Consider the following 57,671-nt stretch of genomic DNA (forward strand, 5'->3'; position numbering starts at 1 on the left):
CCTGGAGATTCGGTTTCGCCCGAAAATATGCGCTTGATTTACACAAAGGTGTTTGAAGTCGCTATCGTTAACGCCTCGCTTTCACGGGATGAATTTCGTGTCCTTGCTCATCTTCGCTCACAATTTGATATTGACGATGAACAGCATCGAGAAATTGAGGCTGAGTTGCGTGAAATGGTCAAAGAAAAATATGAAGATGCTGCCGTCATTGACACCTTGATGAATACCTTGCGGGATTCGGTCGGTATGGTGGGGGACCTCTTTGATACGTTTCGAAAACGAATCAATGAGGGTGAAACCCGTTGAATCCTCATCTTGACGACTGGTTGGAATCTCAACCAACTTCATTGTTAAAGTCCAAACGCAAGATGATGAAGTTTCTCAAACAATCCTACGGGATTTGCGTTGGTAATTTTGCGAACAAACCGAGAACCGATATCACAACACAAGATGGAACTTTTTCGTTCCATATGGGAAGTCCTTTGCCGGATTTGCGCCAAATTAGTTCTTGGATGCTAACCCACTCCCCCAACCAACGAAAACTAGCAAAGCTGATCCCGTCGCTTTGGAAACGGCACGGGCGAGAAGATGTTTCCATGGCGGGTTTGTTTCTTGCAAATTTATCGTTAGAAGACCTTGCTCAAGATCCCTGGATGGCGTTTATTCACCTTCTACAAACGAAAGAGCCGCTATCAGCAGTGCTTGAAGTTGCAGAAGAAATCGTTCGTGGCGGCCACTCTTCTCCGAGCGATGAGTGGTTGGTTGCGGCAAGTGAACAAAGCCCTCACTGGCACCAATATTGTGTTCTGTTTTTATCTCTAAGAAAGGTGCAAACCGCTGCATCCCGTCATCTCGCATCAACCGCTCCGAAAGGTGGAGAACTGTTCGAACGAATTAGGGAACGCCTTCTCGTATCGGAGCATTGATGGACATCTTGCAGAGTGTATCGACCATGACGGAACGGTTCCTTCCAGCGGAAGACCCTGTTCTTGAGAGTGTTTTACGATGGACTGTTGATCGAGATGCGCGTGATGTACGCCGTCTTCTCGAATGGCTACCAGAAGCTCGTTCGAGTCGAGAAAGAAAGGCGCTTCTTGACCGCGTTCGAGGCTTGCTTGAAGAATTAGAAGAGGCATTAAACCGTCTTGACGGCATGCACTGAGGAGCCCTCATGTCGTTCACTGTACTACTGTTAGCAGGCGGAGAAAGTCAGCGAATGGGACGGGATAAGGCGTTGATGTATGGAGGGGTTGCCCGACTAAAAGACGTCTTGTTACGTTGTGGAGCTCATCGCGTTATTGTGCTTTGTGGAGACGGGGGGCGAGTCGGTTTTTTTGAAGGTGAAACATGGGCTGACCCGTCGCATTGTAACGGTGTTCATCAGGTTGTTGAATGGGCTCTAAACCGGATTGATGGCAACGTCTTATTGGTACCCTGTGATGCATTCCTCTTTGAGGAAAAAGCATGCATGGCCTTCTTGGAACGAGCACAACTTGGAGGAGTCCCTGTCGATGCGAACGGGCGAAGGCAACCTTTGTTCTCGTACATCCCACAATCCTTTGCTCTACCCGTGAGGATGGATTCAATGCGTAGCATGACCGAATCCTTACCGACCATTGACACGAAAGATATTGGGCAATGTTTCACCAATTTCAATCGTTATGAAGAACTTGAGGAACATCGAGATGAACTTTCCCGGATTTCATGGTAACAAAGCCTTGGGCAATCCAACTCAGCACCCGAGGATAGAGCCGATGCTCCTCAACCTTGACTCGGTTGCTCAATGAAACCTCGTCGTCCCCGCTGAGCACTGGAACGATCTCCTGAGCAAGGATAGTCCCGCTGTCCATCCCTTCGTCCACCATGTGAACGGTACAACCGGTTAACTTAGCCCCAGAAACAAGGACATCTCTATGGGCGTGAGCGCCGGGAAAATGAGGAAGATAAGAAGGATGAATGTTGACGACTCGCCCTCGCCATGACTCGAGGAGATGGGGGGATAGAAGGCGCATATAGCCGGAAAGAACCACGAATTCAATGTCATACTGCTCAAGAATCTCCATGATCAAATCTTCATGGGCAGCCCTTGTATTCTCGGTCCCTTTTGGAGGCAAGACAAGTTTGACCTCCACCCCGAGTTCCTCGGCAAGTTGAACTCCTCCTGCTTCCGACCGGTTGGAAATGACGACGGAGGTGGTGTGGGAAAGGCCGTGGTGTTGTTGGGCTTTGACCAGTGCTTGCATTCCCGAACCCGACCCGGAAATCAAAACCGCACAACGAAGCGGATTCGCAACTGTCGCCACTCTTCCGCCAATTGGCGTTCCTGTCATGATTTTCCCAAAACTCACCTTCATTTGATTACTTCGTTCATATCGGAGGGGTTTTTGAAGGCTCAGCGTGCCGCAAGGATTGAGGGGTCCCGTGACTGAAATCGCTACGAAGTCTTTTGTGAGAGCCCAGGCTTCACAGGAAATCGCCTCAAAATACGCCCTCTTGGAAGACGCTGAAGTTGTTGCATTGGTGCTAGCTGAACATAAACCGAGTGCGAACGCATTTATCCGTGGTGTTTGGATCACCGTCGGTAGTTTGTTTGTTGCATTTGCTGGAATTGGCATATTCCTCCCTGGATTTCCAACAACATCATGGCTGGTAGCTGCTGCTTATTGCTACGGGCGTTCATCCCAGAAGTTGTTTCACTGGCTCATTACCAATCGGTACTTTGGGGGCCCTTTATTGGGGTATTACAGATCTGGAAAGGCCCTTCCCTTCCATTCAAAGATTGTGATTTGTGGATTAATCGGGTTTGTTTCTGCTTCTTCCATTTGGCTTGTCACAAAAGCAGGAGATCCCGGATTTGGCCAAGTCACCATTTCCATTATTGCGGTGCTCGGGATATGGTGGGTTGGATGGCGTGTGCCCACAACTGCGTGATTACTCTACTTGGAAGGAATCATACACTTCTGCAGCTTTCTTGCCTGCATCGATGAACAACATCGGAAAAATTCCGTGAATGATCAATTGTATTGAGCTCAAGCCAAATCTGAATGATAAGCGAAACGCTCTCAAAAGGTGTTCAAAATATGTCATTCCTACGTCGTTTAGATGTCCCAAAATAATTCACCGCTCCACAATTGTCAATGCCTGAAAAGGCGATGTCCTGTGAATATCATTGCTATGTTGCGGGTATTGGCTTCATCAATGACTTCTTGGTCACGGATTGAACCTCCCGGTTGAACTACGACGGCAGCGCCTGCTTCTGCAGCTTGCTCAAGGCCGTCTTTGAATGGAAAAAATGCATCGGATGCGAGGACACAGTCTTTGGCTTTGTCGCCAGCACGTCGTGCGGCGATTCGCACGGCTTCAACCCTGCTGGTTTGCCCTGGCCCTATTCCAACTGTCGCTGTACCTTGTACCATGACAATCGCATTTGACTTCACTTGCTCACATACGCGTACGGCGAATTTCATGCTATCGATTTGCGCCTGAGTGGGTTCTCGCTCTGTGACGGTTTTTGCCTCTGCCCAATCGATGATGGGTGGTTCTTCGGTTTGGACCAGCATTCCCCCTTCGACGGGTTTACGAACAAGGATTCGTTCCAAAGGAGCCAAACGGTCTTGAGGGGATTCAATGGTGAGCAAGCGACGGTTTTTCTTTTCCATCAGAAGAGATTTTGCCTCGGGTGAAAACGCTGGAGCCATGAGGACTTCGACAAAGAGATTTCCAATTGAAGCCGCCGTTTCAGCCTCGACTGGTTCATTGAAGCAAATAATGGAGCCAAACGCTGACTCTGGGTCGCTCGCCAAAGCCATGTCAAACGCTTCCTTTTGGGTTGCAGCCAGTGATGCGCCACATGGGTTGTTGTGCTTGACAATAACACATGCATGAGGCGTTTGTGGCCATTCGTCTGTAGAAAGTGAACGGCAAAGACGCAAGGTTGCATCAGCATCTGAATAGTTGTTGTAGGACATTGCTTTACCGCCTTCAACCAATGCTGTCACCAACGTTGAGTGTTGACCAGCATTCAGTGGGTCAACGTACAAACCAGCGGCCTGATGAGCGTTTTCTCCGTATCTTAGGGTGTGCATGATGTGGGCGGATGAGAGCATCGTCGAGGGAAGTCGTTCGCTTTGTTCGTTGACATCAGAGAAAGCAGCTGGGTCGCCGATGAAGCGTAGATGAAGTTCGTTGGCGATTGCGGAATCGTATGCAGCAGTGTGTTGAAAGGCCTCAAGGGCAAGTTCTTGGCGCAGGCTCATGTCAACTTCAGTGACATCTTCAACTGCTCGAATCGCTTTGAGAAGATCGTTGTATCGCTTTGGATTGGTTGCGATGAGAACGTGTTGGTGGTTTTTTGCCGAAGCACGGACCATCGTTGGTCCGCCAATGTCAATCATTTCCAGCAAGGGGTTGTCATCCATAGGAGGTTCTTGAGCGGCAGCGGTTGAGAAGGGGTAAAGGTTGCATGCAACCAGGCGAATGGGCGAATATCCAAGTCGGTCCAGTTCTGCTCGGTCGTCTTCTTTGTGAAGGCGTGCAAGAAGCGGCCCGTGGATGGCTGGATGAAGTGACTTGACCCTCCCGTCAAAAATTTCAGGATGGTTGGTTAAATCAGAAACATGAAGAACATTGAGTCCTGACTCCCGGAGCAACCTTGCTGTTCCCCCAGTGGAAACCAATTCAAAACCTAACTCTGCTAAACCTGCAGCAAATTCAACGATTCCTGTCTTGTCCCAAACGCTCAGTAATGCACGGGGTCGGGATGATTCTTTACCGTTCATGCAGGAGTCCCGTTATCGTATTGGCCCCGTCCAATGGTCTTGAAGATAGCGCACAGCCATATTGGCTCATTTAGAGGTTAATCTCCACGGGCCGAAATGACTTGATCGACTCGCAGCAACCCGCAGGCGGTTTCTGTGGCGGCTTCAATTCCATGCAGAAGTGTCTCGGTTGGCGCCCATGCATGTTCAACCACCTCAACGGAGCCGGAGGGGCCGATTCCTGCTTGGTTGTTTCCGTTACGGTGTGCAGAACGAAGCGCGAGGAGCGTGTCCAATTGGTCAACACCCGCATTGGTAGCAAGTGTTGAAGGAATCGATTCAAGCGCTCGTGCAAAGGCTTCCATGGCCAATCTTTGACGGCCTGATTCTTGTTCAGCCGCCTCCTTAACCGCAAGGGCAGCAGCCATCTCTGCACTCCCGCCTCCGCGTACAAGTGAATGGGTTTCCATCACTTGAGCGGTCGAACGAAGTGCGTCGTACAAGCCGCGAATCACTTCATCCGCAGCCACGCCATCGCCGCCTCCTACGTCAATAGTAGCAAGTCCAGCAGAATCTCCAAATCTCATGCAAAGTCGTTCTCTGCGTCCGTCCAAACTTTCGCTGGTTTCAATTGTGAGGTGGTCAAAGTTACCAAGGAATGATGCCGAAAGGTCGTCAAGATGGTCGCACATTGAAGCCCCTGATGCTTTGGCAATGTCTTCAATGCCTGCTCGTTCAAGTCCGCCTAGGACGAAACAACCAGCATCGGTTAGCATGTGGAAGATGCTGGGTTCAATGGTTTCAGCAGAAAAAATAGCAGTGGCACCAGTATCCAATATTTGTTTGACTTTCTTTTTCAAAATCGCATCCTTAGCATCAACAAAAGCCATCCATTCATCGGCCGTTTCAACCTCAATATCGGCATCTCTCGAAGATGTTTCATAATCGAGAGGACACGTAAGAGCAACCAATTTCCCGGCACCTAAGCGACGAGGTAAGCGGTCTAGAATCAAGGCTGTGTCCAGAATTAAACCGTCCAGAAGACGCGAATTCTGTAGATTACCCTGTGTTCTTTTTGACATTCGAATGTCTTCGTAATTGACTCCATCATCACTTCGCGATACCGTTTGCAATCCGTCCACAACCAATTCAGCGAGGAACGAGCCGGCAATGTCTGCGGCCGTTCCATTCATTGATGTCTTGGCCACGTGAACGAGTTGTTCACGAGACTTGTCCCATTGCGTTGAGCTTGATTCTATGGATTGACGCGTCACTGCTGCAGCTTTGATGTAACCGTCGTTCAGAATCAGTGGATGCAAGCCCCGACCAAGCAGTCGTCCGGCTTCTCTCATGAGTTCACTTGCGAAGATCATGCAGCCAGTTACTCCGTCCCCGCATGCATGCTCTTGTGCTTCAGCGAGTTGAACGAAGGCCTTTGCCGCAGGGTGTTTCACGAGCAATTCTGCTACGATTTTAGCGCCATCATTGGTTACCGCTGTCGTTCCGTTGGTTTTGTAGAGCATCTTGTCCAAGCCTTGGGGGCCAAAGGTTCCCCGCATTAAATCACCAAAGGCTACGGCGGCTGTAACGAGTTTCTGGGTGACGCCAACACCGCTTGTTACGGTAGTGGTTGGCCGTACAATTGTAACCGGCGCGCGCCCACTGCCGTCATTGTTTGCTTGAGCCATTAGAACAACCCTGGAGGCTCAACTTCTTGAACCCTTTATCCCTTGAATCACTTTTTCTTAGCAGGCGCTTTCTTAGCAGGTGCTTTCTTTGCATGCTTGCCAAGTTTGTGAGCCTTTTGTGACTCGTTGTGGGACCAATGGTAGGCCATCTTCAACAATTTGAGGTAGTGTTCGTTGCCGTCCTTCACCATCTTGTCATGAAGAACATCGTTGGTCATGAACACGTCGCCCCATAGTTGTGCGGCTGTGCCCTTGTCGCCCTTTGGCATGTCGAAAACTTCCTTGATGGTTGGGTCAAGGTATGCTCGCCAAACACGAGCCGGATTGACCGCCATGGTGACCTCGACGATGATTTCATTTTCGTTGATTCCGGTACCGGTCTGCCATGTATCTTCACCGAGGTCGGCGAGGAACGGTAGACAGAGGTCTTGAATCGAGAGGCTCGTCATTGGGTCGGCGTTGGTAAGTGCGGCGTAGGCCTCACGCATGCGTCCACGGTCTGCTCCACGAGAAGCTGTCTGGAAGCGAAGTTTGTCGATGGATGTTGGAACCAAAAAGCGAACATCGGTGTAGTAGACCAACGGATTATCATCGGACGAATTGAAGATGTGTTCAAACGGTGCAGGTCCTGCAGATTCACCAAGTTGGTCAACCGGGTATACCGTCTTCAAGGCGTTGGTAGCAACGGATTGGATGATGCGGCGCATCAAGCGTTCTGGTGCTGCAGAAACGTCATTGAAGGTGTCAAGGTATTCTTGCATGTTCAGAATATCATATCCGCGAACGGAAAGAATGGAGTGGACGTTTGGACCAATCATCTTCTCGCCATCAACTTCTGCCTGGCTGATCCAGCGGGAGCCTTTTGCAACATCTGAAGCGGCAACGAGGTCTGCATAGGCCTTGAAACGTCGAGTCACGCGGTTCATGAAATCAGCTTGGTCGAGTTTGGTGAACACGGTTGAGCCGTAGTTGGACTTGAGGGCATGGTCAGCAACTTGGCTGGCGTTAGCACAGGTCAAAAGATTGCCCTGGTCGCTTGGGTACATGATGAGGCGACGGCGCTTAGCGGCCCCTCCAAGTGTTCCGACTTGGGGGTCGGTCAAAATGTATCCAAGGGTTGCGCAGACCTCAAACAGTCGGCTGTACTTGTCTTCGTCGCTGGAGTTTCCAATCCACTCGTCAAGTCCAGGTTCGATGCAATGGAATTCCAATGGAACCATTTCTGAACCCGCACCAAATGCTTGGCGTACGGTTGAAGATTGCATCATTCCCATCATGGTGTAAAGGGAAGTTTTTCCTGTGGTCAGGTAAACGTCCGAAATTCCTTCTTCACCAAACGAAGAACGGCGGTCTGGAAGATTGACAAGGAGGTTGAAGGCTGTTGCTGTTTCACGGTTTCCGTTAACGGCAGGCCAAATCCAAGTGTTAGGTCGGGTCATCAGGTAACCCGATGCGTCCTTTCCAAATCCAGCAGGTGAATATCGGATCCATCCCACACGGTTGTTGAATGACACGTTACGGTGCATCAATGATGGGTAATAGACTCGGTCCAGAGGGTCTGAGTCGGGCACAACACCGCGGTGTCCAAGCCCCCAAAGAATAACTTCCCATTCAGCGAAGTCCTTGCCGTCTTTTGCTCCGAGAAGCAGGTGGTTCTCATTGAGTGTATCGCCTTCAAGAATCGCCCCGCCCATTCGCTCTTCGTCGCCTGTTGAGCAAAAGAAGAAGGTCTGAGTCGTGAACAATTGTTTTGGAGTCCACATGTTGGCGTTGATAACGGTCTTTTGCTTGAGGTAATCAGAGATGTTCTCAATTCGTCGCTCGAATTTGAAACGGTCTGAGTCAATCCAAGAAGAACCAAGAACGATGTTGGTGTTCAGGAGTTTGGCCGATGCTGGTCCGATGTAACGGGTTCGTGCATCTGCTCGGCTGTGATCCGAAGCAGGAATTTCTTCCCAGGGACCCTTTCGGGGAATGTATGTCATGAAGGTTGCGTCGTCGAATTTGTGCTTTTCGGCATCTGCAACCACGGCTTCAACTTCATCCATGAGTTTGACGTATGTCTCACTCGGTAAGATGCGTTGTGTTAATTTGAATGTTTTATCTGATACGCTACGATGTTCCCACATTTTTCTTCACCTCAAAATTTCTTCATGTCTTCTTCGGGAGCCTCTTCGACCCCTTCTTCGACGGTTTCTTCTTCTTCCGCTTCAGCTACTTCTGCTTCAGCTTCGACTGTTTCTTCCACTTCGGCTTCTGCCTCAGCTTCTTCTTCAACGGATTCTTCCGCCTCGGAATCTTCGGAATCTTCGTCCATATCGGCGTCGGGATCCAGCATCTCAATGACAGTGTCTTCGGCTGTTTCCTTAGCAACCTCAGTTGCTGCGACGGTAGCGGCTTCTTCTGCCCTTGAAATCAATTCTGCTTCATCGACACGCCCTGCTGTTGCTTGGTCAAGAATCATGGCAGCGGTAGCAGCCATTGATGAATCAACGTGTGGGGCGCCCTTGTAGACGTATTGAACTGCAAGTCCAACCAGACCGCAAACAGCACCAGAAGCCATAACCCAGCCGCTGTTGTTTCGTTGTGTGTCGGTAGGGTCAATGTTGGTTTCAGTCCCTGTGACCGGCGGGATTTGCATTCCCGTGAAATAGGTGTTTGTTAGGACTTCGATGACGGCCCAAACAGCGTATAGAACCAGAACAATGGAGGCTCCGTTCATCCATGAGCGATTTTGAAGAAGGAAGGCAATGGCCCCACTTTCGTTGCTTTCTCTTGATGTTTCTTCAACGGACATGACCAATCCTCTATCCCGTAAGCCCCGCTTATTCACTCATAAAGGTGGTCCCGATATTTTTCTCGAACGCCCCCGAAGTGGCCTCTTTTCACCGTGTTCGTTAACGACGAGGTTTCTTGCCCTTATTCCCACCTTTTCTGCGGGAATTGTCCCAAGTGGAATTGCCCTTTCCCCTCCCCCGCTTGTCAGACCGAAAGGCGTTGGGTCGTTCGAGCGATTCGGGCATTTCATCAAACGATTCAATGCTGAGTCGGATTCCTCCGAGTTCATCTTGGAGTTGTTTGACATTCTCTCCACCTCGGCCAACAAGCGTTGCGATCATGTTTTGCGGCGCATAGACCGTTGCGGCACTTTCACTGCTGAATTGAACTTGACAATCTACGCCAACCCATTGGCGTATGTGTGAGGCAATCTGTTCCTTCGCGAGCGCTTTCAGGGGCGACATGTCCTTCTTTGTTCCATCGATCGGAACGACGGCAATTTCAGAGCCAAAAGCAAACATTTCATGCGTGATTTTTCCGCTTGGGAATTCGATAACCTCGATGACCGGGCGAGCAAGTTCTTCCTGCATTCCTGTTGGAGGTTTGACCGTCATTCGCAGTTCAAGGACTTGTTGAATTGCTCCCGCCTCGACATGGATAATGGTATCAAGCACCTGGCTAACGAGCCCCAATTCAACTTTTCCAATCAGGCGTTGAATGGCTTCCAATGCTGAATTGGCGTGGGTCACCCCCAACAATCCAACCCCTGCAAGACGGACGTCGGAGAAAATCTCGAAATCGCGCGCCCGGCGTACTTCGTCAAAGATAACAAAGTCAGGCCTGACAAGGAAGAGAATCTCTGCTGTTTTTTCCAGGTCGCCTTCCAGTGGCGCATATTGTGTAATGCGGTCAGCGAGCTGCAAGTCTCTTGGGGCCTCCATCGTTTTGACCAATGCGCCGACATCGGTGTCAAGATATTCGGCAATCGCTTGCGCGAGCGTCGTTTTTCCGGATCCTGGACGCCCACAAATGAACACGCCTCGGTGATGGTTGCTCAAACGAGTGATAAGGCGATCATCGAGATCGTAATCGGAAATACTTAATTTTGCAACCGGCCGAACCACGGTAATTTCTCGTGCGTCTGAAAAGGGTGGCCAAGCACATGCAATACGTAGATCCCCGAGTTGGATAACTTTGCAGCCTTTACGGTCAATTTCTAGAAAACAATCGCTGCGGTGTCGGTTATCTTCAACCAATTCGGCTAATTCGTCGCTGAGTGCTTCTACACGTAGCGTATCCCAATCCGTTCCACTGTCTTCAACTTCGACAAGTTTGAGTTGTCCAATTGTCCCTCGTTTCACTCGCGGTGGGCATTCTGCTTTGAGGAAAACCGTGTGAACGTCGTCCTCCAGAAGGGCCTCAAGGGCGTCAGGTAATGCTGGGTGGTCGCCGAATGTAGCCATAGTACTCGTGTTTAGGCCGTCGGCTTCTGCCTTTGACACTTCGCATGGAAGACCGAACGATTCGTCTATTCGGAAAACAACTTCCTCAGTTGCCGTTTGGTTGGATCATAAAACCCGTAAGCCAAAATGAGCCAACGAAAACGAGCGACAAAACATAGGCGCCGACGGTTGGAAAGGCCCACATCGAAACTGAAACCTGTGCGAAGATGATGATGCTGGCGACAACGGCGAGCATCTGCCACGGGCCGTTACCTTGCAGGTGAAGGGTTGAAGTCATCACTTCGCGCTCCGAAAGCCCCCAAATCAGTCCGGTGAGGGCCGAAAGGGCGATGAGTGCCTGCATGCCTGCAGTGACGGTTCCTTCGAGATACCAAACACCCAGGGAAGCAACCAAAGTTGCGGCAAACATGCGTTGGACGGTTGAGAAAGCAAGTCCCATGAAGACGGGGAAGTGCTGTTGATTCTTGAATACTCGCAACACCTTGTATGGTTTTGAGGCGATTCAATACCGCTCTAAATCTTGGAACCATTGGTTGAGAGTGCGAAGGTCTTTGATCGGTGGGTAAATGGTTGGAGTTCTCGATTTCACATGCTTGAGGAAGAAGACCCATTCGTTGTACAGAGGAGAGTGTGTGTTGGTAAGTTGAACCGTTTCCCGCACACCCGAGCGGTTCAGATGCATCTCAGGCGTTGCTCCGAACGTTAAGTTGAGGTTGCCCTTTTGCCCGATTAGAGTCAGTTCGCGAAGTTCGGTGGCTGCATTCCAGGATACATCGATGAGGAGCCGTTTCTGCCCCGCTCCATTTGCATCAAGAAGCATTCGTTCAGGTTCATGTTCAAAGAGACCGGGGGGCGTCTTCGCCATTTCCTTCAATCCAAAGAAAAGTGAAAGGTCAAACCCGTGAATTGCCAGTGTTTTCATCGCTTCTGCGCCTTCGGGGCGCCCTCGTTCTGTCCTGCGGCGATAATGGAGCCCGAGCAACGTTCCAATGGCTCCTTCGGCCAGTTGTTGTTTCATGGCCTCAACTCCTTCATGATGACGAAGAAGGAACCCCGTGACGAGCGTGTCGCCCCGATTTAAAGAATTGAGGAATTCAGGCTCCTGTTCCAAGCGGTCACTCAACGGCTTTTCAATCAGCACTGGGATGTTCCTTTCAACTGCTCTCGAAGCAAGTTCAAGATGGGAGTTGGGTGGCGTGACAACAGCAATGCAATTCACCACGCCGGCGTCAAGCATGCGGTCAAGATTGGTGAAGGTCGAATCGACCTGTTTCGACAGGTTGACGAGTCGGTCGGGGTCGAGGTCGCATATTGAGATGTGCTGGATGCGACCTTCTTTTTTGAGTTGAATTAAGGTCTCAAGGTGGCGCTTTCCCCATCGGCCGTGGCCAACCAACCCCACATTCAAATTCATGAAATCACTTATTCGTCACTTTGAGGCCTGTCTTCGGTGCTGGAGCCTTCTCCATCTCCGCCGTCTCGATCACGCTCTTCATCTGTGGATGTTTCAGAAACATCGGTGTCGTGGGTTAGTGAATCCTCTGCAATCAAAACCCGTGCTGTTTCTTCAAGCGTGGTCAGGTTGGTTGCAGTGATGCCTGCGGAAGATATGGCGTAAACATAGTCTCCCATAAAGATGGAGCGGCGTATGTTGTATTCATTCCACCATCGATTGTTTTCATCTTGTGAGTAAAGGTCGGAATGGTCAACTGTGCCGTAGATGTTGAGGTCCCCGGTCGTCTCGTTGACATGGACGAGCATCAGTTTTGAGACATATTCGTAAGACCAATAGTAGCGGTTGTTGATTTCATAGTCCACGTATCTGTAAGTGGAAAGGGGTACTGCAAGAAGTTCCTTTGGCGCCCAGTATTGGAATGCCTTGGATTCATAAGTTGCCTCGGACCAAGACCAAACCCAATCGCTTTCGTTGGTACTGACCGGCGAAAGTCTGAGGGCTGCGGCTTGCGATGGTGCCGTAGGGTCTGTAATGTTGAACAGGGAAATCTGAGTTCCCGACCAGTCAAGGCCCGTGCCATCTTCGTTTGCAGGGCCTAACCCGATGGTCAAAAGGTGGTCTCGCGACAGTGGATGAATGTATGTGGAAACTCCCGGCACCTTAAGTTCGCCCAAGATGGTGGGTTGCGTCTCGTCTGAGACATCAATAACCCAGAGTGGGTCGATTTGCTCAAAGGTGACGATATAGGCCCGGTCGCCGTCAAATCGAGCGCTCCAAATGCGCTCTCCTGGAGCGATTCCATCCACTCGCCCTGCTTCAACTAAAATCTGTTCTTCTGTTTCTACATTCATCGAACGAACAAGGGTCACGAGTTGTGAGGACATGGGTTCTGGGTCTTCCACCCACCAGCGCGCCCATTGCCCTACCGTGCTAGCGACTCGAAGAACGCCTTCATGCTCTGAGAGTGCGAATTGGTTGACGACCGTTCCGTTGATCCGTCCGGATCCGGTGTAGAGTGTTGTCTCCCCGCTGATATCAAAGGTGTGAAGGTTGGTCATCTCGTTGGCTTCCTCGTTGCCCCAGAACCACCACCAATCAAACGCCCTTTCAGCCAAAACGAGGAGGTCTTGGGAGGCGTAAACTTGAGGGTAGGTTCCTACGACGTGGTCAACTTCAAAATCGAACGTATCTGAGGTGAGGTCTAAAGAAAAGATACTGGATATGCCCCGATTAAACCCTTCCTTCGGCGCCACAAAGTCGGCGCATTCTCCATCGGTCATGGTGTGTGTCGTCACAACCCCATCGCCGTATTCGTACACCTGGGGGAGAAGGTCTTCAAGGGAGAGCGTGGTAAGCGCTCTTCGATTGTTCTCTATGGTTTGCCATGCAACTTTGTGACGCACTTCGGTGCGCAGTGGGTCGTCATACTCCAAGTTCCAATAACCGCTTGGTAGGTCCAACCAAGTCTGAAGGCCTTGCACATCCATCCATGCGTGACTTATCGTTCGGACCGTTCCGTTGACTTCTCTAGCCGTGATGTAGCTTCCTTCAATGTACAACTCCCGCTCAACGTCGGGGTCACTGCGATTGGTGACATCATAAACCGTGAATTTGGTCAGGCTTGAGGTTCTCCAATTGCCATACTCGCCGTCCCAGCCCATTTCTTCAACCACCGGATTGCTTCGAGAAAGCCCCCATGGGCTCAGGGTGGAAATGACAACCAATTCATCACCATCAAGCATCATTGCTTGTGGTGTTCCTTCTACGGTTGTGTTCGATAGATCGGTAAGTTGGCCAAATTCAGGGACACCGAAGATGTGTAACTTCTGGCCTTGTAGATAGTAAATGTTGTATCCGTCGGTTTTGACAAAATCGGCTTCGTCGACGCCTTGCTCTTGGTTGTTCGTCCCTGAGTAATCTTCGCCTTCAACCCGCGTTGATGTGGTTCTGGGTTGTTTTGAGTTGCCTCCGTCAGCATCGTCGGCGACCATTTCCATATCGTCTTCTAACCACATACCGCCGCCGTAGTAGTATTCTTCCGCGGCAGCCTGCAAGAGTTGGATTCTGTATTCTTCTTCTATCGAACCTTTGAGTGAGCGCTCCAGGTCCTCACAATCATCGTATCCTTCCAACTGGGGTGAGCCAATGCTTCGTGCTGGAACTTCAGACCAATTTTCGGGGAGAACGACATCCGGGGCTTCCACCTCAGGTTCAACCATGCCCAAACAACCGGAACAGAGGAACAGAAAGATGAGGGATAATGCAAGCGTTTTTTGCCCTTTCATAAAACCACTACAATCCTTTTGCCTATGAATGAATTGGTAAAGTGATTTTACGTTCATCGCCTTTGTCGCCTTGGATGAGCATGCCGGCTCCTTGTGAGATGAGGCGCCAAGGTGAACGCCGGTAAGTCATGATTCAAACGGGAACGTATCCGAGGTAGTATGCTGCTCCAACTCCGATTGAAAGGAGAATGAAAAGCAAGCCCGCCCGTTTCTTCCAACTCTTCTTTTTTGCAGGAGTTGCTACTTCTGCCATTATGAGTTCCGCTGAAGGGAGGGTCGGTAGCACGAGGTCGGGTAAAGGCAAGGGCAATTCACGCAGTAGCGCCCCCTCATCCGCCTCTACTTTGACGCGGTCTTCCGGGTAGAGGGAATCCAAATCTTCCAAGCCTGGTGCTTCGGGGATGGTTCCAATGATGTTGTTCCATGACGCCTCCAGTGCTTCGCTGGAAATCGGCTTTTGCAACCAAGCAACGGCGCCAGCAGAAAACGAAGCATCACGGGCGAGCTCGGCCAAACGGCTTGAGGCCACGAACACGATGCGTTGTTCTCCGCCGTGCTCCCGCATTTCCAATGCTGCAAGGTGGCCATCAAGGGAAGGGAGATCAAGGGAGAGGACGACCAGTTCGGGATCAAGGCGGATGTATTCATCGACGGCTTTGTCACCGTCTTCGCAAAGTTCAATGTTGAAATTCTTTGCTCTGAAGAGGTTGGTAAGGCGCATCGACGCCATAGGATTGTTGTCAACAATGAGGACGGTTGGTGCTGCGTCATCGTTAACGTCGGTGACAAGGCCCATACCAATCAAAGCAACGGACAGAGTTCTTCCACATCAAACAACCGCTATTCTTCTTCCACAGAGGCCGATGTTGACAGGTCTTCGACTGGCCCGTCCTGAGGATGGTTAAATGTCTCTCGAATAACTTCGCTTTGTGCCTGTTCTTCTTGCCGCTTGCGATGCAGTTGTGGTGCTTTGGTAAAGTGCATTTGCAAATCACTGATGACCGTTCGAAGCATTTGTGTTTCTTGGGTGGTCAGATTGCCTTCTGTTTTTTTCTGAAACATTCGTAGAACCTCTATTCCTTCCTTGGCCTCCAGAAGGTTGTAGTGAAACGTGTGGTCTTGGTCGGGTAAATAGCCCATGTGAAGCATGGTTGAACGTTGTAACATCTGAACGATTTGAAAAAATCGGGCTGAGTCTTCATCTGCAAACATATCCGCCATGTTGCGGCGAGGCGTTGGGGGTTCTTCTCCTATGCGCTCACTCAAACAACTGGTCCAGCAACCATTGTGGTTCAAATTGTAGCAAGTCTTCGTAGCCTTGGCCAACTCCTGCAAAGACAATCGGTCGGCCTGTTGCGTAGGCAATCGAAAGCCCGGCCCCGCCCTTTGCATCGGTATCCATTTTTGTCAGAACTGCCCCGTCAAAGCGCATGATCTCTTGGAACATCTTAGCTTGTTCAACGGCATCGTTTCCTGCAAGCGAGTCGCCGACAAAGAGCGTGAGGTGAGGGTTGGTTACTTTGCGGACTTTGTTAAGTTCGTTCATGAGGTTGGTTTTGTTCTGCATCCGTCCGGCTGTATCGACCAAGACGACGTCGATGCCCCGTGCTTTTGCTGAGTCGATCGCGTCGCGGGCAATCGCGGCTGAATCGCCGCCTCGCTGACTTGAGATGCAACGAATACCGAGCGCCTCACAATGAGATTCTAATTGTTGGATGGCTCCAGCCCTGAACGTATCACCTGCTGCAGCGATGACGCTGATGTTGTTCTTGAGGAGGCGATGGGCAATTTTAGCGGCAGTTGTTGTCTTACCGGTTCCGTTGACACCAACCATCATGATAACGACGGGGGAGTCGCCTGCGTCAAGGAATCCTTTGACGGACGCGTCAAAGTCCCAATAACCGGCTTCCAAAAGCCCATGAAGTGCTCGTTTGAGGGCGGCTTCGAGAACCTTTGGCAGTTCAGCACCCTTTCTCAAACGGGAGCCCACGAGTGCGGTACGGAGGCTGGAGATGAGCGCATTGGTAGCGTGTTGGGAGATATCGGATTCAAGGAGGACCCATTCCAATTCTTCAAGGAGGTTGTCTAGAGCCTCACTTGGCTTGATAATACGCCCCCCCTCGCTGACCACCCCGCCCCCGAGTTCAATGTCCAGTGTCGTTCCGGCTTCTGTTTCCAGTTTCGCCGTTTTTGAGGACCCTTTTGGGGCTTGTTTGACTTTGACGAGTTGCCGTCCCGTTGTGGTTCGCATCATGGTTAAATCAACTTTGGAGCCTCTCGGGCGAGCAATGTCTACTGCGCCTCGCTTCTTCATGTCCTTAGCAACCTTGGCCGCTTTCTTTTTTCGTTCCTTTTCTTGGCGTTCAAGGAATTTCCGTTCTTTCTTGGTGAGCGCGATTGGAGCCGTTGGTTCGTCGTCGTCCCATTCATCCCATTCGTTATCGGGCGCAGGTGCTGCTTGGGCCTCTTGTTCGGCGGCTTCAATCGCTTCCAAATCGTCCCAATCATCGGACGGCTTGGCTACATCGGTTGCTGTATGGAGGAGTTCTTTGGCTTCCGCCGATTCTGCATCTGCGGAAAGTGCTTGTTCATCGACATCGCTTGCAACTTCACGGACTCGGCTACGAAATTTATCAAATAAGCCCATTCAATCGCCTCAGTCATCCAATGTCAAATCGTTACCGAACATTCCCCGTTTCCGCCCTCTTCGGGCAGGTTTGGCCGGCTCCGGATCGGGTTCAGTTACAGGTTGTTGTGGAAGAGGTTTGGCTTCTGCGGGCGGGGCAGAAAGAGATTGGAGTTGTTCAGCAGCGGTGTTGAATGCCTGAGCCACCTGGGCAAGATTGGTTTCTGTTTGTTCGGCCTGCCCTTGCAATTCGTCACGAAGATGTTGAATGTCACTTTCTCGTTCGAGTGTGATGGCGTGGGCATCTGACCAGTGGCGCTCACCGAAAACACCTGCTCCCAAATCAACCAGCGCGATGCCTTCTTCGCTTCCTTGGTGGCGGTAGTGAAGGCTTACTCCTGAACCGATTGAAACATGGCTCGACGCGTTGTTCGGATCTTCATGGGCCATCAGTGCCTTGAGAGATGCTGCGGTAATCTTGTGCTCGGACAGAACTGCATCCACTTGCTCCATACGTAGATGAATTTCATCAAGGCGTTTACGCAATGCCTCAACATCCCTCGCCATACGCTGCAATTGGGTTCGGTCTACCATCGGGCTCAACCCTTCCATTCGTTAGGAGTTGAAGAAGGCGACGACCGTAGGGTTCACTCTTCTTCGCTGACGGGTGAAATGGGTCCACCTTGAGCTGCGATTTGCTCACGGAAATCATGAAGAATGTGGGGTTCGGTTGAAGTTCTTGGATCAATTTCTGAAACGTTAGCAATAGCGATGGTTCGTCGCTTAGCACGGTGACGTGAGCCAAGAATGGAATATGTTTTGTCGGTTGCTTGTTCAGCATTTTCTGCGGTAAAGTCGTAAGAAAACTCTTGCCGTTGGCTCCCAAAAGGTGCCGTCCCTGTCACTCGATAGGCCTTCATCGGACCGACCGACCCGCCATCCATCCTTAAACGCGCTGGCGCGAATTGAGCGAACGAACAACCGCAAGATTGAGACAAAAAGGGATGCTCGGAGTGTCATGTCGAAGGCTTGGGCGATGATTGTTCTGGCTTTCCTACCGTTGGTTTCGGGAATGTATGCGCCCCCCGTGGAGTCCGAAATCTCAGAGGTTGTGATGGGAAAGGAGCAATTGTTTGTTTTGGAGAGCGGCGTTTGGGATTCTGACAAGTGGTCGGCGTTGGCCGAGAATGGATTGACGCCGCTTCGTGTCGTGGACCAAAAATCCCTTCTTGTGTGGGTGCCCTACGATGCCACTGCCCCCCCGGGTTATGCCGTGGATTTGTTTACTGACGCCGTCTGGAAAGCCGGCATTGAGGGGTATGATGCGCGGGTTGGGGACTGGGTTCGTCTTGTTTACGAACCGCGGCTTCCAGTTGATGTGAAGTTGAATATTGCAGATTCCTTGCATGCGCACGGAGGTCGTTTAGCCGATCGAAATGTAGGCCCCCTTCTTCCCATTCCCACCTTCGTGAACGTGCAAATTCAAAGCATACTTTTTATTGAAGCGGCGTTAGACATTGAAGGTGTTTTGTGGATTGAGCCCGTCCTAAACACAGAAGGCCGAAACGGACAAAGTGCTTCTATTCACGAGCACGGTCGGCTCACTGAACATCCCTTCTGGAGCCTTGGATTAAACGGAACTGGTGTCACATTAGGAGTGGCTGACAGCGGTCTTGATGCCGACCACGCTTGCTTTCGTAACGCCACAGAACCTTCGAGCGTGTATGCGGAACCCTCAGCTGATTATCCTGCGGTGGGGCTCTTTGGCGACCAACATCGGAAGGTGTTGCTTCTCAACACAACCCTTGATGAAAACGACACTCCTGGCCACGAAGACTATCGGCACGGAACACATGTTGCAGGAAGTTTGGTGTGTTTTGATGTCTCAAGCGACCGAAGCGGTGCAATTCCAGCCAACGGTTCAGCCCTGGCCCACGGAGCGAAGCTTCTGATGCAAGACATCGTTTCTTCGGAAGGCTGGGTTCCTCCAAACGTTGATGATTTGCTCTACGAAGCCTCCGCTCAAGGCGCCTACATCCACTCAAATTCATGGGGCGATGCCACAACCGCTTACACTCAAAGAACGGCGACATTTGATGGATTCGCCAAAGCAATGCCTTGGTCCATTTCGTTCATCGCCCCGGGCAATTCAGGTGCGGGAATTCTTGAGCCTGCAAACGGACGCAATGTCGTATCGATCAGTGCAACGACAAAGGCCACTGATGCAATCGTATGGGGGTCCTCGTCATACGGCCCAACCGAAGCCGGAACCGATGGAGTGTTCATGCTAGCAACGGGCGGAAGTGTGCAATCCGCAGCAGCCGACGGCGACTGGTCTTCAAACAATAACAACCTCCGTTCATCCTCGGGAACGAGTATGGCGACGCCCGCTGCCGCAGGCGCTGCGGGCGTCCTTCAGCAAATGTATCAAGACGGTTGGCTGACCGGTTCCTTCGAAACATTGCATGCGGTTCCTCTTTCTACCCTTCAGCCTTCGTGGGTTGAAGTTGTGCCGACCAACACAACACTCCTTCTTGGACCGGGGTTTACTCCTTCTGGTTCACTCATGCGTGCAACTCTGGCGCTGGCAGCAACGCCGCTCAGCCAAGACCAGCGAAGCGGGGGGGACGGTGGCCATGAGCTGCACAACCCAAACGATGGGTGGGGCCGGCTGAACCTGAGTGAGGTGTTTGATCCATCAACCCTTGACGGCGCGGGGGCGGTCCCTCCAATCGGCGACGTGTGGGTTCATGACAGTTATCGGCTCACCAATTCCAACCCTGCGGACTGGATGGAATCCTATGGCGGACAACAAAGCAATCTCTCGGGGTTCTCAGAAGTTTCGTGGGACGGGGTTGGTGCAGCAGGTCCGTTTCTCAAGACCGGTGAACGGTTCCAACAACGATTCTCTCCGCTTGAAGGTTCAGATGTCGCCATTCGTTTGGCTTACCCCGCCCAACCTGAGCCCTCTGCGGTTGACGACCTGCAACTGCGGATAACATTCCCCGACGGAACCGTTGTTATTCCAGATCGTTTGCATGCTGACGGAACGCCAACAGAATTCAATGGAACTGTAGCGGATTTTGATGACCTCAATGTATTTCCTGGAAGCAACGAGACGACGGTTGGAGTGAACCTTCCAAATGACTTGCTAGCGCAGCATTCGTACTTTGACGTGGAGATCGTAGCACGCTATGTTGCCCCCGGCGGGGATGCTGGAGCAGTGGGGCTCAATGGAGACCGGATTGGATTTGGCCTGATCGTCCAAGGCGTGGATAGAGATGGAGATGACCACCTCGATGGAGACGGTGATGGCGTGGCGAACATGGACGACCTATGTCCGAATGAAAATGCATTTGGAAATGATGGAGACGGAGACGGATGCCTCGATGATGAGGACGGAGACGGTGTTGTCAGCCCCTATGATGATTGTCCAGAATTGAATGCTTCTGGCTATGATGCAAACAACGACGGTTGTATTGATGACTCGGACGGAGACGGTGTTCTCGATGATTCGGATGAATGTTATACTGAAGACGATTCTTGGCCCGTCATGCCAAATGGATGTTACCCTCTTGATGAAGTCCCTCTCATCCAAATCACCAACGTTCCTGAAAACGGTACGGTTTGGGTTGATACTTTCTCAGTAGAATGGAAGGTGAACGATGCAGATGGGGATGGATACCGCACTGGCGCCCAGTTGGTGTACTCAAACAATTCAAATTACACCATCACGGATTGTCAGTTTCAACATGACATCAACCGGACCATGTCGTGTGTCTGGCACAATCCTGCTGATTTACCGTTGCAGTATTTGCAGAACGGTGATTTCGTTCTCCAAGTTTTCGTCGAAACCACCAACGCATCTCCGGCAGCCTCTCAGGAACGTATCATTATCAATACAACTGCGAACATCACTCTTGAACGGTTAGGAATACACGATAACGGTACAGAAGAACCGGTGTTGATTACCACCAAATCGTCTCCACCCTTACTTCAGTGGGCTTTGACTGGCGCGTTGCTCGCTGCGATCGCCAGTTTCTGGTGGTCAAAGCGGCAACTGAGAGTGGATACGGCTGGCGAACCATCGGCGCCATTTGTGCAAACAGAAAGGGAAAGAGAATTTTTGCAGGAGCAAGAAGAGTAAACGGTTGACTGCTCTTCAACTCTTACCGGCAAACGCATCCATTCCCATCAATTTCACAAGGTGAACCTTGAAGGTTGGTGGCATACTCGCAGGTATGTCCGCAAGTCGGAAGGTGAACAAAAATGAGCGACCGCCTATATGTTGGAATTGACCTAGGAACCTACCAATCAACCATTGCTTCAAGCGCTGGAAAAATGCACACCATTGAGACCGTTGTCGGTCGTCCAAAGGACCCTGTTGCACGGAACTTCCTTGGCCGTGACGTCCTCTTTGGAGATGACGCCCTCAAGAACAAACTCGCTTGCAACCTTTACCGCCCTATGGCCGCAGGCGTCACGCAAGACGATGAGGCTAACCTCGCAGCAGCAAAGGCCTTTGTATCTCATCTTCTTGAAACCGTTGACCCAGAAGAGTTCGACGAAGTTCTTGGAGTCATTTGCTCTCCAAGCCACGTTTCTTTTACAGACAAGTCCAACCTCGTAGCAACTCTACGAGGACAAGTTAACGCCATCATGGTCGTTACTGAACCGTTCGCAACAGCATATGGAATTGACGAAATCGCAGGCTCGATCGTTGTTGACATCGGCGCTGGAACAACTGATATCGCTCGTGTGTACGGAACATTCCCAACCGATGAAGACCAAGTCACCATCACCGAAGCCGGAGACTGGTTGGACTTGGAACTCATGGCGCTCATCCGCAAGAAGTACACTGGAGCTCAAGTCACCAAGGACATGGTCCGAAAGTGGAAGGAAGCGTCCTCCTATGTCGGCGGCGACGTTCGTGAAGTCACCGTAGAACTGTCCGTGGATGGAAAGCGACAAGTTGTCGACATTGGCGATTTGATTCAAGAGGCTTGTGAACTCATCATTCCAAAGATTGGAAACGCCATCAAGCGCAACGTCGCTGGCGCTGACCCAGAATACCAACCCATTCTCCGAAACAACATCATTCTCTCAGGCGGAGGATCACTCATCGAAGGATGTGCCGAGCGAATCGCCTCGGAAATCTCTGATATCGGAGATGTTCGAGTCTGGTGCGTTGAAGACCCCATCAACTCTGTGGCCGCTGGTGCTTTGAAACTCGCCAGTGAAATGCCCGATGACATGTACACGTCCATCAACTGATTCGGCACTCTTCAAAGGGTCTCAAATCAGCACTGCTTAGCCCTGTCGTGGCGGGAAGGTTCAAGTGTGGTTAATCCGCGATGAGCAACCGTATGACGGTAGATGCTTCATCTCCTGGTGGAATTCGTCGAGTTGGAACCTCGACCAACGATGAGCGGGCAGCCCTTGAGGGAATGCTGAAAGGGTATCCAATTGAGCAGCTCGTAGACGAGGTGCTGATCGCTTGGGATGAACTCGCAAAACGAAACGATGAACTCGTTACTGTGAAACAACGACTGCGTGTTGTAGAATTGGATTTAGCCGAGCGGCACGACCAAGTTGCACCTGAGCTCGCTAAATTGGCTGAATCAGAACAGGCATTGCGAGAAGCAGACGCAAAAATCATTCACATTGAACGCGTTTTGGACGATACCAAGAACGAATTATCGTCCCAACAATCTTCCCTTTCACAACAAGAACGATCTTCTATGGAACATGAGGTATCCCAACTACGAGACCTTACCACCCAACAGGACGCCGTCATTGGGGAGATGGAAGGGCGTATCTCCCAAATGGTGGAGGCGCTTGAAAGGGCTGCAGACGCTGGCTTGACATCGGTTACTGCTGAAGAGGTTCGTCTCTTGAAGAATCAGGTTGATGAAAAGAAACGCCAACTTGAGGTTGAGAAGGCTGCCGCTGAAGCGCTTGAGGAAGAACGTCAACGTTTGAGAGATATTGCTGACCGCCTTCGAGGACTTTTGGATGCCCGCGACCGCCGCCTTGGAGAACTGGAGGAGCAACTCGAGCGCGTCATGCAGGGGCCACGGTCCGTTTCAGCAGAGCACGATTACCTCGTTGAACAAATCGAAGAGCTCAAACGCCGACTTCTTGAGCGAAACCGAGAATATGAATCATTGCGACGACGAGAACGACGCCTTCACAACGATGTGTTTGAGCGTGACGAACGTTTGCAACAGATCACCCTCACCATGACCGACCTCGAATCTGCACTTCAGGACCGCACTGCTGAATTGCGTGAGTTGGAAGATCAGCGAAGTTCCATGGAACATGAGTTGCATTCTGCTCGTCGAAGTGAACGCACTCGAGAAGTTGTCGGTCGCGTCTTTGCCGACTCCCTCTCTCTTGTTCGAAGCCATGAAAGCCGTGAGTTGAAGCGGGAACTCTACGCCAACGCGCCCGATGTTGAGCGCGTCATCGAATCTCCGTCGACCGATGACATGTCTCGGTTGGCTGAAGGAGATGAGTTGGACCTCAACACCAAAGAAACGGTTCTTGAGAAAGGCATGGACGTTGAGGGAGTAAGGCCTCCATCCCCCGGTGGAACCGGAGACCCTGTGCTTTTTGATGAAGAAAACGAGTGAAACGTTCAGTTGCTTGAACAAGCGCCGACCAGGTTTTGCAATCGACTGCGAAGTTCATCCATTGATGCTGCGTCTTCTGTAACGGTTCCTGTAACAACCCAATCAGCCCCAGCCTCAACCGCAGCCTCAACGTCTGAAGAGGTTCGTAAGCCACCGCCCACAATGAGTGTTAATCCCTCAACCTCTCTCGCTTTCTTGATGAGGTCCGTGTGAACGGGAGATGGCGCTCCACTGCCGGCTTCTAAGTACAGCAGAGAAAACCCATACATCTTGGCGCAAAGTGCGTAAGCATGCACCAAATCAACGTCCGTTGATTGTATCAGTTCTGCAGCGCCGACTTCCCCCACTCGGCCGCCTGGGGCGCAAACAATGTATCCTGTGGGAAGGGCCTCAACGCCAAATTTGTCCAAATAAGGTGCTCCACGAATTTGTTCTCCAACCAAAAATTCTCGTTTTGTTGAATTCATGAGCATCATGAATGTAATGGCGTCTGCAGCCGGAGACAGCGCATGAGCGCCTCCGGGAAACAAAACAACGGGAATGTCCCATTGAGATTCGTCGCCCTCAGGGTCTTGGCTTGCTGCGAACATTCTCAACTCAAATGCTTCTTGAATGGCTTCACATGTTGCATGGACGATCTTGTCCGGGGTGTCGGTGGACCCGCCAACAAAAACCATCTTTGAACCCGATTCTACGGCAAGCATTGCGCGTTGAGCGGCCGTGTCTGGGCTTTGCTTCGCCGGATCGATGAGCGTAATATGGCGCGCTGGATGAGTGCCTCTGCGCACTTTTTCCAGTACTGTTGTCTCTCCGACGTGCATGGGCCTCGTCCTAAGGTCATGGCGGGCAGGGCATAGGACTTACGCTATCGAGCGATTTCAACGGGAGGCTTCTCAAAGCCCCCCGGCGTCCCATAGACATGAGCGAGAGCGGTCCGTTTCGGCGTTTGCTTACCTATATGAGTCCGCATCGGGCAACCATCCGCCTGGCTTCGTTCTGTTCGGTGTTCAACAAAATATGGGACCTTGCCCCCCCATTGTTGATTGGGCTGGCTGTTGATGTTGTGGTTCTAAAGGAGGACTCTCTGCTTGCATCGTATGGTTTGGTAGACCCTTGGCATCAACTCATTTTGCTTTCTGTACTCACCTTCCTCATATGGGGGCTTGAGTCACTCTTCGAATATTTTTACGGCATCTTGTGGAGAAATTTAGCACAGACTGTTCAGCACGAATTGCGTCTCGACACGTTTGACCACGTCCAACAACAGGGCATGGGGTGGTTCGATGAACGACAGAAAGGAGATATTCTGGCTATTCTCAACGATGACATCAACCAACTTGAACGGTTTTTGGATAAGGGGGCCAATGATTTGCTCCAAGTGAGCACTACGGTACTGGTTGTAGGTGCAGTGTTCCTGATGATCTCATGGGAAGTTGCGCTCTTCGCTGTTCTCCCGATCCCTCTCATCGTTTGGGGTTCGTTCCGCTATCAGCGCAGTCTTGAGCCTAGATATGCTAAGGTAAGAAGCACCGCTGGAAAGATGAATGCGCTTCTTGAAAACGATTTATCGGGTATGTCAACCATCCAATCCTTCACCGCAGAAGAGCGGGAAATGAAGCGAGTTGAGGCTTTGAGCAACGAATACCGTGATGCAAACCGAGAAGCCATACGTTTGTCAGCGGCATTTACGCCTCTTATTCGGATGGCCATTCTTTGTGGTTTTACTGCTACCTTGTTGCTTGGAGGTTGGATGGCTCTCGAAGGTACGCTCGCCATCGGTGCATACTCGGTGTTGGTCTTCATGACCCAACGGCTTCTATGGCCACTTACGCGGCTTGGCGAAACCTTCGACCTTTACCAGCGGGCCATGGCCTCCTCTACCCGAGTACTGGACGTACTCACCTCACCCACAGAAATCAAACAAGGCGCACAGCAACCCCCTCTTGAAAAGATAGCAACGTCAAACATTCTTCTAAGCGACGTGAGTTTCGCTTATCCTGGACGCGACAACGTGTTTTCAAACCTTAATCTTGAGTTGGAGGCGGGCCATACAACGGGTGTTGTCGGGTCCACTGGTGCTGGGAAAACAACGCTTGTTCGGCTTTTACTCCGCTTTGCAGAGCCTACATCTGGCGCGATAACATGGTCTGAAACGCCGATACAGGAATGGAAATTAAGTCATCTTCGCTCATCAATTGCAATGGTGGACCAGCACATCACTCTGTTTCCGACAACCATCATGGAGAACATTCGATATGGAAACCCAGATTGTACCGATGATGAGGTCAAAGAGGCTGCCGCGACTGCAGAGGCGACCGGGTTTATTGAGCAGTTGCCCGATGGATGGAGTACAATGGTAGGGGAAGGGGGTCACCGCTTGTCTGGCGGTCAACGGCAACGACTTGCCATCGCTCGCGCTGTTCTAAAGGATGCGCCCTTATTGGTCTTAGACGAAGCTACATCGGCCGTGGATAATGAAACAGAAGCGGCTTTACAACGTTCGATTGGGCGAATTTCAAAGGGTCGGACCACCGTCATCATCGCCCACCGGCTTTCTACGGTGCGAAATGCAAACCGCATCTTGGTGTTTGAGAACGGAGCCATCATTGAAGACGGAAGTCATGACGAGTTGGTTCTACTGAATGGGACCTACGCTCGCCTTTGGGCAGTCCAGACCGGAGTTTCTTTGACTTCACTTCCTTAAAATCGCTGTACTGCGGATAATTTTATTCCTTTCACAGCCAGAAAGAAAAAAACAGCACTTTATATGCGGAATGGCGACTAGGCGGGTTTGAGAATTATGATTTCTGAAAAGTTTTCAAAGACCACGAGCCTGCTGCTGATTGGAACGATTGCCCTCGCAATGGCCGGAACGGTCAGCGCTGCGGACATTGTAGACCCCTCTGTTGAATACAAAGGGGATACGCTTGGACTGATTACCTTCTTTTTGTTCTTTGTTGGTTACATCTCAATGGGTGCGGCCTTCGTGTTCTTCATGAGCGAACGCAGCAATGTAGCCCCAGAATACCGCACAACAATGACCATCTCGGCATTGATTGTTGGTATCGCTGCATTCCACTACTACTACATGCGAGGCGTTTACACCGACCTAGGTACGGTCTCGATTGAGTACCGGTACATGGATTGGATTATTACTGTCCCATTGATGGCTTTGAAGTTCCCTTCCCTTGTTGGTAAGGATGCCATCACCGACGAGAAATTCCTCGGCATGGGCTTCACTGGCATCTGTTTCACTGGTGCACTCGTCATGATTGGGTTTGGATACCTCGGCGAATCGGGCGCCATTCCCGGAATCGCTGGACTTGTTCTTGGTGGCGTCGGCTGGGCAATGATCATCGTTGCCACAGGGACACCGTGGTCCTCCGGAAAAGGAGTCGATAACTCGAAGATTAAGCCAGAACTCATGTGGAGCGCCAACGCACTTCGCTGGTTCATCGTAGTCGGTTGGGTCATCTACCCCCTCGGATACATGTTCAACCCCAGCGTCAACATGATCGATGTCGGTACAAGCGGTGTTGAAGTTATGGCCATTGCCTACAACGTTGCAGACATCATCAACAAGATCGGATTCGGTATTGTCGCATGGATGGGCGCAAAGAAGGCTACTGAAGCCCTCGCAGCCTGAACACAATCAACATGTCCCCCCAATGAGGCGGGGCGGCTTAAGCCGTCCCGTTTCACCGGTGACATCTGACTACACCTCAACGCCAACTACGGACGTTGCGAAGTATGCACAGGTCGCATAAACACAAACGGTGACCGCTATCCCTGCCATGAGCGCCAACTCAAAACCCCATCCTCTTCGTAAGAGGTAGGGCAAAATGACGAACAGGCACATCGAAGGGACAATGAGCCAGAGAATGCCCTCAGCGTAATCAGCAATTTGCTCCGTGTCGTGAGTATCCCTGTACAACCAGATGATTGAGAGGATACTCATGAACGGTATGGATACGAGCAAGGCGCCGTAAAGCGTAGAACGCTTTGCAACTTCACTTGCTCCAACGACCAAAGCTCCGCTTAGAATCCCTCTTGCTACCCACGCAGGCCATGTCATGGTCGGGCATTCGCACGATCGCTCTATGAACCGTTTGCCGTCACTCCAGTTTCTTGGAGGGCCCCGGCGTTGGAGATTGTGTGCCCGGGCCAAGTGTTCGCATGAGGTGCTCCAGGGTGGCTTTTGGGGCTTTTTTGTACCATAACGCTCCGATCAAAATCCATCCGGTGGTGTAGGCCAATACGACGAGGGATGATTGCGTCAATGACCAATTGTTGGTCTGATCAACTGTATGGAACAGCGCGAGTGGGATAAAATGAGCCACGTATACCGTAAGTGATGTTCGACCCGTTTGGGAGAGTATCGTTGCTCGAGAGAGGAGGTAAGATGAACTGCTCCAAAAGAGAAGAACGCCCGTCATTGCAGCAACAAGGAACGGTGCATTGGAAGGAAAAAACGTCAATACAGCATCGCCCGACGGCAAGGCCCATGCTTGTTCGATCGATATCGAGTAAGCGAGTGTTAGACTTGAAAAAATCAGTCCAAAAGTGATTGAGGCAGTATAAAAGTGGGTCAACTCCCGTTGTTCCATACGTTGTAACATACCACCCAGTGCGGCAAAAAGCACCCATGGGAAAAGCGGATAGGTCCCTGTCAATAACAGGTGACTTAGGGCAGTCGGTGCATCTGGGGTCTGCACTCGAAGACCCCAGATGCCTTCACCTTGGAGTTCGGGAAACAAAAGGATGATTGAACAACACAGCGCTGAGAGTAGAATAAGGGGCATGATTGGGTTTCTGTATGTCTTGAACGGCCACGCCCATAATGGCTCTAACAAAACAAGAAGCCCCATCAAAGAGAGAACCCCTGGTGTAAACGGCTCAAACAAATGCGGTGCGCTGATGTTGACAAGGAATTGACAGGCAAACAGAAACAACGCTCTTGTCCAGCGTTGATGAAAGGACAGTGTGGCCTTCATGAGACCCCATCCCAAAAGTGTCACGAACAAAGGTGCTGCCAGACCTCCAAGGCCAGAAACAATGTACGCGAGTGGGGAGGGCTGTGAAGTCGAAAATGGATTCCACGTTGCCGCTGCATGGACCATGACCATCAAAGCCACCGCGACGCCTCGTAACGCATCAATGTGGATTTGGCGGCCTTCAGCCTCCATGAGATTCACCTGTTGGAACGGACGTGTTCTACTGCGTTGCGGAAGAGTTGCAATCCTTCGCCTTCCCATCCATCCATTGCGCCAGCACCGTGAGTTTGAGCTCCGTCTCGGGTATGGTGTGGATGGAGCCACTGGGCGTAAATTGCTTCAGGGTGGGGCATCAATCCAAAGACCAGCCCTGTAGAATCACAAATTCCTGCGATGTTTCGCATGCTCCCGTTTGGACTCAATGGATAGGGGAGTTGGACGTCTGTTCGGCCTTCTCCCACCGTTGAATCGGGGTCTACATATCGCACCGTGAGTTGGTGTGTGGAATCGAGGCGATCCAAATCTTCTGATGAAGGCATGATGTATTTCCCTTCCCCGTGCCTTACTGGGCATTCCATTCGGGTCATTCCTTTGGTCCAAATGCACGGGCTCTCGGGGTCGAATTCCAACGTCACCCATCGGTCTTCATAGCGGCCACTGTCGTTCAAACCGAGACTTCCTCGTTGAATGAAGTCAGGAGATGTGCTTCCCTCGGGGCCCGGAAGCAGTCCCGTCTTGACAAGAACTTGAAATCCATTGCAAATACCGATAATTGGTTTCCCTGCCTCAACGAAGGCCTGAAGCGCATCCCTCATTGCGTACCGCATCCTATTGCCCATCAATCGCCCGCTTCCAAGGTGGTCTCCGAATGAAAAGCCTCCGGGAACAGCGAGAATGTCGTACGCTTCTAATGCAGCATCACCATCGATAAATCGGTTCACGTGAATGCGGTCGGCGGATGCCCCGACCAGTTCAAAAACGGCTTTTGTTTCGTGATCACAATTGATTCCAAAACCAAAGAGAACGGCTACCTTTGGCTGCATCAAGCAACACCTCCAGTCATGTCAAGTGTGCCCTTCCAAGCCTCTGCCATTTCTTCAACGTCGTTCTTCAAAAGATGGTCGTCTCCATCGGTGATGATGAGTGTTGGTGTAACGGTTACTGAACCTAAAATCGTTGTTGGATGCCCTTTCATGAGGGCCAAGAAATCGGCCTCGCTTGCTTCTGGAACTGCGACAACGATTCGCCCCAGGGATTCGCCCCAAAGGCGCCCCCAAACATCTCCATCTCCGGTTCCATCGATGTCGATTTCTGCCCCGATTCGGCCTCCGATGCACATCTCTGCAACTGCAACTGCAATGCCACCTTCACTGCAGTCGTGGGCGGTTTTGATGAGGCCTTGATGTATGGCTGTGGAAAGTTGCCGATAGGTGTTAAGATTGGATGCGGGGTCAAGGAGTTGGGGTACTTCGCCCCCAATACCTGCTGCCTCACCGCGCTCGTTCAGCATGTAAGCGATCTCGCTTGCGCCTAATTCTTGGTGGGATGTTCCAACCAGGTAGATTCGATCGCCCGCTCGCTTGAAGTCGCTTGTTGCCGAAAAGCGGACATCGGGATGGTCGCCGAAGAGCGAGAAGAGAAGCGTTGGCGGGATGGATATCTTCTCGGGGCCCGAGCCGTAGTCATTCTTCATGGAATCTTTACCGCTCACACATGGAAGTCGGTATGCGCGGCAAACTCGTTCCAGTTCCCGGTTTGCACGTACAAGTTGAGCTAATTTGAAGCGGCCATCTGGGGTTTTAACGGATTCGATCGGGTCCGGCCAACAAAAGTTGTCGAGACCGGCCATTTTGTCAACATCCAATCCGACACAAACTGCGTTTCGAACGGCTTCATCAATAGCTGCTGCTGCCATAGCGCCCGCATCAATGTCTGAATAGCGTGGGGCAATTCCACACGAAATCACAATGCCGTGAGGGTCGCCATGAATTGGAGCGATGACCCCAGCGTCTCCGGGGCCGTCTCGCTTTACGCCGACAAAGGGTTTGATGGCGGTTTGGGCGATCACTTCGTGGTCGTACTGACGGACCCAAGTTTCCTTGCTTGCAATGTTTGGCCGTTGAAGCATCTCGGTCAGAAGGGTAGAATGGTTTGCCGTTGAAGGGGGTTGGAAGAGGGGTTGGTTTGGTGGCGTCCATTCGGACTCCAACTGCAGTTGCGGCACTCCATCGTGGAGGAATTCAATCGGGAGGTAGGCGACCGTGGTCTCATCGTAACGAACATGGAACATGCCGGTTGAGGTAAATGTGGCAACTGCGGTTGCTTCAACTTCATGCAAATCGGCGAGCGCTTCGAAGGTTGCTTGGTCTTCTGGCTTTACTGCTACCGTCATGCGTTCTTGGCTTTCAGAAACGAGAATCTCCCAAGGGGAGAGGCCCGCTTGCTTGAGTGGAACTTGTGCGAGGTCGATTTCGCAACCGTTGGTGTATTCCGCCATCTCTCCAATCGATGAAGAGAGGCCGCCCGCGCCGTTGTCGGTAATGCACGTAATGAGGCCTTCATCTCTTGCTTCGAGAATCATATCAAGCATTTTCTTCTGAGTGATCGGGTCACCGATTTGAACGGCACTTGAGGGGGATTCTTCTGTCAATTCAAGGGAAGAAAACGTTGCTCCGTGAATGCCGTCATATCCAACTCGGCCACCGACCATATAGACGATATCTCCCGCTAGAGGAGTTTTGATGTGGGACGGGCGGCCGTCTGGAAGGGTTCGCGGCATGAGCCCTACGGTTCCGCAGTAAACCAACGGTTTTCCGATGTATCGGTCATCAAAGACAATGGCTCCGTTAACCGTTGGAATTCCCGATTCATTTCCGCCAACACGAACGCCTGCGTGAACGCCACGAAGAACTCGCGATGGGTGGAAGAGGTTGTCTGGGAGGTCGCCTTCCCAATTAGGGGGTCCGAAGCAAAACACATCGGTATTTGCAATTGGGCGGGCGCCGAGTCCAGTCCCCATGATGTCGCGATTCACACCAACGATTCCAGTCATCGCTCCACCGTACGGGTCAAGAGCCGATGGGGAGTTGTGGGTTTCCGCCTTCATGCAAATACTCCACGTATCGTCCCAAGCGATGACTCCAGAGTTGTCGTGAAAGACCGATAAGAGCCAATCCACATCGTTTTGCATGTCATGGGTTGGGGTCATAATGTGTGTCTTGAAGAGTGAATCAATGACGGTGTCTTCACCTGTTTCATGGTCAATGTGATGGATCTTTGAGGCGAAAATCTTGTGTTTACAATGTTCGCTCCAGGTTTGCGCTAGGCACTCCAATTCAACATCGGTAGGGGCATTTGGCACGATCCCTACCGCTGCACGAGAAGCCCGGATGGTGTCGTCTCGATAGTGCGCTTGGATGGCCTGCATCTCTTCGACGTTCAATGCAAGCAGCCCGTTGACGGAGATTTCTTCGAGGGTCGCGTCATCGCATTCCAAATCCATTGGTTGGGGGGGGATGAACACTTGTTCAGGTGGCGTTGGATAATCGAGTTCTGGCCAAGTTTGTTGCTCGCATGCTGCCTTGTCGGCGATGAGAGCTCGTTGAATCAAATTGTTGTGCAAGGTCCCAGCCAACCAGTTGACATCAATCTCCGCCGATAAGCCGTAGAATGCATAGGTTTGGTAGGTAGCTACCGTCGCATCCATATCTGCGGGAAAGAGGGTTGTAAACCCGTCCTTTGCTGCCTTTCCGGGGTTGTCGGTAACGCCGGGTTTGAATCCAACGGTAATCACTGCATCCGGTATGCTGCTAAACATCTCGGTCGTGAGAAGAATGGTGTTCACTGCGCCCTGTTCAATGATCGGGTCGGAAAATAAATCATCAATTCGTGCAGCGATGGTTTCGGGAGGAGTCTCTCCATTCACGAGGAATCCGTAAACCGAACGTACTTCGGGGACGTGGATGTTGTGGTCGGCGGCCAATTGTCTGCGTACAACATCCCCGCGTACGTCCCGCATGCCTTCCCCTTGTCGTGGCGTAACCTCTACTCGAGTCATTGGCATGGGGGTCACCGGCCCGTGGGCAATGAGTGGTCAACGCATACGCTCTTTGTAGTCTGCGGCGGTCATTGTTCCAGCATTTTCTTGAGAAATTGTCCAGTATAACTTTCTTCAACTGCTGCAATCGCCTCGGGCGGGCCTGTTGCTAAGACATCACCACCGCGTTCACCGCCTTCAGGACCCAAGTCTACGACCCAGTCGCTTGATTTGACAACGTCCAAATGATGTTCGATGACGATGATGGTGTGGCCTTTATTTCTGAGTTCGTGGAGCACATCGATGAGTTTTGCAACATCGCTGAAGGAAAGGCCCGTGGTTGGTTCATCAAGGATGTAGACGGTATGCTTGTTGGGCATTCTGCGCAATTCGCTAGCCAATTTTACTCGTTGCGCTTCACCACCAGAGAGGGTTGTTGCAGGTTGCCCCAGGCGAATATAGCCGAGGCCAACGGCGTTCAAGGTGTCCAAGGTGCGATGGATTTTACGATGATGTTGGAAGAAAACAGCCGCTTCTGAAACGGGCATTTCAAGGATGTCGTGAATGGTTTTTCCTTTCCATTCGACTTCAAGAGTTTCTCGTGTGTATCGCTTGCCAGCGCAAATGTCACAGGTAATCCAAACATCTGGAAGGAAATTCATTTCCAGTTTGATGGAGCCTCCGCCGCGGCAGGCTTCACACCGGCCTCCCTTCACGTTAAAGCTGAAATGGCCTGCTTTGTATCCGCGCTCTTTGGAAATTTTGGTGTTCGCAAAAAGGGCCCGAATCTCGTCGAAAACTTTGGTGTATGTTGCTGGATTTGAACGTGGTGTGCGACCGATTGGAGATTGGTCGATGATGATGGTTTTGTCCACGTTCTCAATGCCTTGAATGCTCGTATGTTTTCCCGGCAAGGTTTCTGCCCGATGGAGTTCTCGTTGAAGAGCAGGTGCAAGAATTCCTGAAACCAGTGAAGACTTGCCTGAGCCTGAGACGCCCGTTACCGCAGTCACGCACCCAAGTGGGAATTTGACCGTGATGTTTTGCAGGTTATTGTGTCGGGCACCCTTGACCGTTAGGTGCTTCTTTGTTGGCGCTACGCGTTGCTCAGGCCAAGGAATGGACCTCTTTCCACTGAGATAGGCTCCCGTAATCGATTCTTCGTTATGCATCACTTCGCCCGGCGGCCCATTGGCTACGATATACCCGCCCTCAAGTCCAGCACCAGGGCCAAGGTCGCAGAGCCAATCGGCTTGGCGAATCGTGTCCTCATCGTGTTCCACAACAAGAAGCGTATTGCCCAAATCACTCAGTTCTCTGAGCGTTTGGAGCAGTCGTTCATTGTCCCGCTGATGCAATCCAATGGAGGGTTCATCCAAGACGTACATGACGCCTGTTAGGCGGCTGCCGATTTGAGTGGCGAGACGGATGCGTTGACTTTCTCCTCCTGAAAGGGTGTTCGCCTTTCGGTCAAGGGTAAGATAATCCAGTCCGACGCTGTCCAGGAAGCCAAGTCGGTTCTCAATTTCTTTCAAAATCTCAGTTCCAATGAACATGCTGCGGTCGTCCAAGGCCTCGAGAATATCTTGGAAGGCTTCTGGCGGGCCTTCTCCTTCTGGATTCCATGCTTTCACCAACCCGAGCGCATCGTGAACTGAACAACGGCTGACTTCGGGGAGGCGGATGCCTCCAACCGTAACGTAGCGAGCGGCTTCGTTGAGTTTCTCACCGCGGCAAGCGTGGCAGTCCAGATCGGTCATGCAGGCTATCAAACGGTTCCGGGAACGTTCAGAGGTTGTTTCAGTGTACGTTTTTTCCAGACGAGGAATGATGCCTTCCCAGGGTTTACTGTACTTGTATTGAGAGCCGTTTTCCGAGGTGAACTCGTAATGGATGATCGTAGAGCCCGAGCCGTGCAGAAGGATATCTTTCTCATCCTCATCCAGCATTTCGAAGGGAAGCGTTGTTGAAATGTTGTAATGTTCACAGGTACGCTCCATGAGTTTACGATACCATGACGGGGACATGGATTGGCGCCACGGATTGACGCATCCGTTGGAAACACTGAGCGAATGGTCGATGATCAGTTCTGTGTTGAATTGGCGCTGGACGCCAAGTCCCTGGCAGGTCCCACAGGCTCCGAGGGGTGAGTTGAATGAGAAGACTCGCGGTGATAATTCGGGCATGAAAGCCCCGTGTTCGGCGCAAGCGAAATCTTCCGACCAGGCGATGGTTTGACCCACTTCGGTCTCCATTGCGTTTGATTTATCGCTCAATTCTTCCGGCTTTTTCGGAGCCTCGAGGCTTTCAACAGCCAAAGTTCCACCGCCCAAGCGCAGAGCCGATTCAACCGCTTCAGTCAGCCGTTGCTTTCGGTCCTTAGTGCAACGAAGTCGGTCGATGCGAACATCGATATCGTGGCGGAAGTTTTTGTCGAGGGTCGGGGCGGATTCAAATTCTGATTCGTGGCCGTTAACGCGCCCGTTTAGATAGCCCTGTTCAACGAGTTGCCTAAACAAATCAGCGTGCGTTCCCTTGCGAGCGCGTACGACAGGGCTCCAAATGGCTACAGCGTGGCCTTCCATTCTCCAGAAGATGTCGTCAACAATTTCCTGTACGGTTCGACGCGCAACTTCTTTCCCGCATTTTGGGCAGTGCGGCTTTCCGATTCGGGCCCACAGTAATCTGAAGTAATCTTGGATTTCAGTCACCGTTGCAACGGTTGAACGGGGATTGTGACTTCCTTGCTTTTGGTCGATGGAGATGGCGGGAGAAAGTCCTTCAATTGTGTCGCAATCTGCTTTCTTCATTTGACCGATGAATTGACGAGCGTATGAGGAGAGGCTTTCCACATAGCGTCGCTGGCCCTCTGCGTATAACGTGTCAAAGGCAAGGCTGGACTTTCCCGACCCTGATACGCCCGATATAACGACGAATTGCCCTTTTGGAAGGTTGACTGAGACGTCCTTGAGGTTGTGGGTTCGCGCCCCGCGAACTTGAATCCAACCGTCATCTCCTGGTTGTGACATGTTATCCCTCACCCTAACCGTGCGGCCAACAGTTCTTCAAGTCCTGCTTTGGCCGCCGAAACATAGATGATGGGTTTTGGCCCTGTAACGATTCTTTTTTGAGGGAGGGGTGGCCCCGTTGCGTGAAATCACATGCACCTCGTTGGAAGACATCTGGGCACCAGCCGTGGTTCGGGGGATAATTCGTGCGTGAAGGGTTTCGGTGCTTTAAAGGGGAAAACCTTCTTGGAAAGCAGTACAAAATAAGCGTTGATTTCATATAAGGCGAGAAGAGGCGACAAAGTATGACCGTTGACTTGTTCTCATCCGAATCCGTGACTCGGGGGCATCCAGACAAACTCTGCGACACTGTTTCCGATGCCATTGTTGATGCATGCCTTGCCATCGACCCCAACGCACGCGTAGCCGTCGAGACTTGTGTCAAAGGTAAGGAAGACATGGGCCTCATCGTGTTGGCTGGCGAGGTCTCCCTGAACGGGGCGGCCCCCAACTACGAAGCAGTTGCTCGAGAAGCCGCTCTCCGCGTCGGCTATGATTCCCACGACATCGGTATGGATGCCGGCTCCCCAAAATGGACCGAAGTCCAAGTTCACATCACCACACAATCCTCCAACATCGCTCAAGGAGTGAATCAAGATGGGTTGTCCCAAGGCGCAGGCGATCAAGGTTTGATGTTCGGCTACGCCTGCACCGAAACAGAAGCGTTTGAAGGGCTTGAGGGGCGGTATTTTCCCCTCGCCGCAGCACTGTCTCAGCGGTTGACTCGAAGGCTCACAACGGTGCGAGAAGAAGGAATTTTGCCTTGGGCCCGGCCCGATGGAAAGTCGCAGGTCACCGTTGAATACGATACAAACGGGGATGTTTCTAAGGTTCACACCGTCATCATCGCCATCCAACACGATAAAGCTCTCAAGGACCAATTCGGAGGATCAGAAGACGAAGAATTGGCCCATGTGCGTTCCGAAGTCAAGAAACATGTCGTTGAAGCGGTAATTCCAGCCGCTTTGCTCAGTGATGGATACGAACTGGTCGTCAACGGCACCGGCCGCTTTGCAGACCCTGGTGGCCCCTACGCAGATGCTGGTTTGACGGGAAGGAAAATTATTGTCGATACCTATGGAGGTATGGGGCGGCACGGCGGTGGAGCCTTCTCAGGAAAAGACCCGTCGAAAGTGGACCGTTCGGCTGCATATGCATCTCGTTGGGCCGCCAAGCACGTTGTTGCAGCGGGTTTAGCCGCACGGTGTGAAATTCAGCTTGCCTATGTTATCGGCGTCGCTGAACCCGTGAGCATTCGAGTGGAAACATTTGGCACTTCCACAATCGATGAACGCACCATCGCTAACCGTGTTAAGTCAACGTTTGACTTCAGGCCCGGAGCCATCGCACGTGACCTCGACCTCCTACGGCCCATCTATTCCGTGACCGCCGCAGGCGGGCATTTCGGACGAATCCCGGGTTCAGATGGTTCGTTCCCTTGGGAAGTTCTGTACGAAGAGCGTCTTGCTCAACTCCGTTCGTGAGCGCGTCGGTGCCCAACGCTGGTTTATCCGCCTCTACAGTCGCCAGCGGCAGCCCTAGACCCCACGATTCGCCCGGCTAGGATTCACGATAGACTTCAAAAGGGGCGAGCAAGTGGCCGCCTCATGGAAGAATTGGACAAAAGCGAAAACTACACCGTTCGAGATATTGGACTCGCAGAAAAAGGGTCGCTCCTCGTAGATTGGGCCCGTGCTCGAATGCCCGTTTTGGCCAAACTCAAAGCTGAGGCTGAACGCACCAAGCCCCTCGCTGGGATGCGTGTAGCTGGTTGCCTTCACGTGACCAAAGAGACCGCTGTTCTCATCGAAGCCCTTAGAGCCGCCGGCGCAGAGATTTCTTGGTCTGGCTGCAACCCATTATCCACACAGGATGAAGTGGCTGCTTGGCTGGCCGAAGAAGGGTTCTCCGTGCATGCTTGGCACGGTCAATCTAACGACGATTTCTACTGGTGCATCGATAGAACGCTCGAATTCAAACCAACGCTCACCCTCGACGATGGGGCGGATCTAATTGTTCGCGTGCACGGTGAAAAATCAGAATATTCTGAAGGCGTCATCGGCGGAACTGAAGAAACCACAACTGGAGTCCACCGACTTCGCGCTATGGCTGCAGCAGGCGACCTACGCTACCCTGTAATCGCCGTGAATGACGCCATTACCAAGTGGGATTTTGACAACGTGTACGGAACCGGACAATCCACCCTCGACGGTATCCTCCGAGCAACCAGCGTTCTCCTTGCGGGGAAGACCTTCGTTGTCGCCGGGTTTGGCCATTGTGGAAGCGGCGTCGCTATGCGCGCCCGAGGCATGGGTGCGAACGTAGTCATTGCTGAAGTGGACCCTCTCCCTGCCCTTCGGGCCGTCATGGAAGGTTACCGAGTGATGCCCATGGATGAAGCAGCCAAAATTGGCGATATTTTCTGCACTGCGACTGGAATGGAAGACGTCATTGTTGGACGACACTTTGCGTCAATGAAAGACGGCGCCATTGTGTGCAACACCGGGCACTACGATTGTGAAATCAAGATCACCGATTTGGAAGAACAATCCACATCCGTTCGCACCATCCGTCAAGACAACGAAGAATTCCTCATGCCTGATGGTCGTCGAATCTTTTTGCTTGCGCGTGGCCGTTTGGTCAATCTCGCTGCAGCAGAGGGACATCCCTCCGAAGTCATGGACATGTCGTTCGCCAACCAGTTCCTCTCGTTGTGCCGCTTGGCCAAAGAAGGAGCCGGCATGGGCAACCAAGTCTACGACATCACCACCGAGCAAGACCAGGACTTGGCAACCACCAAACTTGACACGCTTGGTTTCAGTATTGACGTACTGACCGATGCCCAACTCGCCTATCTTGACGACTACTCCGTAGGTACGTGAAGAAAACCTCCAGAAATGTTCCGCTAGGAGCAATGCTTGGCTTTGTTGGACGCCGCCCGTGGTTAAGCCAAGCGCAGGCTGACCGCCGACCACTTCTGTTGAGGTTGTATTGGGTGGGCATTAACCTGTAATGGCCGTGCGAGGCACGGTTGTACTGTGGCCTTACTCGCAAAGAAATGATGGCCCTTTCACCTGATGTTGAACAAGCGAGGTGGTGTGGCTTCAAAGCGAACCGGGTCGTCTGTTGAAGGGTGGAGGAATTCCAAAGAATGGGCGTGAAGGCACACGCGATGGTAGGGGTCTGTTTCTGCCCCGTGCAACTCGTCTCCAACCACTGGGGTGGAGAGATATTGCATCGCCATTCGAATCTGATGTCTGCGGCCAGTTTCAATTTCAACCTCAACGAGTGAATTGTCTTCATTTTCTTTGAGAATTTGGTAATGAGAAATCGCTTCTTTGCCCTTGGGATGTTTGGAATTTACGGCCTTGACATTGAGGAATTTATCCTCCATTAACCACGTGCTAACCGTTCCTTGTTTCGTTTCAACAACGCCCTCGACCAGCGCAAGATAAAGGCGGTGGACTTGGCGTTCCCCAAACTGTTCTTGGAGGTACTCCTTCGCAGATTTATTCTTTGCGAGAACCATCACACCAGAGGTTTCTTTGTCAAGGCGGTGAACGATAAAGCACCATGCTTTGGGATTGGAAAACCGAAGGTAGTCTACGCCGCGCGAATGAAGTGTATCAACCTCCAGTCGGTCGGTTGCAACGGACAGAAGGTGAGCGGGTTTGTTCACCACAAGGAGGTCTTCATCCTCAAAGATAACGTCAAGGTCCACTGGATTTTTTACAGTTGGGGGCGGGGTTTTGTCAAATGCTGCAGGCCGGTCAAGAACAACCACCTTTGTCCCTTTCACAACGGTTTCTTTTGCGCGATGTTCAACTTCGCCGTTCACTGTAACTCTACCTTGAGTGAGCATCTTGCGTAGTTTGGCAGCACTGGATTGGGGATACTGGTTTTTCAACACATCGAGCAGTGCTGCGTCTTCATTTACGTCTATTTCCATCAGATCACCTTACAGAACCAAGACGTCAATCCACGTTCCAACTTCACCCGATTGCCCTGGCTGTAACAGTGTTAAACCGTCCGCACTCGCTAAACTTTCGAGATTGCCTGAGCCTTGGTGCCGAGGTTGAAATGCTTCAATTCCTTGTTCGGTAAAGTGCAGGGTGACTCGGCGAAGTGTAACACAGTCCTGCGTTGATTTGACTGAATCTTTTAGTTGGGCACGGAGCTTCAACTCCACCGGCCCATCCGCCTGAAAGGCGTGGCGAAGATAGGGGGCAACGAGCATTCTGAACACGACGTGGCTTGATACTGGGTTGCCTGGAAGGCCAAACAAAGGTGTCTGATTCCAAAGGCCAAACAAAGGCGGAGAACCCGGTCGGATTTTCATTCTCCAAAAATGAAGGTCGCCTTCTTCCACCATGATTTTTCGTACGAAGTCAAATTCGCCCATAGAGACACCGCCTGAAGTGAGAATGAGGTCGCATTCCTCTGATGCTTGTTGTAAAGTGGCGCGAAGGGCATCCATTGTATCGTTCACTGCTTCATAGCGAACCGCCTCGTGGCCCATCCATCGAACCAAACCTGCTAGGCCATAGGAATTTGACTCGTAGACTTCTCCGAGAACGAGGTCTTTCCCGGGTTGCTTGAGTTCATCACCGGTAGAAAGGACGGCAATGCGGAGGGGTTGAAAAACTGGGATCGTAGGGTATCCCATGGTTGCACAGAGGCCGACCCGCGAAGGTGTAAGAACCGCTCCAGCCTTGAGAGAAACTGTTCCTTGCTTGAGGTTCTCGCCTTGTTTTCGGACAAAGTGCGGCTTTGGTGCTTCAAGAAGCGTAACGGTATTGTTTTCTTCATCGATGGTGCATCGCTCAATTTGGAGGATTGAATCCGCTCCTTTTGGAAGCGGTGCGCCGGTCATGATACGGTAGGCTTTGTTCGGTTCGAGAACCCGTTCTTGCGCCTCTCCTGCCGCAGGTGCGATGCCCTGAATGGAATAGGTTTGAGGGTAATTGGCCTCAGGGTCGTGTTTGCAGGCGAAGCCGTCCATGCTCGAATTGTCAAAGGGTGGGTCGTCAACCTTGCTGGCGAGGTCTTCAGCAAGAATTCGCCCGTGACAATCGTCCAGTGGAACCTCTTCCAATCGCCGGGGGAGAGGGGTGCGGTTGACGATGTCCTGTGCTTCTTCGACACTGATAAAATACGGAACTCCCTCCATAAATCAAGCCATCAGTCGCTCATGTTTGAGGATGTGGGTAGACGGTAGAATCATGGTGGGGGTTTCAATCCACAAACATGGTTGATGGTGGGGCGGTGCGGGAAGCGATTCTCACCACCCTTCTCACCAGCGGCACAGCAACCGTTTTAGCGACGCTTATCGGTGTTCCTCTCGGCGCATGGTGTTCATCAAAAACCACATCTTTTTTTGATAAGATACGGGTTATTGTGACCGCGTTGTATGGCCTGCCACCGGTTGTTGTTGGTGTTTTTATTTACGCACTTCTTTCCAAATCCGGGGCCTTGGGCGCATTGGACCTTCTGTTCACGGTTGAAGCGATGATCGTTGCGCAGACATGCCTTATTCTACCGCTTATCTGGGGAGGCTCCTGGTCGGCTTTCGACAAGACTGCAAATCAGTACAGGGATACATTTGACACCCTTGGTGCCACCTCAAAACAGCGCTTATTGCTGGAGATCGGGTTGGCAAGAAACGGTGTATATCATGCGGTTGTCATCGGTTTTGGCCGGGCCATTGCTGAGGTTGGGGCCGTCATTATGGTTGGAGGGAACATAGCAGGAAAAACACGCGTCATGACCACGAGCATTGTCCTTGAGACATCAAAGGGAAACATGGACCAAGCATCGTTTTTGGGGATTCTTCTTCTCTTGTTTTCACTAACAATCGTGGCGTTAGCATCGTTTGTGCAACGGCCAAATGTTCGCCGAAGTCCTCCGTTAAGCGGAACTTCACCACCTGTTTTGTTGCCCTATGACGGCCCCACAGAGCGAACCGTTTCAATGATGAGAGAAGGGCGTGAGATTCTCAAACCCACTCAATTGTCCCTAAAACCGGGAACGATAACTGTGGTTCTTGGTGAATCCGGTGCTGGAAAAACCTCACTGTTGAGAGCCCTTGCTGGCCTCGAGGGCGATGAAGTCATTTGTGGCCATCAGGAATGTGTTTATGTTCCGCAAAAACCACTTCCATTGACGCTTTCTGTCGGTTTTGAATTGAATTTGGCAGCCAGCCTTTTTGAAAAATGTGAGCCTGCGAGTGCATATTTTTCCGAGAAGTTTTCACTTCACCAAAAACCTGAACGTTCGCCTCTTGGGCTTTCAGGAGGCGAAATGCAACGATTGATTCTATCTCGGCAACTTGGTTTTGCACCGAAGTTGTTGCTTCTTGATGAATGCACGGCCAACTTAGGTTCTGCTCAAGTCAAAGCCATTGAAACCGAATTGATGCGCCATCGCAAAGAAGGAGTTTGTATTGTACTGGCAACGCACAACGTCCTTCAAGCGAAACGAATGGCTGATACGATGGTAATCCTCCACGATGGTGTTCAAATCGAGGAAGACAGTCAACTTGCTCGCTCTTTACTTGCCGGGGAATGGTCGGGCTAATCGGTAGACTCCAGTGTGAAAAATGCAGGCTCATCGTTGATGGTATACTCTTCAATGCGTTGCTGTCCATCGCCGAGAAGGTAGTTCAGAAATTCTTCTGCGCCTTGACGTTCCATGTCTGAAACAAAAAGAAATGAATAGGGATTGAACAAAATTTCATCCGAAAATTCTGTTCGTTCAAGGGAAGTTTGTTGGGCAAAATTAAGTGCGGTTCCTCGGTCTGAAAGCGTCGAGCAAGATTTTTCATCGGCCATGTTAATCGCTGCCCCCATACCTTGACCGATTGAGTAGTACCACTCACCTTCTGGATGGTAACCGTCTGCATCCTCAACCATTGCCAGTCCCTTTGTCTCGTTCAACGACCTCCAGATGTCCTGCTCCTTGTGATGCGTTCCGGAAAAATCTCCCCTAGAAATAAAACAACGTTCGTCCTCATAAATCAATTCAAAGGCATCGAAAATGGACGATGTAGAGGTTAACGGCGAGAGGAGGACAAAACGATTCCAAGCAATGGCACTGCGGTCGTAACCAAACCCACTCTCAACAAATTCTGTTTCGTGTTCAGGTGAATGTACAATGAGGGCGTCAACGTCCTTGTTTTCCCCCAAAACGAGGGCGGCACCTGTTCCAACCGCCACATACTCTACAGTATAATCTGAAGTTCTTTGAAAGTCATCGATGAGGAGATCAAGCAATCCCGAGTCACGCATCGATGTCGTTGTAGCAAGGCGAATGGTCTTGCTTTCATCGTGATCAAACGATAAACAACCCGAGCAGAGCGACGTGAGGAGAAGAAGGACGAGAAGAGTCGGTCCTTGCCTCATTTCAATCGAACTTCATGACGTTGCCACATTCCGGATAGCTGCAAGTAACGCTGTATTTTGAGCGCTTTGGCTTCGGAATTTTAAGCATAGAACCGCATGATTCACACTGGACTTTCAGGGTCTCGGGTGCTTTGGGTGCGGTCGGTTCGTTCAGAGTACGACCGACATCTTGTGACCAACCGAGTGAATCCGAATACTTGTCTGAAGAAGCATTCAGTTTCTTTTGTTTGAGTGAAAGACGCATCTTGCGCTTTCGCTTACCTTTCTTCTTGCCTGGTGGTGTCTTTGCCGCCATGGGTATCGTGTAGCGCTGGGTGTTGATGTATTCAATGACTTCGGCGTAATTCTTCACGAAATATGACCGGAGACTCCGTTGACTGGTTCATGAACCGTATGGCCCTGAGCTTCCAATGCTTCAACAAGAGGTGGGCGGGCGTGGTTCGGGTCGGTATGGTAGACGACAACGTGTTTTGCTTCGCATGCCTTTGCAAACTCAAGAATTTCTTTATGTCCTGCATGGGTGGAAAACGAGAATTGTTTCCATTCAAGGTCGATTTCAGCCGGCTTCCCATAAATTTCAAGACGGCCCGTATCCATAAGGGAACGTCCTCCGGTATCTTTCGCTTGATACCCGGTGAAGAAAATCGCATTTCTTCGATCTTCACGAAGGCGATTCAAGTACCACAAAGCCGGGCCTCCCGAAAGCATACCGGATGTGGAGACAATGACATTGCCGTTCAATGCTTTCTTTTTGTCGGATTTGCTTCCCACGCGCTTGACCCACCTCCATGCCTGTTCCAATTCATTTGAATCTCGGAGGAACCCGCTGTGCTCAAGATGAATTTTAGCGACTCGTTTTCCCATCCCGTCAACGTGAACATCGAGATGAGGGAGGTGTCGATGGAGCAACATAACAACGTCCTGTGTTCTGCCGTTTGCAAAAGCTGGAATGAGAACGGTTCCTCCTCGCTTGACCACTTCTGCAACTGATGTGATGAAACGTTCAACTTCAACCTTCGTTTCTGGATGGTCTCTTCCGCCATACGTTCCTTCAACAAACAAAATGTCGGTCTTGATCGGTTCCGCTCCCTTGACAAGAGGCGAGTCGCGTGTATCAAAATCACCGGTGAGGAGCACGCGATGCTGGGGGGTTTCAATTTCAAGCATGGCTGCTCCAGGAATATGTCCTGCCCGTCGTAATGTAAGCGTCCAAGAATGGTGCTTCCAAGGTTGATCGAATTCATGAACATGCCAAGAAGCAAGAGCCGTATCGATGTCACGTTTGTCCCACGCAAGTGGATACCGTTCAATGGAACTCACTTTGTAGCAATCCCTCCACATCATGTCTGAGATATGTGCAGTCAGGGGAGTTCCATGAAGGCGGGTTTGATGATTTGCGCACAACCATGGAGCCATCCCGAGATGGTCAATGTGAGAATGGGTGATAACAGCATCATGAACGAGTGGTGCTTCAGAAGGGTAACGTGGAGGTGTTGTTGGAGCTAATCCATAATCGAGCAACAGTCGGACCCCATCAGGGTCTTCCATGACGATCCCCACGTTCCCTACTTCATCGCCTCCGCCAAGATAATGAAAGCGAAATCCGTCTTTTGGAGGTTCATCAGGATAAGTTGTTGTCCGTCCCGCAGAATAGAAGACCATGGTTAAGGGTCGAGGTCATTTTTGAAGAAGGTGTGGGTGGACACCCCTCCATTTCCATTGGAGCATATTTTTGACGAACTAAGATAATTTTTTCATTTCTTTTTACCACTATGTTGATTAACTTCTCGCGACCAATATCAACGGGCTTTCTTCGTATTCTCTTTCTCTCTTCCCTTTCTCCGTATTCGTGTGAACCCGTTCATCCTCTCCAGTGGAAATGAGGGGGTGTCATTGCATGACCTCTTTTCCAGGTTAAAAAAAGATATTTGATAACCACTGCAGGGCGAAGAGTCCTTCAATCACCATCACTTCCACAGGTTATGGGACGAGAACTTGACAAGGAATTTGTCGTCCGGGAGGATCGGTGCTTTGGCTGCGGTGCTTGCATCGCATTATGTCCAGTGAACGTACTCACCCTTGAAGACCGAATGATCTACGTCGACGAGCCAAATTGTACCCACTGCAAACTTTGTATCCCATCATGTCCTGTTTTTGCCTTAGAGCTTCAATCAACAGTTGATTAATATGAACATAGGAATCATCGGCGGTAGTCTCGAGGGAATTCTTATTTCCCTTCAACTAGCATCAGATCACGAAATCACGGTTTTTGAATTGGATGCGGAAATAGGAACACCAGCATGGCATCCAGGCTTCATCATCAATCCAGATTTACTCGATATCTTTCTCACCAAAGAACAACGTTCATTCCTGATGTTCAAAGCGTGCGCAGACGGCTGGGGTATGCGTTGGGAATGGCTCATGAAACATCTTACTATCGTCGCCGCTCAACGAGGAGTATCCCTTCGAACTCGAACTCGAATTCTTCAGACCAGCCAAGACGGAGAACACATTGTTGTGGAAACGTCTTCAAATGAAACATCACAACCCTCTATCTTTTCTTTTGACCGCCTCATCAACACTCAAACATCAAACCAGAAACCAGGGGGTCTTCAACACTTGATCAACCCCGATCACACAACACAATATCCCTTTGAACATTCAATTTCTTGGTTTGGTGGAATCCTCAGTCACCAACATCTTCCATCACCCGTACCGCTCAGTCCAGAACTCATTCTTCCACGCAGTGATAATTTGACCGAATTGTGGTGGAACAGTGATGAGCATTGGACTCCAAAGGAAGGCTATATTGAAGAAATTAGAATCTCTTTACCCAAAGACAAAGCCAACGTTTCCTTTGATGCAATGTATCAAAAGACCACTGAATTTTTACATAATTTCATCGGAATTGAATAATTAGTGTAGTTAGCAACACCACTTTGATAGGTGAAGGACGCGGCCATTGGTTTTGAAGACACTTAGCGTCTGATGGGGGAACAGTCTATGGCAACACATCCAATGGCAGATTTAAGAAAAAAACTTCAGGAGAAAAATCTACTCGACAAACCTACGGCAAAGTCCTGGGTCAAGGTCATCTCTCTCCTTGGAATTGTCGGGATATTGTACAGCGCCCACATCTATCTCCCGCTCAAATTTGGACTTCTACTTATTCCAATCACAGCGTTGTTTTCAACAACACTCGCTATGACTGGCCACGAAGGCGTTCACTCTTCTGCTTGTCAGTCCAAGGCGGGAAACACATCACTTGCCGCCATTGTATTCCCGCTTTTCGCAGGTCTTTCAATGGAATACTGGCGTGAAAAGCACAATGTAAAACATCATGCTCATCCGAACGTCATCAACAAAGATCCAGACATTCACTCGTGGCCTTTCACCTTCAGCGAAGAGGAATACAAGACCAGTGGACCGGTCCGTAGGTTTTTCCAGCGCTATTTGCAAGGATGGACGTTCTGGCCAATTTCTCTTCTCGTTGGCCATTTAATGCGATTTGACGGGTTGAAGTACATCGCCACAAAACCTTTCAAATCAAAGAAGAAAAAGCGAATCACAAAAATTTGGCTTCTTGATACATCCCTCATCATTGTTCACTTCATCCTGTGGTTGGTCTTGCCAGTTGCCTTTGGTCTATCATGGCAGGCAACGATTGGTTTCTATGTTCTCCTCTGGGGATTGGTCGGTACATGCCTCACGGCAATTTTCATCGTTGGGCATGCAGGACGTCCCGTCATTACCGAGTACGACCAGAACTGGCGTTTACAAATTGAAACTGCTCGTCGGATTAAATTTGGGCCAATCGGTTCGTTTTTCTTTGTTGGACTTGACTACCAAATAGAACACCACCTTCTCCCCGCACTATCCCACTTCAATCTTCCAAAAGCATCACCGCTCGTTAAAGAGTATGCAGAAGAGCGAGGCTGGGAATATGAAGAAGTTGGCTTTTTCCGAGCTCTATGGCGCTCGACGGTCGCACTTCACACAGCATGGAAGACCCCCTCAATCGTTATTGATGGCTCAGAACAAGGCAACGCTAACAAAATCGAAGATTTTTCCCACGGTGAACTTCAACCCACAGAGAGTTAATACCATCAACGACCGCTTCTACGGATGGTTATGTCAACCGAGAAGTTGTATTTGGAAAGCATAGAAGCTGGCTATTTCCAAAATTTCCGGGCCACCGTTATTGAAGCAACCGACACATCAGTCGTCCTTGATCGAACCCTCTTCTATCCGCTTGGTGGAGGTCAACATTGGGATACAGGCACGATAAACGGACCAAATGGCCCACTGTCCGTTACCGAAGTTCGGGGTCGAACAAACGTTGAACACACGATAGGAGAAGACCACCAACTGACTGCAGGAGACGAAGTCAAAGGATCCATAGATTGGGAAACGCGATATGCGCACATGCGAATGCACACAGCCCAACACCTTGTTAGCGGGCTGGTGTATGAATTGTTCAACGGAGCGCGCACCGTTGGAAATCAAATCCATGCCGACCGGTCCCGCATTGATTTTAACCCAATTTCATTCGATGAATCAATGTTGAATACCATGACCGAGGCAGTCAATCTTAGAATTGACGAGGGTCTTGAAGTCACTGATTCTGTAATGACACGGGGACAAATCAATGACATCATGCCCCCCGAACGAACCAATATGGACCTTCTGCCCGCGTCGGTCAAGGATTTGCGCGTCGTTCAAATCGGGAAACAGATCGACATGTGCCCGTGTGCTGGAACCCACGTTTCCAATCTAAAGGAAATAGGCCATATTCAAATCCTAGGCAAGAAATCAAAAGGAAAAGGTACACAGCGCGTGAGTTACAACCTCCACCTTCCAGAACGAGTACGCCAACCGGTGATGGAAGAACGCTGATCAGAATTCCAAATCGTCATCAACTAATTTTTTGATGTCGCTCAAAGTAGATTTCAGTTCTTTACGTTCACTTTGCCGACGCTTAAACTCAATTTCTTCAAAGATTTCAGCGACTTCATCGTCCATGGAAGATGTTTGCGCAGCTGCTTGAACGCGGTCGGTTAGCGCCGTATCTTCTCCAAGCCGCTCCTCTCGGTTGACCGGCTGAATAGGGACACTAGGAACCGTTCTTGCACCGTAGTTTGCGTCGTCGGCCAACGCATCACTGTCCCAAGCCTCTTGGCCTAAAATACGAGCAACTTCAACCGAGGGGGCACGGTCCTTCCATGGATTTTTATTGCCGATTTGTTGAATGAGACTTTCCTTGTTCACAGTCTTCTGTTGGGCGAACAAATCTCCAACTTCTTCTGAAGTTGGGAGCGGAACAGGTTCTTGTAACCCCGCAGCCAACCGTTGCTGTTCTCGCAAAATACCACCGTGGACTTCATCGTGGTCGTGGCGATGAGGGGCGGCTGCAAACGCCATGATTTCCTTTGCTAACTGGAACAAAGGGTCATCTGGCGGACTTGCTGCAATGGTTTCTCTCACGTTTCTGTGGTGATTGATGCAAGGGCCACAGCGCGTCGCACCTGCATCATCCGGTGCGTCACACCACAAACAGCAAGCCTGGAACCCAAGCTCCTTCATCGCTTTGCGTGGCATTGACATGAGAATCGCAATCAGGACGAAACCTCTCAACCACATGAACCCTCGGACACGAGGATTCAAAGTGAACGGCATCAACCATCCTTTATGGGGCGCAGAGATTCACGAGCCGACCTCATCGATGACGATCCGTTTTCTTCATCATACAAGTCAACATCTCGAGTCCGACATATCCACCAGCGCACCGATGACCAAGGAACCATCCATTTCGACACCAAATCGCCTGGAAGCCAACTTCCCCCCGCCTTTGCACAATTCTTTGGCCAGTCACCATGGCAGCCTCCAGCACATCATGCGGGGCCACTCTGGCATTTCAGTAAGGAAGAAAAAGCACATCTCCGTCAAGCCATGGGCGCCTTCACACTTGCTCTTGGCTTCATGTCTGTTGGAGGCATTTCCGGATTAGGTTCGCTGGGCCTTACCAAATGGACCGTCTATCTTTTGCTTTCGATGCCGGTTATGTTTGTAGCGATTGGACCCGCCTTCCTCCTCCATGAAATTGGTCACAAACTTGTAGCAAAGAAGAACGGTTGCTGGGCAGAATTTAGAGCCGACCCAAAAGGGTTGCAGATGGGCATATTCCTCGCCCTTCTTCTTGGCTTTCTCTTCATGGCACCGGGAGCAGTTATGGTGGCGGGAATGGTGACTCGGCGGCAAAACGGACACATTGCGGTCGCAGGACCGCTGACCAACCTCGGCCTTTTCATTATCGGAATTCCATTATGGGGCATCGTGCTTGGATTGTCGGGGGCGTTTGAAACCCTTCCAACCGAAATCGCAACTCAAGGATTTGGACAGGGGTATTTGCTTGATGGTAGTCTTGTGTGGCAAGCCATGATCATCGATGTTGGCGTGTATTGGCTTGGTGCAAATCTCTTCTTGGGGTTGTTCAACATGTTGCCATTTGGACCCCTTGACGGGCTGAAGGTCAAAGATTGGAACGAGACCGCATTCTACATTGTCATCCTCATCTTTGCCGTTCCTTTGCTCACCATGTTCCTTGGATATTGGACGCCCACAGGGTTGCTGTTGACCGTTGCGGGACCGGTTTCAGACTTGATTCGATGAATCAAAGGTAAGCGTTGGTAACGGGTTTCTCATCCAGGTGGAAGAAACTGTACGCAGCCCACCACGTGATGATGTCGAGACTGTCAACAAGGTTTGAAGTTCCTGAATGTTCTTCACCGTACCCCTTTCCAGTGGTGTCCATCCAAATTTCCATCTCCTCGAGGGTGTCACAGGTTTGGTGATAGCACCAATAACCGTCAACAAGACCCCCGAAGCCTAACGTCACCGTGCCCAGGTTCGCTTGGAAACTCGCATGGTCAGAACGAGCGGTAACATCTTCGTAAACCACAATCTCTGGCTTTCCACGCTCCAACCAATCGTCAACCTTCCAGGTATCTTCTGCAAATCCTTCACCAACCAAAACACTCTGTTGCTGCTCCACTCCGATCGCATCTGCTCCGATCCAAAGCGTGAGCCCAACCATTTCCGGTTGGTTGATGACGTCGTGATCGAGGGACGGGCCAAGATAAACCCGCATTGGCCAAACTTCCTCATCCTTAGGATAGCCATCCGGGTCGATCTCAGTTGCAGGGTCACCGTGAGGGGCGGCGCCGCCACCGGGCCAATTCACACCAGCCATGTCCAGATTGATGTAATTGGTAACTGTAACATCGGGATTGTCCTCTTTGACGTAATAATCCGTCCAGTAATCACTACCACGCTTTCCACCTTCTTCACCCGACCAAAAGCAAAACACCATCGTTCGTCGAGTGTCATATCCGGACATCGCTTCAGCGACGGTCAATACCATGCTTGTGCCCGCTGAATTATCGTAGGCTCCAACACCAGTACCGTAGGTTCGTGTTCCGGTGAGGTGAGGGTCGACCAATAGAGCATTTGCAGGGGGGGCAACATCAAAGTGAGCGCCGAACACCATCCATTCATTTGGAACTTCACTACCATAGCGAAACCCACAGATGTTGTACGATTCTGGATTCTGATTGCCGAATACATCAGTGAATTCAAAGCGCTGTGTGTCAACCATCAGCCCGAACGATTCCAACTTGTCAATAAGATAGACAGCACCCGCTTCATAGGCGGTATTCCCCTGTCCAGCCCACCGATTCAAGTATCCAACAGCACCATCGGTCAGGTCCAGAGGGTCTGGCGTTTCATCGGTGATGTGATGGAGATAATTGTACGTGGTTCGACCGTTGACAAGACCGGTTGAGTGACGCCCACCTTCATCAGAACTGTAAGCAGGAGCGTTTGGACGCTCAACAACAAGGGTCACGATATTAGCGGCTCCGCCGGTTGTGGAACTTGCGTTAAACAAACCCGTTCCGTTACCGCTTCGCTTTACAGCACCACCATCGGCACTCAAATGACCGCCGTCGGAGAACCAAGAAGCCCACGACTCATTTGCATCTCTAATAGGCCAAGAGTCGCGTCCATATTCACCAAGAAGAGCAACGGCAAGACCTGCTCTTGGTGGCGCAAGGAGAGAAAGTTGCACCGAATCGCCCTTTCTCAAATCTAAAACGGTTGAGTTTGCGACATATCCAGTCTCTTCATCAATGACAAGATATGGAAGGAATACAGACATGTCTTCACCTGCAGCAACGGTCACGGGTTGAAAGGAGCCACCCACGAGAACCTTTGGAGTGATGGTTACATCGGAAGCTGCGACGAGCCCACCGGAGTCATCTTCACCAAAACATCCGGAGAGTGGTGCAGAAATCATAAGCAAAACCAGAAAGCATGCTTGGCTGACACGGATACCCACCATAACCCTGCGTAACGGTTCACCTTCTCAAGTCCTGCGCTTCTACGGACCGATTCTTTGATAGAGGAACAGGACCAATGTAAACATGAGAACATGCGAAACAAAAGCAAAGGCCAACCCTCTCACTTGAGAATAAAGAAGAAACGAAATCTGTTTTCAAATCATATCATTGAAATCGTGGACGATGTGCAATGCCCTCTCCTCGAAGGTTGATTCATTCCTCTTCAAATCGTTTGGGCTCGTACTCCACGTTTCGTTCACGCAGTATTGAACGCGCAAGGAAAACGACTGCAATTCCAGCGATGGCGGCGGTTAACTTCACCAAATCATCTTGAGAAAAACCGTCGCTTGCACCCTCATCTTCATCCAAAGCATCCACAAGAACATCGTCACAGCCAGCACCAAAGCAGTCGCCTGGAGAAGGCCCCCCATCATCGTGAATGTCTTCGAACACCTGAATTTCATACGTCCAATTCGTGGTCATGTTGTTGACGTCCCTCATGACCCAGTATTGATATGTTCCAACCGTAGCATTTGACGGGAAGGCATAGATTGCGGAGACTTCACATGTTTCATCGATTAACGAGCCATTATCGTCCAAGTCACACGACTCTACAATGGTTGATGAAATGAAGTCCACTGAAGCATTAAGAACACCATCGGCGTTCAAATCAATACCGATCTGCATGGTAGCATTTTCAGTCGTATCGTGCATTTTGAACCATACGGCATTTCCTTGAACAAAAGCAGAGTCTGAAATATTTCCGACCACCGCACCTTCATCATTGAGAATAATCGTCAGGGTTTGCTGTTCATGTGCATGAACAGAACCTGAGGCGAAAATCATCACCAAGAGAGCGGCAATCCCAACCCCAACCCACACTTTGCCCATGACCACCGACACCCACCAAGTCATAAAGACCAAACGGACGAACCCGATGAGACATACATGAACGGGAAAGAAATAGCGTTAGGTATTTTTCTTCTACTTTTTTTAGCATCCATGACAAGCCTTCTTCTTGGCGATGAAGAAATCACCGAGGAAGGGAATGCACTCTTGACTTCGAGCGGCGATCCACTGTTCCAATACGAAGGCCACGACCACAGCAATGCATCACAGCACATTGCAGGCACTGACAACATGGAACTCCTTGACTACAATTCCCTTTCGACCCCGGGAAACGCTGAAATCCAGGTAGCAACAACTCCAGACAACAAAACTTACGCTTACCTAGCAGGCTGGAACGACATGCACATCGTAGACGTTACCGACCCTGAAAACACAGAAGTCGTTGGCGTTTTCAAAGACCCTAACACCCAGGTTCTGGACGTTAAATATCTGGAATACAACGGACGAGAGTACATTCTTCAGCAGAATCAACTCATCGATCCGGGAAACTCCGACCCCAACGTTGGTGAATGGAGTGACCCAACGCAAGTATCTGCCCTTCTTATCGACGTGACCGATAAGACCAATCCAACCCTCATCGATTCGTGGTACGATAGCGACCACCCAAGCGGCCCCCACAACCTCTACACGCACATGATTAACGGTGAATGGTATGTCTTCATCGCTAATCCCGATTATAACGAATGCAACGATGCCATCGGCGAGGCTTGTGGCGGGGTTACCATCGTCCACCTCAACCTTGACGGCTCCGCTGCCCGTAACCTTCCAGGAGTCCCTCTCAGCGGAGCGGGCCACACGATGATCAAGGTTGGCGAATACGAAGTAGCTTGGGAAACGACGCGAGGCGGTTGGATATACATTCACGACATGACCGTTCAAACGTGGCCCGGTGAAGACCAAAATGACCCGCGTTACGGTCGCACTTTCATCTACGGAAGTTACTGGGAGGCGGGACTCCGCATCGGAGATGTTACCGATGTACCTCATCCGGTAACCTCGCCAGAGGCATACGCCGTACATGCTACGGTGTGTAAAGCAGGTCAAGGAAACCCACTGATGTGCCGATGGCGAGCCCCTGAAGTAGGCCTGTGGATGGATTTCCTCGACATGGACGACGACGGCCAACCCGATAGCGGAACCACCGGTAACGAAAACGGCGGAAGGGTATCTTACATCCATTATGCAGAACCCTTCCCGGAAATGGTAGATTTGTCCCATGTTGGGTACTCCGACGAACCCGTCCATCTTGTAACAGCGGCCGTTGAAGTGCTTTCAACAAACGTTGGAACCGGGATCATCTATCTTATCGACACGACCGAATACACCATGGAAGATGGCCAATTCAAATTCAAACCCAAACTGATACGAGATTGGGAAATTCCGTACGCCGAAGACCATTGCTATGGAGAAGACTGTGAAGCCCACCCCAACGGGGAAGAATGGTTGTTGTTTTCCCCACACAACTTAGACAGCACCTATTTTGAAACTACGGACGAAAACGACCAGAGCCATGGTGGTGGTTGGGACGGCCGCCTGTACATTTCCCATTATCACGCCGGACTGTGGATTATTGATATTGAAACGCTGGTAGCACCAGAATCAGAAGACCGCGTTGCTATCCACGAGGAAGCAACCGTGGCGTACTATCTTCCTCACGGTGAAGACGGCACCCCCCTCGACTCAAGTTTCTACGACTTCGGGTGGGTGCCATTCCTTTGGGCCGTGGAACATCATGACGGGATTACCTACGCCTCTTGTATTTCCACGGGCCTGTATTTGGTCCAATTGGATATCGATATGCCTTACCGCCTCTAAAGTGATGATATGAAGAATACGATATTGACGCTGCTGCTATGCCTCATCCTTCTTCTAGCGGGTTGCACTTCTCCCGACCAAGTGTCTGAGTGGGACCCAAATGGCGTCATCATTGAAGCAGAGTTTGTTAACGATTTCACCCTCACTACAAGTGAAAACACACCGTGGACCTTTTCTGAAGAAGCACAAAACACAACCGTAGTTGTCGCCTTTTTGTTTACCAACTGCATCGACATCTGCCCTATTGTGACGCACAACATGAAATGGGTTCAATCCCAACTTACTCCTGACGAGAAGAATTCAACCACGTTTCTCACCATAACCGTTGACCCATGGAGGGACAATGTCAGTACCCTTCACGAGTGGAAAACAGGAACCAATTCCAATTGGACTCACCTCACGACCAATTCCTCGGAAGACAACGCTCCAGCAATGACGGCCATGAATGCAGTTTGGATGAATTTTGGCGTAGGGCTGCAAATAGAAGAAAATCAAAACAACACAACGGCCCGCCACCATCCCGATGACTACAACGTCAATCATTCAACTGGAACCGTATTGATTGACCGCCACGGAGACCAACGCGTTTGGTGGGGCGATAACGACTGGGTGCTTGACCTCTTCCTTGAGGACCTTCGATATTTGATTGAGTCGTGATGGTTCACAATTCATTGGGCACCGGGGTCTGGTCCATGTGCAAGAACGCGTAAACAGCCCACCACGTGACAATGTCCCACGAATGAACGAGATTTGCTTCACCGGTTGCGTTATCGGTAGTCATGTATTCCTCCATGGTTGCGAGTTTGTCACACGTCTTGTGGTAGCAAGGGTAACCATCAACAACACCGTTCCATCCAAGGGTTGCAACACCAATTTGCTGGAACGAATCGTGGTCGCTCCTTGCAGTGGGGCTTTCGTAGATTGCGACGGTGTCTTTGTAGTTGTTTTCCCACAGTGGACTTTCTCCACCATTAGCCCACTCCTCACGTCCGTTTTCAATTTGGTCTGCGAGGTTAAACGCGTCTGCACCGATCCATTCAGCGAGATGGTACATGCCCTTCTGGTCGATGACGTCACCCGTGCCATCTGGTCCGAGATATACAGAGAGTGCAAAGTCACCAGGGTAGTTGATACCAGCCATGTCGAGATTGAGATAGTTGCTCACGGTCACACCTGCAGGGAGGTCGCCAGCAAACGCACTTGAGCCCCAAAGCCCTTCTTCTTCTGAAGACCACAAGCAGAACACCATCGTTCGGCGAGCGTCAAAGTCAGCGAGAACCTTTGCTGTTGAAAGGACCATGGAAGAGCCTGCGGCATTATCATAGGCACCGGTTCGTGTTCCATATCCTTGCTGTTCAGTTCCAGGAATAACGGCAGTAGGGGGCGTGGCGTAGGGGGCGATGTCGAAGTGAGCACCGAAGACCAACCACTCGTCGGGATAAACCGTACCGGTTTTGTACGCGCAGATGTTGACTGCCCAAAGGGTGCCGGACTGGAAGCGGTGAACTTGCACGTCCAAACCGTATCCAACCATGACGCCTTCGAAATACGTGATTGCATCTTCGTAGCCGGGGTTGCCGTTACCAATCCATCGGTCAAGGAAGCCAACGGCGCCATCAGCTGGGTCCAACGGATCTGCTGTTTCATCGGTGATGAAATCCACCCATTCGTAGACATCTCTTCCGTTGACCCAACCCTCGCTTGCACCGACTCCATTTTCTTCGGTGAGGTCGGAGCGCTGTGGGCGCTCTGTTGTCAAGTGAAGGTGAGCGACCCCTCCTCCAGTTGAATTTCCTGGGACGACCCACGGCCACAAACCACCTTCGTCTTCATTATCAGTGACTTGAACTGAAGACCCCTTTGAACCGTCTTCGATCCAATCCATCCACGATTCATCGGCGGCACGGATGGGCCAATCGGTTCGGCTGTACTCGCCAACGAGGAACACGATGTCAGGATTTCGTGGGGGGAGGAGGATGCTGATTTCAACACTGGACCCTTCGGACATGTCCAACACGGTTCCGTTCTGAGCTCGCAAGGAGCCGGGGTCTTGGACGAAGTATGGAAGGAAGACTGCGAGGTCTTGCGATGACTTTAGGACAATGGTTTGCCACATCCCACCTTCGAGGGAATCCGCTTCAACAACAGTGAGTGAAGAGGCACGAACCTTTTCACCATCATCTTCTCCAAAACAACCGGCCAAGGGCGCCATTAACATAAGAGCGATGAGGCCAAACGCATTCAATCTCAAACTCAGCATGTCATTGGCCAAACCGCCCTCCCTGTTGAATGTTACAGTTTTACTGAGCCCAACAAATACGCCGGAAAGCCCTTTCCACTCAACGGAAAACGAATTCCGTAAAAAGGCGAACAGTTAAGAAATGCCCATCGTCCGAACAATCATGGCAACCGTACGGTTGGACCAGAAGGCACGCGCCCTGGTCCGCAGTGTTCCCGACTCCTACACGGAGGCGCTTGCCGGCTATTTTGGAAACGGGCCAACGGACGTTGCCCTTGCCCGCCAACAACACGAACAATACTGCCATCTTCTTCGCCAACATGGCGTTGAAGTCACCCTCTTAGAAGCCGACCACAACCATCCCGACTGCATGTTTGTTGAGGATCAAGCGGTTGTTATTGACAGCCATATTCTTCTTCCAACGCCCGGTCATCCAAGCCGTGTTGCCGAACAACCTCCGATTGCAAACTTCCTCATGGAGTCCCTTGAAGGGATCCAAACATGCACCATGGGCGGCGATGCACGAATGGACGGCGGCGACATCATCCGACTTGGTAACCTCTTTTTCGTGGGGCGTTCGTCTCGGACCAACGATTTAGGAATTGCAGCCCTCAAAAGTTTGCTCGATTTCTTTGATTATGAGTTACGAATCATCGACATTCCAGGCCACGCCCTCCACTTGACAAGCATCAGCTCTACACCAACCGACCAACTCATCATGGCCCCCGAAGGCTATCTTTCAAAAGATGCGTTCGGTGAACTTCCAGAAGGGTGCGAAGTCGTTTGGATGCCCGCAGAGGAAGCCTACGGGTGCAATACCATTGGCTTGCCGGGAAACAAGGTAATCATCGCCGACGGATACCCAACCGTCGAGGCCGAACTCGTCAATCGTGGTTTTGAAATCATCAGGGTGGACATGAGCGAAATCCGTGCAGCAGATGGGTCACTGACCTGCTGCTCCATCTTCTATTGAGGTTCGTTCGAACCATCAACAATCATGATCTCCAATTCATCAAACGGAATCTCGATGGATTGAATCTACGGTTGGACCAGGGGTTTCCTCTTCATTACGAGGTGGAAGAATGATGGTGATAGACACCGGCAACTTGTCCGCCACAGCACCTTG

Annotated in this window: 49 protein-coding genes (1 of these 49 cut by a window edge); 20 read left to right on the plus strand and 29 right to left on the minus strand. The window is 51.0% G+C overall.

Going from position 1 to position 57,671, the window contains the following annotated elements:
• The 4 genes from AAA857_RS03475 to AAA857_RS03490 all read left to right on the plus strand — a co-directional run.
• On the plus strand, window positions 1-306 hold the 3' portion of the coding sequence (locus AAA857_RS03475; RefSeq protein ID WP_338173154.1) for a hypothetical protein. Its footprint begins 183 nt before the window's first position; 306 of the gene's 489 nt are visible here — the last part of the coding sequence; its start codon lies beyond the left edge, outside the window; it ends in the stop codon at window positions 304-306.
• A 290-nt stretch (window positions 307-596) separates the two neighbouring features.
• Window positions 597-926: a hypothetical protein gene (locus AAA857_RS03480; RefSeq protein ID WP_338173156.1), complete on the plus strand. Its 330-nt coding sequence runs from the start codon at window positions 597-599 to the stop codon at window positions 924-926.
• Window positions 927-952: 26 nt separating this feature from the next.
• Window positions 953-1,162, plus strand: a complete 210-nt coding sequence (locus AAA857_RS03485; RefSeq protein ID WP_338173158.1) for a hypothetical protein — start codon at window positions 953-955, stop codon at window positions 1,160-1,162.
• 9 nt (window positions 1,163-1,171) lie between these two features.
• Window positions 1,172-1,711 carry an NTP transferase domain-containing protein gene (locus AAA857_RS03490; protein ID WP_338173160.1) on the plus strand — a complete coding sequence of 180 codons (540 nt, stop codon included), beginning with the start codon at window positions 1,172-1,174 and terminating at the stop codon, window positions 1,709-1,711.
• Here the strand turns inward: AAA857_RS03490 and purN are convergent.
• Window positions 1,653-2,330, minus strand: coding sequence for a phosphoribosylglycinamide formyltransferase (gene purN / locus AAA857_RS03495; RefSeq protein ID WP_338173162.1), 678 nt, complete (start codon window positions 2,328-2,330; stop codon window positions 1,653-1,655). The genes AAA857_RS03490 and purN overlap by 59 nt on opposite strands.
• A 67-nt stretch (window positions 2,331-2,397) precedes the next feature.
• Between purN and AAA857_RS03500 the strand changes: the two genes are divergently transcribed.
• A complete protein-coding gene (locus tag AAA857_RS03500; protein WP_338173165.1) occupies window positions 2,398-2,931 on the plus strand; it encodes a YbaN family protein in 534 nt (177 codons plus the stop codon).
• Between the two features lie 203 nt (window positions 2,932-3,134).
• Here the strand turns inward: AAA857_RS03500 and purH are convergent, their stop codons facing one another.
• The 13 genes from purH to rpl18a all read right to left on the minus strand — a co-directional run bounded on the left by purH (window position 3,135) and on the right by rpl18a (window position 17,973).
• Window positions 3,135-4,778 carry a bifunctional phosphoribosylaminoimidazolecarboxamide formyltransferase/IMP cyclohydrolase gene (gene purH / locus AAA857_RS03505; RefSeq protein WP_338173167.1) on the minus strand — a complete coding sequence of 548 codons (1,644 nt, stop codon included), beginning with the start codon at window positions 4,776-4,778 and terminating at the stop codon, window positions 3,135-3,137.
• A 77-nt stretch (window positions 4,779-4,855) separates the two neighbouring features.
• Window positions 4,856-6,445: a TCP-1/cpn60 chaperonin family protein gene (locus AAA857_RS03510; protein ID WP_338173169.1), complete on the minus strand. Its 1,590-nt coding sequence runs from the start codon at window positions 6,443-6,445 to the stop codon at window positions 4,856-4,858.
• Window positions 6,446-6,492: 47 nt separating this feature from the next.
• Window positions 6,493-8,574, minus strand: coding sequence for a hypothetical protein (locus AAA857_RS03515; RefSeq protein WP_338173171.1), 2,082 nt, complete (start codon window positions 8,572-8,574; stop codon window positions 6,493-6,495).
• Between the two features lie 11 nt (window positions 8,575-8,585).
• Window positions 8,586-9,242 carry a hypothetical protein gene (locus tag AAA857_RS03520; RefSeq protein WP_338173173.1) on the minus strand — a complete coding sequence of 219 codons (657 nt, stop codon included), beginning with the start codon at window positions 9,240-9,242 and terminating at the stop codon, window positions 8,586-8,588.
• Between the two features lie 100 nt (window positions 9,243-9,342).
• Window positions 9,343-10,725 (minus strand): ATPase, T2SS/T4P/T4SS family, encoded by a 1,383-nt coding sequence (locus AAA857_RS03525; protein WP_338173174.1) that lies wholly within the window; start codon window positions 10,723-10,725, stop codon window positions 9,343-9,345.
• A 46-nt stretch (window positions 10,726-10,771) separates the two neighbouring features.
• The gene (locus AAA857_RS03530) at window positions 10,772-11,125 is read right to left on the minus strand and encodes a hypothetical protein (RefSeq protein WP_338173176.1); all 354 of its coding nucleotides are present in this window, start codon (window positions 11,123-11,125) and stop codon (window positions 10,772-10,774) included.
• A gap of 63 nt (window positions 11,126-11,188) precedes the next feature.
• Window positions 11,189-12,100: a Gfo/Idh/MocA family oxidoreductase gene (locus AAA857_RS03535; protein ID WP_338173178.1), complete on the minus strand. Its 912-nt coding sequence runs from the start codon at window positions 12,098-12,100 to the stop codon at window positions 11,189-11,191.
• Window positions 12,101-12,108: 8 nt separating this feature from the next.
• Complete coding sequence (locus tag AAA857_RS03540) at window positions 12,109-14,427, minus strand: beta-propeller domain-containing protein (protein WP_338173180.1); 2,319 nt, start codon at window positions 14,425-14,427, stop codon at window positions 12,109-12,111.
• A gap of 133 nt (window positions 14,428-14,560) precedes the next feature.
• On the minus strand, window positions 14,561-15,223 hold the full coding sequence (locus AAA857_RS03545) for a response regulator (protein ID WP_338173182.1): 663 nt from the start codon (window positions 15,221-15,223) through the stop codon (window positions 14,561-14,563).
• 44 nt (window positions 15,224-15,267) lie between these two features.
• On the minus strand, window positions 15,268-15,648 hold the full coding sequence (locus tag AAA857_RS03550; protein ID WP_338173184.1) for a DUF1844 domain-containing protein: 381 nt from the start codon (window positions 15,646-15,648) through the stop codon (window positions 15,268-15,270).
• 37 nt (window positions 15,649-15,685) lie between these two features.
• Window positions 15,686-17,074, minus strand: a complete 1,389-nt coding sequence (ftsY, locus tag AAA857_RS03555) for a signal recognition particle-docking protein FtsY (RefSeq protein WP_338173186.1) — start codon at window positions 17,072-17,074, stop codon at window positions 15,686-15,688.
• A 9-nt stretch (window positions 17,075-17,083) separates the two neighbouring features.
• The gene (locus AAA857_RS03560; protein WP_338173188.1) at window positions 17,084-17,647 is read right to left on the minus strand and encodes a hypothetical protein; all 564 of its coding nucleotides are present in this window, start codon (window positions 17,645-17,647) and stop codon (window positions 17,084-17,086) included.
• A 53-nt stretch (window positions 17,648-17,700) separates the two neighbouring features.
• Window positions 17,701-17,973 (minus strand): 50S ribosomal protein L18Ae, encoded by a 273-nt coding sequence (gene rpl18a, locus AAA857_RS03565; protein WP_338173190.1) that lies wholly within the window; start codon window positions 17,971-17,973, stop codon window positions 17,701-17,703.
• 98 nt (window positions 17,974-18,071) lie between these two features.
• Between rpl18a and AAA857_RS03570 the strand changes: the two genes are divergently transcribed.
• The 3 genes from AAA857_RS03570 to AAA857_RS03580 all read left to right on the plus strand — a co-directional run bounded on the left by AAA857_RS03570 (window position 18,072) and on the right by AAA857_RS03580 (window position 23,688).
• A complete protein-coding gene (locus tag AAA857_RS03570) occupies window positions 18,072-21,200 on the plus strand; it encodes a S8 family serine peptidase (protein ID WP_338173192.1) in 3,129 nt (1,042 codons plus the stop codon).
• A gap of 122 nt (window positions 21,201-21,322) precedes the next feature.
• On the plus strand, window positions 21,323-22,327 hold the full coding sequence (locus AAA857_RS03575; RefSeq protein WP_338173194.1) for a rod shape-determining protein: 1,005 nt from the start codon (window positions 21,323-21,325) through the stop codon (window positions 22,325-22,327).
• Between the two features lie 80 nt (window positions 22,328-22,407).
• Window positions 22,408-23,688, plus strand: coding sequence for a hypothetical protein (locus tag AAA857_RS03580; RefSeq protein WP_338173195.1), 1,281 nt, complete (start codon window positions 22,408-22,410; stop codon window positions 23,686-23,688).
• 5 nt (window positions 23,689-23,693) lie between these two features.
• Here AAA857_RS03580 and AAA857_RS03585 read toward each other — a convergent pair whose 3' ends face one another.
• Window positions 23,694-24,509 (minus strand): geranylgeranylglyceryl/heptaprenylglyceryl phosphate synthase, encoded by an 816-nt coding sequence (locus AAA857_RS03585; protein WP_338173197.1) that lies wholly within the window; start codon window positions 24,507-24,509, stop codon window positions 23,694-23,696.
• A 98-nt stretch (window positions 24,510-24,607) separates the two neighbouring features.
• Between AAA857_RS03585 and AAA857_RS03590 the strand changes: the two genes are divergently transcribed.
• Both AAA857_RS03590 and AAA857_RS03595 read left to right on the plus strand, forming a co-directional pair.
• Window positions 24,608-26,392, plus strand: coding sequence for an ABC transporter ATP-binding protein (locus AAA857_RS03590; protein WP_338173199.1), 1,785 nt, complete (start codon window positions 24,608-24,610; stop codon window positions 26,390-26,392).
• 96 nt (window positions 26,393-26,488) lie between these two features.
• A complete protein-coding gene (locus AAA857_RS03595) occupies window positions 26,489-27,334 on the plus strand; it encodes a bacteriorhodopsin (RefSeq protein ID WP_338173201.1) in 846 nt (281 codons plus the stop codon).
• A gap of 69 nt (window positions 27,335-27,403) precedes the next feature.
• Here the strand turns inward: AAA857_RS03595 and AAA857_RS03600 are convergent, their stop codons facing one another.
• From AAA857_RS03600 to uvrA, 5 genes are all read right to left on the minus strand, one after another.
• Window positions 27,404-27,763, minus strand: a complete 360-nt coding sequence (locus tag AAA857_RS03600) for a DUF3147 family protein (protein ID WP_338173204.1) — start codon at window positions 27,761-27,763, stop codon at window positions 27,404-27,406.
• A 40-nt stretch (window positions 27,764-27,803) separates the two neighbouring features.
• Entirely contained in the window at window positions 27,804-28,874 is a 1,071-nt protein-coding gene (locus AAA857_RS03605; RefSeq protein WP_338173206.1) for an acyltransferase family protein, read from the minus strand.
• Window positions 28,875-28,879: 5 nt separating this feature from the next.
• Window positions 28,880-29,725, minus strand: a complete 846-nt coding sequence (locus AAA857_RS03610; RefSeq protein WP_338173208.1) for a phosphoribosylformylglycinamidine synthase subunit PurQ — start codon at window positions 29,723-29,725, stop codon at window positions 28,880-28,882.
• Window positions 29,725-32,700, minus strand: a complete 2,976-nt coding sequence (locus AAA857_RS03615; protein ID WP_338173210.1) for an AIR synthase-related protein — start codon at window positions 32,698-32,700, stop codon at window positions 29,725-29,727. The genes AAA857_RS03610 and AAA857_RS03615 overlap by 1 nt, the downstream gene beginning before the upstream one ends.
• Before the next feature lie 107 nt (window positions 32,701-32,807).
• Window positions 32,808-35,747 carry an excinuclease ABC subunit UvrA gene (gene uvrA, locus AAA857_RS03620; RefSeq protein ID WP_338173211.1) on the minus strand — a complete coding sequence of 980 codons (2,940 nt, stop codon included), beginning with the start codon at window positions 35,745-35,747 and terminating at the stop codon, window positions 32,808-32,810.
• A 284-nt stretch (window positions 35,748-36,031) separates the two neighbouring features.
• On the opposite strand from uvrA, the gene metK reads away from it, so the two are divergent.
• Window positions 36,032-37,270: a methionine adenosyltransferase gene (gene metK / locus AAA857_RS03625; RefSeq protein ID WP_338173213.1), complete on the plus strand. Its 1,239-nt coding sequence runs from the start codon at window positions 36,032-36,034 to the stop codon at window positions 37,268-37,270.
• Window positions 37,271-37,393: 123 nt separating this feature from the next.
• The gene (locus AAA857_RS03630) at window positions 37,394-38,668 is read left to right on the plus strand and encodes an adenosylhomocysteinase (RefSeq protein WP_338173215.1); all 1,275 of its coding nucleotides are present in this window, start codon (window positions 37,394-37,396) and stop codon (window positions 38,666-38,668) included.
• 188 nt (window positions 38,669-38,856) lie between these two features.
• Here AAA857_RS03630 and AAA857_RS03635 read toward each other — a convergent pair whose 3' ends face one another.
• Window positions 38,857-39,735: an RluA family pseudouridine synthase gene (locus tag AAA857_RS03635; protein WP_338173217.1), complete on the minus strand. Its 879-nt coding sequence runs from the start codon at window positions 39,733-39,735 to the stop codon at window positions 38,857-38,859.
• 9 nt (window positions 39,736-39,744) lie between these two features.
• The gene (gene glp, locus AAA857_RS03640) at window positions 39,745-40,956 is read right to left on the minus strand and encodes a gephyrin-like molybdotransferase Glp (RefSeq protein ID WP_338173219.1); all 1,212 of its coding nucleotides are present in this window, start codon (window positions 40,954-40,956) and stop codon (window positions 39,745-39,747) included.
• 77 nt (window positions 40,957-41,033) lie between these two features.
• Here glp and AAA857_RS03645 point away from each other — a divergent pair, with 77 nt between their 5' ends.
• Window positions 41,034-42,362, plus strand: coding sequence for an ABC transporter permease (locus AAA857_RS03645; RefSeq protein WP_338173221.1), 1,329 nt, complete (start codon window positions 41,034-41,036; stop codon window positions 42,360-42,362).
• On the opposite strand, the gene AAA857_RS03650 is transcribed toward AAA857_RS03645, so the two are convergent.
• From AAA857_RS03650 to AAA857_RS03660, 3 genes are read right to left on the minus strand one after another with little or no spacing between them, the layout of a single operon-like run.
• The gene (locus AAA857_RS03650) at window positions 42,359-43,186 is read right to left on the minus strand and encodes a substrate-binding domain-containing protein (protein ID WP_338173223.1); all 828 of its coding nucleotides are present in this window, start codon (window positions 43,184-43,186) and stop codon (window positions 42,359-42,361) included. The two genes, AAA857_RS03645 and AAA857_RS03650, sit on opposite strands and share 4 nt — an antisense overlap.
• 1 nt (window position 43,187) lies before the next feature.
• On the minus strand, window positions 43,188-43,538 hold the full coding sequence (locus AAA857_RS03655) for a hypothetical protein (RefSeq protein ID WP_338173226.1): 351 nt from the start codon (window positions 43,536-43,538) through the stop codon (window positions 43,188-43,190).
• Window positions 43,535-44,848, minus strand: coding sequence for an MBL fold metallo-hydrolase (locus tag AAA857_RS03660; RefSeq protein WP_338173228.1), 1,314 nt, complete (start codon window positions 44,846-44,848; stop codon window positions 43,535-43,537). The genes AAA857_RS03655 and AAA857_RS03660 overlap by 4 nt, the downstream gene beginning before the upstream one ends.
• 525 nt (window positions 44,849-45,373) lie before the next feature.
• On the opposite strand from AAA857_RS03660, the gene AAA857_RS03665 reads away from it, so the two are divergent.
• The 3 genes from AAA857_RS03665 (at window position 45,374) to AAA857_RS03675 (ending at window position 48,082) form a co-directional block, all read left to right on the plus strand.
• Window positions 45,374-46,102, plus strand: coding sequence for a hypothetical protein (locus AAA857_RS03665; protein WP_338173229.1), 729 nt, complete (start codon window positions 45,374-45,376; stop codon window positions 46,100-46,102).
• An 87-nt stretch (window positions 46,103-46,189) separates the two neighbouring features.
• Window positions 46,190-47,287: an acyl-CoA desaturase gene (locus AAA857_RS03670; protein ID WP_338173232.1), complete on the plus strand. Its 1,098-nt coding sequence runs from the start codon at window positions 46,190-46,192 to the stop codon at window positions 47,285-47,287.
• A gap of 30 nt (window positions 47,288-47,317) precedes the next feature.
• The gene (locus AAA857_RS03675; protein WP_338173234.1) at window positions 47,318-48,082 is read left to right on the plus strand and encodes an alanyl-tRNA editing protein; all 765 of its coding nucleotides are present in this window, start codon (window positions 47,318-47,320) and stop codon (window positions 48,080-48,082) included.
• Here AAA857_RS03675 and AAA857_RS03680 read toward each other — a convergent pair whose 3' ends face one another.
• A complete protein-coding gene (locus AAA857_RS03680) occupies window positions 48,083-48,790 on the minus strand; it encodes a hypothetical protein (RefSeq protein WP_338173236.1) in 708 nt (235 codons plus the stop codon). It lies immediately after the preceding gene.
• Window positions 48,791-48,874: 84 nt separating this feature from the next.
• Between AAA857_RS03680 and AAA857_RS03685 the strand changes: the two genes are divergently transcribed.
• Complete coding sequence (locus AAA857_RS03685; RefSeq protein ID WP_338173238.1) at window positions 48,875-49,855, plus strand: hypothetical protein; 981 nt, start codon at window positions 48,875-48,877, stop codon at window positions 49,853-49,855.
• 1 nt (window position 49,856) lies between these two features.
• On the opposite strand, the gene AAA857_RS03690 is transcribed toward AAA857_RS03685, so the two are convergent.
• Both AAA857_RS03690 and AAA857_RS03695 read right to left on the minus strand, forming a co-directional pair.
• Window positions 49,857-51,584, minus strand: a complete 1,728-nt coding sequence (locus AAA857_RS03690; protein ID WP_338173240.1) for a M20/M25/M40 family metallo-hydrolase — start codon at window positions 51,582-51,584, stop codon at window positions 49,857-49,859.
• Window positions 51,585-51,795: 211 nt separating this feature from the next.
• Window positions 51,796-52,473, minus strand: a complete 678-nt coding sequence (locus tag AAA857_RS03695; RefSeq protein WP_338173241.1) for a hypothetical protein — start codon at window positions 52,471-52,473, stop codon at window positions 51,796-51,798.
• Window positions 52,474-52,530: 57 nt separating this feature from the next.
• On the opposite strand from AAA857_RS03695, the gene AAA857_RS03700 reads away from it, so the two are divergent.
• Window positions 52,531-54,306, plus strand: a complete 1,776-nt coding sequence (locus AAA857_RS03700) for a hypothetical protein (RefSeq protein ID WP_338173243.1) — start codon at window positions 52,531-52,533, stop codon at window positions 54,304-54,306.
• 9 nt (window positions 54,307-54,315) lie between these two features.
• A complete protein-coding gene (locus AAA857_RS03705; RefSeq protein WP_338173245.1) occupies window positions 54,316-54,963 on the plus strand; it encodes an SCO family protein in 648 nt (215 codons plus the stop codon).
• Window positions 54,964-54,967: 4 nt separating this feature from the next.
• On the opposite strand, the gene AAA857_RS03710 is transcribed toward AAA857_RS03705, so the two are convergent.
• On the minus strand, window positions 54,968-56,566 hold the full coding sequence (locus tag AAA857_RS03710; RefSeq protein ID WP_338173247.1) for a M28 family peptidase: 1,599 nt from the start codon (window positions 56,564-56,566) through the stop codon (window positions 54,968-54,970).
• A 142-nt stretch (window positions 56,567-56,708) separates the two neighbouring features.
• Here AAA857_RS03710 and AAA857_RS03715 point away from each other — a divergent pair, with 142 nt between their 5' ends.
• Window positions 56,709-57,518: an arginine deiminase-related protein gene (locus AAA857_RS03715; RefSeq protein WP_338173249.1), complete on the plus strand. Its 810-nt coding sequence runs from the start codon at window positions 56,709-56,711 to the stop codon at window positions 57,516-57,518.
• Window positions 57,519-57,671: the final 153 nt, after the last annotated feature.

Origin of the sequence: Candidatus Poseidonia alphae, assembly GCF_943787815.1 — an archaeon.
GTDB classification, from domain to species: domain Archaea; phylum Thermoplasmatota; class Poseidoniia; order Poseidoniales; family Poseidoniaceae; genus Poseidonia; species Poseidonia alphae.

What these genes read in the sequence shown, in the direction of transcription:
- AAA857_RS03480 (WP_338173156.1), top strand. Translation starts at nt 597, where the DNA reads ATGGCGGGTTTGTTTCTTGCAAATTTATCGTTAGAAGACCTTGCTCAA.
- AAA857_RS03485 (WP_338173158.1), top strand. Translation starts at nt 953, where the DNA reads ATGACGGAACGGTTCCTTCCAGCGGAAGACCCTGTTCTTGAGAGTGTT.
- AAA857_RS03490 (WP_338173160.1), top strand. Translation starts at nt 1,172, where the DNA reads ATGTCGTTCACTGTACTACTGTTAGCAGGCGGAGAAAGTCAGCGAATG.
- purN (WP_338173162.1), bottom strand. Translation starts at nt 2,330, where the DNA reads ATGACAGGAACGCCAATTGGCGGAAGAGTGGCGACAGTTGCGAATCCG.
- purH (WP_338173167.1), bottom strand. Translation starts at nt 4,778, where the DNA reads ATGAACGGTAAAGAATCATCCCGACCCCGTGCATTACTGAGCGTTTGG.
- AAA857_RS03510 (WP_338173169.1), bottom strand. Translation starts at nt 6,445, where the DNA reads ATGGCTCAAGCAAACAATGACGGCAGTGGGCGCGCGCCGGTTACAATT.
- AAA857_RS03515 (WP_338173171.1), bottom strand. Translation starts at nt 8,574, where the DNA reads ATGTGGGAACATCGTAGCGTATCAGATAAAACATTCAAATTAACACAA.
- AAA857_RS03520 (WP_338173173.1), bottom strand. Translation starts at nt 9,242, where the DNA reads ATGTCCGTTGAAGAAACATCAAGAGAAAGCAACGAAAGTGGGGCCATT.
- AAA857_RS03530 (WP_338173176.1), bottom strand. Translation starts at nt 11,125, where the DNA reads ATGGGACTTGCTTTCTCAACCGTCCAACGCATGTTTGCCGCAACTTTG.
- AAA857_RS03535 (WP_338173178.1), bottom strand. Translation starts at nt 12,100, where the DNA reads ATGAATTTGAATGTGGGGTTGGTTGGCCACGGCCGATGGGGAAAGCGC.
- AAA857_RS03540 (WP_338173180.1), bottom strand. Translation starts at nt 14,427, where the DNA reads ATGAAAGGGCAAAAAACGCTTGCATTATCCCTCATCTTTCTGTTCCTC.
- AAA857_RS03545 (WP_338173182.1), bottom strand. Translation starts at nt 15,223, where the DNA reads ATGGGCCTTGTCACCGACGTTAACGATGACGCAGCACCAACCGTCCTC.
- AAA857_RS03550 (WP_338173184.1), bottom strand. Translation starts at nt 15,648, where the DNA reads ATGGCGGATATGTTTGCAGATGAAGACTCAGCCCGATTTTTTCAAATC.
- ftsY (WP_338173186.1), bottom strand. Translation starts at nt 17,074, where the DNA reads ATGGGCTTATTTGATAAATTTCGTAGCCGAGTCCGTGAAGTTGCAAGC.
- AAA857_RS03560 (WP_338173188.1), bottom strand. Translation starts at nt 17,647, where the DNA reads ATGGTAGACCGAACCCAATTGCAGCGTATGGCGAGGGATGTTGAGGCA.
- rpl18a (WP_338173190.1), bottom strand. Translation starts at nt 17,973, where the DNA reads ATGAAGGCCTATCGAGTGACAGGGACGGCACCTTTTGGGAGCCAACGG.
- AAA857_RS03570 (WP_338173192.1), top strand. Translation starts at nt 18,072, where the DNA reads ATGTCGAAGGCTTGGGCGATGATTGTTCTGGCTTTCCTACCGTTGGTT.
- AAA857_RS03575 (WP_338173194.1), top strand. Translation starts at nt 21,323, where the DNA reads ATGAGCGACCGCCTATATGTTGGAATTGACCTAGGAACCTACCAATCA.
- AAA857_RS03580 (WP_338173195.1), top strand. Translation starts at nt 22,408, where the DNA reads ATGAGCAACCGTATGACGGTAGATGCTTCATCTCCTGGTGGAATTCGT.
- AAA857_RS03585 (WP_338173197.1), bottom strand. Translation starts at nt 24,509, where the DNA reads ATGCACGTCGGAGAGACAACAGTACTGGAAAAAGTGCGCAGAGGCACT.
- AAA857_RS03590 (WP_338173199.1), top strand. Translation starts at nt 24,608, where the DNA reads ATGAGCGAGAGCGGTCCGTTTCGGCGTTTGCTTACCTATATGAGTCCG.
- AAA857_RS03595 (WP_338173201.1), top strand. Translation starts at nt 26,489, where the DNA reads ATGATTTCTGAAAAGTTTTCAAAGACCACGAGCCTGCTGCTGATTGGA.
- AAA857_RS03600 (WP_338173204.1), bottom strand. Translation starts at nt 27,763, where the DNA reads ATGACATGGCCTGCGTGGGTAGCAAGAGGGATTCTAAGCGGAGCTTTG.
- AAA857_RS03605 (WP_338173206.1), bottom strand. Translation starts at nt 28,874, where the DNA reads ATGGAGGCTGAAGGCCGCCAAATCCACATTGATGCGTTACGAGGCGTC.
- AAA857_RS03610 (WP_338173208.1), bottom strand. Translation starts at nt 29,725, where the DNA reads ATGCAGCCAAAGGTAGCCGTTCTCTTTGGTTTTGGAATCAATTGTGAT.
- AAA857_RS03615 (WP_338173210.1), bottom strand. Translation starts at nt 32,700, where the DNA reads ATGCGGGACGTACGCGGGGATGTTGTACGCAGACAATTGGCCGCCGAC.
- uvrA (WP_338173211.1), bottom strand. Translation starts at nt 35,747, where the DNA reads ATGTCACAACCAGGAGATGACGGTTGGATTCAAGTTCGCGGGGCGCGA.
- metK (WP_338173213.1), top strand. Translation starts at nt 36,032, where the DNA reads ATGACCGTTGACTTGTTCTCATCCGAATCCGTGACTCGGGGGCATCCA.
- AAA857_RS03630 (WP_338173215.1), top strand. Translation starts at nt 37,394, where the DNA reads ATGGAAGAATTGGACAAAAGCGAAAACTACACCGTTCGAGATATTGGA.
- AAA857_RS03635 (WP_338173217.1), bottom strand. Translation starts at nt 39,735, where the DNA reads ATGGAAATAGACGTAAATGAAGACGCAGCACTGCTCGATGTGTTGAAA.
- glp (WP_338173219.1), bottom strand. Translation starts at nt 40,956, where the DNA reads ATGGAGGGAGTTCCGTATTTTATCAGTGTCGAAGAAGCACAGGACATC.
- AAA857_RS03645 (WP_338173221.1), top strand. Translation starts at nt 41,034, where the DNA reads ATGGTTGATGGTGGGGCGGTGCGGGAAGCGATTCTCACCACCCTTCTC.
- AAA857_RS03650 (WP_338173223.1), bottom strand. Translation starts at nt 43,186, where the DNA reads ATGAGGCAAGGACCGACTCTTCTCGTCCTTCTTCTCCTCACGTCGCTC.
- AAA857_RS03660 (WP_338173228.1), bottom strand. Translation starts at nt 44,848, where the DNA reads ATGGTCTTCTATTCTGCGGGACGGACAACAACTTATCCTGATGAACCT.
- AAA857_RS03665 (WP_338173229.1), top strand. Translation starts at nt 45,374, where the DNA reads ATGAACATAGGAATCATCGGCGGTAGTCTCGAGGGAATTCTTATTTCC.
- AAA857_RS03670 (WP_338173232.1), top strand. Translation starts at nt 46,190, where the DNA reads ATGGCAACACATCCAATGGCAGATTTAAGAAAAAAACTTCAGGAGAAA.
- AAA857_RS03675 (WP_338173234.1), top strand. Translation starts at nt 47,318, where the DNA reads ATGTCAACCGAGAAGTTGTATTTGGAAAGCATAGAAGCTGGCTATTTC.
- AAA857_RS03680 (WP_338173236.1), bottom strand. Translation starts at nt 48,790, where the DNA reads ATGTCAATGCCACGCAAAGCGATGAAGGAGCTTGGGTTCCAGGCTTGC.
- AAA857_RS03685 (WP_338173238.1), top strand. Translation starts at nt 48,875, where the DNA reads ATGGGGCGCAGAGATTCACGAGCCGACCTCATCGATGACGATCCGTTT.
- AAA857_RS03690 (WP_338173240.1), bottom strand. Translation starts at nt 51,584, where the DNA reads ATGGTGGGTATCCGTGTCAGCCAAGCATGCTTTCTGGTTTTGCTTATG.
- AAA857_RS03695 (WP_338173241.1), bottom strand. Translation starts at nt 52,473, where the DNA reads ATGGGCAAAGTGTGGGTTGGGGTTGGGATTGCCGCTCTCTTGGTGATG.
- AAA857_RS03700 (WP_338173243.1), top strand. Translation starts at nt 52,531, where the DNA reads ATGAACGGGAAAGAAATAGCGTTAGGTATTTTTCTTCTACTTTTTTTA.
- AAA857_RS03705 (WP_338173245.1), top strand. Translation starts at nt 54,316, where the DNA reads ATGAAGAATACGATATTGACGCTGCTGCTATGCCTCATCCTTCTTCTA.
- AAA857_RS03710 (WP_338173247.1), bottom strand. Translation starts at nt 56,566, where the DNA reads ATGCTGAGTTTGAGATTGAATGCGTTTGGCCTCATCGCTCTTATGTTA.
- AAA857_RS03715 (WP_338173249.1), top strand. Translation starts at nt 56,709, where the DNA reads ATGGCAACCGTACGGTTGGACCAGAAGGCACGCGCCCTGGTCCGCAGT.